Origin of the sequence: Paenibacillus sp. NPDC058174, from assembly GCF_042883865.1 — a bacterium.
In the GTDB taxonomy this organism is placed as follows: Bacteria; Bacillota; Bacilli; order Paenibacillales; family Paenibacillaceae; genus Pristimantibacillus.
The window spans coordinates 2,485,364-2,543,034 of the sequence record NZ_JBHVUY010000001.1 but is presented as its reverse complement, the minus strand read 5'-3'; the positions used below and the strand labels follow the sequence as shown (position 1 = coordinate 2,543,034).

Below are 57,671 nucleotides of genomic sequence, written 5' to 3'. Positions count from 1 at the left end.
CGTATCAAGCTGAAAATTACGGAATCGTCAGTTCTGGAGTTTCGCATTCGAATCGTTGGCATCAACAAAACAATCCTTCCTGCTGAGGAATGAGATTGCCAAAAACGGCTATACTACCATATGTGCAAATAGGCGCGAGCGGAACGTGTCCGTAATTTTTTGGGATTGTGCGCTGGAATGTTCTTGACGTAAGAGAATTGACGGAATATAATGAAAGCAATCTTATTTTTTATATGTCATCGGCAATGATGAGGACGAAGTATTAAGGGCTCTTTTGCTCAGAGAGTGGACGGATTTGCTGCAACCGTCGCCAGAATCCCTTTTTGCGAGCTCACCTCGGAGCTGTTTCCCTGAAAAGCAATTTGCGTATTAGGGGAAATCGCAAGGCACGCGTTACTGTGCCACAGGTATGGACGTTATGTGCGCACACGTTCTTACCTATTGAGGTTATACATCGAGAGATGTATAACGAATTTGGGTGGTACCACGGAAGTTCAACCTTTCGTCCCTCGAGTCTTCGATTTATGCGAAGCGAGAGGGGCGGAAGGTTTTTTTGTTTTCGCCGAACTAAGAAGAAGGTATGAAGTAAGCTAGGAGGAGGATGGCAGATGGTCACGCAAAGTGCAACACTGAAGTCAAAACAAGAATTAATCGAGAAATTGCAAAAGCCTGAAGTAATTACAGGTTCTGAAATGTTACTCCGTAGTTTGGTGCTGGAAGGCGTCGAATGCGTGTTTGGCTATCCGGGCGGCGCAGTGTTGTACATTTACGACGCGATGCACGGATTCTCCGATTTCAATCATGTGCTTACCCGCCACGAGCAAGGAGCGATTCATGCGGCAGACGGCTATGCACGCGCTAGCGGCAAAGTTGGCGTATGTATCGCAACATCCGGCCCAGGGGCTACAAATCTTGTAACGGGTATCGCAACTGCATATATGGATTCTGTACCGCTCGTTGTCATTACCGGCAACGTTATCTCCAGCCTGATTGGCAGCGATGCTTTCCAAGAGGCGGATATTACCGGCATCACGATGCCGATTACGAAGCACAGCTACCTGGTTCGGGACGTTGAGGATTTGCCGCGTATTATTCACGAGGCTTTCCACATTGCGAATACTGGACGTAAAGGACCTGTACTGATCGACATTCCGAAAGACGTATCGTCGAACAAAGCATTGTTCAAGCCGGTATCGGAAGTTAGCATCCGCGGCTACAACCCTACGGTTTCGCCGAACAAGCTCCAAGTCGACAGACTGATTCAGGCAATTGAGCAAGCGGAACGCCCGCTTATTCTTGCAGGCGGCGGCGTTGTATACTCCGGTGCTCATGAGGAATTGCTCGAGTTTGTAACAAAGACGGAAATTCCGATCACGACAACGCTTCTTGGTCTTGGCGGATTCCCAAGCGGCAACGATCTGTGGCTCGGTATGCCGGGCATGCACGGAACGTACACGGCTAACAAATCGATTCAAAGCGCGGATCTGCTGATCAACATCGGAGCTCGCTTCGATGACCGCGTTACGGGTAAACTTTCCGGCTTTGCGCCGCTGGCGAAAATCGTTCATATCGATATCGACCCGGCTGAAATCGGCAAAAACGTACCGACGGACATTCCGATCGTTGGCGATGTAAAAACAGTTCTGCAGCTTGCGAACCAGCAAGCGAAACGCGCCGACAAAGCAGATGCTTGGCGTGCGAAGCTGCAAGCATCGAAGCTGGAATTCCCGTTCAGCTACAAGGATTCGGAAGAAGTGCTTAAGCCGCAATGGGTTGTGGAGATGATCCACGAGACAACAAACGGCGACGCAATCGTAACGACGGACGTAGGCCAGCATCAAATGTGGGCTGCGCAATACTACAACTTTAACAAACCGCGCTCTTGGGTAACCTCAGGCGGCCTTGGCACGATGGGCTTCGGATTCCCTTCCGCGATTGGCGCTCAAATGGCTAATCCGGATCGGGTGGTTGTTTCGATCAACGGCGACGGCGGCATGCAAATGTGCGCGCAAGAGCTTGCGATTTGCGCGATCAACAACATTCCGGTTAAAGTCGCGATCATCAACAACCAAGTGCTCGGCATGGTTCGTCAATGGCAAGAGCTTATCTATGATAACCGTTACAGCCATATTGACCTCGCCGGCAGTCCGGATTTCGTTAAGCTTGCCGAAGCTTATGGCGTTCGCGGCTTCCGCGCAACGAACAAGGAAGACGCTCGCAAGGTATGGGAGGAAGCACTCCGCCATCCGGGCCCAGCGGTCGTAGAATTCGTCGTGAACAAAGAAGAAAACGTGTATCCGATGGTTGCCCAAGGAAGCACGATCGACGAAATGATCATGGGGGATGCGTAAATGAAAAAGCATACGATCGCAGTAATTGTTAATGACCAGCCTGGCGTTCTGCAACGCGTATCCGGCTTGTTCGGACGCCGCGGCTTCAATATCGAGAGCATTACAGTAGGAACAAGCGAAGAGCAAGGCCTCTCCCGCATGGTTATCGTCACTACAGGCGATGACCATACACTGGAGCAAGTAACGAAGCAGCTTTACAAGCTGATTGATGTCATCAAAGTTATCGATCTCAGCTCCAACCCGATGGTTGCCCGCGAGCTTGCGCTTATTAAAGTAAGCGCTGAGCCTGCGGCTCGTCCGGAAATTCTCGGCGTTGTCGAAACCTTCCGTGCGGCTGTCGTCGATATCGGCACTCATTCGCTTATTGTACAAGTTGTCGGCGATACGGAGAAAATCGATGCGATGGTCGAGCTCTTGAAGCCTTACGGCATTCGCGAGCTTTCCCGCACCGGCGTAACCGCGCTGAACCGCGGCAGCAAGTAAGAACGAAGTCACTAATTTAGCTCAGTCTATTATTTATCCAATTACCAATCCCGCTTTGAGCGGGAGTTTAAGGGGAGAATCGAATTTTCTCTGCTTAAACACCCGTTCAAAAGGGTTAAATTAAAGGAGGCAATTATTAACATGGCAGTTACAATGTATTATGAAAAAGATTCAGACATCAGCGTTCTCCAAGGTAAAACAATTGCAGTAATCGGTTACGGCAGTCAAGGCCACGCGCAAGCGCAAAACCTTCGCGACAGCGGCCTGAAAGTCGTTATCGGCCTTCGTCCAGGCAAATCCGCTGACGTTGCTAAAAAAGACGGCTTCGAGGTTCTGACAGTTGCTGAAGCGACTAAAGTTGCTGACGTTGTTCAAATCTTGCTGCCAGACGAAACTCAAGCAAAAGTATACGCGGAAGAAATCGAGCCAAACCTGAAAAAAGGCGCTTCGCTCATGTTCTCCCACGGCTTCAACGTTCACTACGGTCAAATCGTAGCTAACAAAGATACAGACGTATTCCTGGTTGCTCCTAAATCGCCAGGTCACATGGTTCGCCGTACTTACCAAGAAGGCTTTGGCGTTCCTGGCTTGATCGCGATCCACCAAGATGCTTCCGGCAAAGCGAAAGAAATCGGCCTTGCTTATGCAAAAGGTATCGGCTGTACGCGTGCAGGCGTTATCGAAACTTCTTTCAAAGAAGAAACAGAAACTGACTTGTTCGGTGAGCAAGCTGTATTGTGCGGCGGCGCTTCCGCGCTCGTTAAAGCAGGCTTTGAGACTTTGGTTGAAGCTGGCTACGCTCCAGAAATGGCTTACTTCGAGTGCTTGCACGAGCTGAAGCTGATCGTTGACCTGATGTATGAAGGCGGACTTGCGACTATGCGTGATTCCATCTCCAACACAGCTGAATACGGCGACTATGTAACAGGTCCTCGTATCGTTACTGAAGAAACGAAGAAAGAAATGAAACGCGTTCTGGAAGACATTCAATCCGGCCGTTTCGCTCGTGACTTCATCCTTGAAAACCAATCGAACCGTGCTATGCTGACGGCTACTCGCCGTAACGAAGCTGCTCACCCAATCGAGCAAACTGGTGCACAGTTGCGCGAATTGATGCACTGGATCAAGAAGTAATTAACGAGTCCCATTCAAATTGACAGCCTATCTCAAATAGACTGCAATTGAACGATATTATCCCGGTTCGCCGGAGCAAGTCCGGATGCTTTGCGTATCCGATCGCTATGCTCTGCGCGAGCCGGGATAATTCTGTTTCTGAAGCTGCTAATGACAAAGTCCTCTCCAGGGCTTTTTTCTTTATTTGCTTATCGTAGACTGCTCAGTTTGCTGTGCTCTATCCAAATTGAAAAGGAGAGGAACGTAAATGCTCATTAAAGAAACGCTGCGAACGTCCAAACGGGACGAGATGATCGATATTACGCGCCAGGTTGCCGCCGTTGTCGCCCGTGAAGGGCTGTCGGACGGGCTGGCGGTCGTCTACTGCCCGCACACAACAGCAGGCATTACGATTCAGGAGAACGCCGACCCGGACGTTAAGCATGATATTCTAATGCGGCTGGATGAGGTCTATCCGTGGGAGCATCCGAAATACCGCCATGCCGAAGGGAATACCGCTTCCCATCTAAAGGCGCTAACGACCGGAACAAGCCAGACTGTAGTCATTAGCGGCGGACGTTTGCTGCTGGGAACGTGGCAGGGTATTTATTTTTGCGAGTTTGACGGACCAAGAAGCCGAACCTTTTATGTAAAGCTGCTTAATGGATAGTAATGAAACGGCTCGCTTATAAGGTTTGCCTATAAAGATGATAGATTTTATATCTTTGTTTAAATGGACGAAATGTGGTACAAATGATAATAGGTTGAGAATCGCTAATTGAGCAAAAACAAGGGAGTGTACAGATTATTATGTCAGAAGTTAAAAAAATCGCGGTTATCGCAGGCGACGGCATTGGTCCCGAGGTAGTAGGCGAAGCGCTTAAAGTATTGAAAAAAACGGAAGAACTGTTCGGCTACCAATTCGAAACAGAAAACGGCTTGTTCGGCGGTATTGCCATCGACGAGAAGGGCACACCGCTGCCGCAAGAAACGCTTGATCTTTGCAAAGGCGCAGACGCAGTACTGCTTGGCGCTGTTGGCGGTCCGAAATGGGACAACAACCCGAAAGAGCTTCGTCCAGAGACTGGCTTGCTGGGCATTCGTAAAGAGCTGGGCTTGTTCTCGAACATTCGTCCTGCAACTGTATTCGACTGCTTGAAAGAAGCTTCGACGCTGAAGCCGGAAGTGCTGGAAGGCACAGACCTGATCGTTGTTCGTGAACTGACGGGCGGCATCTATTTCGGCGAGAAATTCCGCCGCGAAGGCGCGAACGGCGAAGAAGCGGTTGATACTTGCGTCTACAACGTACAAGAGGTTGAGCGTATCGTTCGCCAAGCTTTCGATATTGCAATGACACGCGGCAAACGTCTGGCTTCGGTCGACAAAGCGAACGTTCTTGAAACTTCCCGCCTGTGGCGCGAAGTCGTTAACCGGATCGCACCTGAGTATCCGGAAGTTGAGCTGGAGCACGTACTCGTTGACAACTGTGCAATGCAATTGCTGCGCCGTCCTTCGAGCTTCGATGTTATCGTAACGGAAAACATGTTCGGCGACATCTTGAGCGACGAAGCAGCTATGCTTACAGGTTCGATCGGCATGTTGTCCTCCGCATCGCTGGGCGAAGGCAGCTTTGGCCTTTACGAGCCGGTCCACGGTTCTGCACCTGACATTGCGGGACAAGGCATCTCCAACCCAATCGCAACGATTCTTTCGGTTGCACTGATGTTCCGTCTTACATTCGGCTACCACGAAGCGGCTCAAGTAATTGAAGATGCTGTGAAAAACGTGCTGGATGCGGGCCACCGTACAGGCGACATCGCTGTTGATAAGAGCAAAGCAATCGGTACAACTGCAATGGGCGACCTTATCGTTGCAGCAATGAAAAAAGCTTAATTATAATTATTATAAAAAAATAAGGACTTTAATATTGACTTTATTATTGTCTGATGATAATATTTATCAAGTGAGTCACCCATATAAAGTGACAAAAAATATGATGGATAGGTCAAGGAGGAATTCACAATGGCAGAACGTTTGGTAGGCCGCCCAGCACCTGATTTTACGATGGATACAGCAACTGGTGACGGTAAAGATTTCGGTACGGCATCTCTTTCCGATTACAAAGGCAAATGGCTTGTTCTTTTCTTCTACCCGCTGGACTTCACATTCGTATGTCCGACAGAAATTACGGCTCTGAGCCTTGCTGCTGAAGAGTTCTCCAAGCTGAACACTGAAATTCTCGGCGTCAGCGTAGACAGCAAACACAGCCACCGCGCATGGATCAACACGCCGGTTAACGATAATGGTCTTGGCGAGCTGAACTTCCCGCTTGCTGCAGACATCACGAAAAAAGTAGCATCCGACTACGGCGTGCTGATCGAAGAAGAAGGTATCGCGCTTCGCGGCCTGTACATCATCGATCCGCAAGGCGAAGTTAAATACCAAGTGGTTAACCACAACGATGTAGGCCGCAGCGTTGACGAAACGCTCCGCGTACTGCAAGCTTTGCAATCCGGCGGTCTGTGCCCAATGAACTGGAAACCAGGCCAACAGCATTTGACTGCGAAGTAAGATTTGAAGAGAAAGCCCGTGCCGAAAGGCACGGGCTTTTTTTGATTTTATTAGCCTATGTCATGGTAAATATGCTTGTAAAGCAGGAATTTCGACCCCCGGCATCGAATAAGTTAGGGAAACGAATCATTATCGTTCGCCGGTATTATGCAGGCAGGCGTATAAGGAGGGAGCCGTCAATGAGCTTCTGCTGCGGTGCAAGTATGATTGGCACGAAGGGAACGTTGAAACATTTTCGGACCCATATTCATAATGTGCCTATCATGTTCTGTCCGGTGTGTCACCGGGTAGAAATTCATTATCTCATCGAGAACGAGTATGAAATATTGGCAGAATACGCGCATGGCGACGGCGCCGCGGAAGTGGATTTTCAAGAATACGTCGAACAGGAAAACAAAGCGCTGCTTGAAAACTGCGTCAATCACGAGAACGAGGATCCGATGGATGTCGTTCTTAGCCAGATTGATATGGCGCTGGACTTGCTGAGCTTTGCCGGACAGATCGGCGATAAGGAATGGCAAGAACAATTAAAGAAACGGTTAGGCACCTTAAACGGCAGACGCAATAAGTTGAGGCAGAGAAGAACTTCTGTTTAATGTTGTTGATTGACCTGTGATGCCTCCTTTTACGGGAGGCTTTTCATTTGCCGCCGCGAGGCGGCAAATGCCCGTTTAAGGGCCGTTCTCATAAATTTAATTTATTACCCCCTAAATCTATAAAACGTTATCGATACATATAACAGAGAGGTGGAGCGGTTTGCTACTCTTATTGTTCAAACGGTTTTTCGGGAAGACCGCTTCTCCGAAATCGGCAAATACAGAACAGAATAAAACTCCTGAGGTCATTGTGGCGCAGATTAGGCAAGGCGATGACAGCCTGCGGGAGCAATTTATTTCGGACTACAGACCGTATATCGCCAAAGTAACCAGCCGGTTCTGTAAACGCTACGTAGATCCGTCAAGGGATGATGAATTCAGCATTGCCTTGATGGCTTTTAATGAAGCGATCAATCAGTTCTCAACGGAATCCGGCAGATCCTTTCTTGGCTTTGCCGAGACGGTTATGAGACGCCGGCTGATTGACTTTGTACGCAAGGAGCAAAGACATACCCAATCGCTGCCTTACAGCTCTTTCGAGCTGCAGGATGAGGATGAGCAGACCTATAATCCCATTGAGACGAAGCAGGCATTGCAGGCCTACGAGTTAAAGCTCGCTTCCGATGAGCGGAAGATGGAAATTCATGAATATAGCAAAGAGCTCGAAAGCTTTGGCATCTCGTTTATGGAGCTGGTGGACAGCTCGCCTAAGCATGCAGATTCCAGGCTAATGCTGCTTGGCATTGCCTCTACGCTTGCAGGCGAGACTCATTTATTCGAGCATCTTCGCGCAAGCGGCAAGCTGCCAATCAAAGAGCTGACCGAGCTTTGCGGCGTGTCGCGTAAAACCGTTGAGCGCAATCGCAAATATATAATTGCAGTTTCTTTTCTTTTACAAGGTTCGTATCCCTATTTATACGATTATTTGAACATATCGGAACAAGAGAGAGATTTGAGTGAGGGGGCGGGAAGATGAATCGCGGTGTCGTAATGCAAGTAAACGGGAAGCAAGCTGTCGTAATGACGGCGGACGGCAGATTCGTATCTATCCCGTTGAAGGAGAAGGTCCAGATCGGCGAAGAAATTCTCTTCGAGGCGAATAAAGGGGCTGGAGCTTCCACTGCCGCTGCTTTTACTAAGCCGAGAAGAAAGCGCAGCTACTGGTACGCCGGAGCGGCAGCCGCAATTATTTTGCTGATGCTGCCAATCCTCTTTTTCGTCCAAAGCGAGAATCATCCCGTTGTTGCCTATGTAAGCATGGATATCAATCCCAGCATCGAAATCGGTGTTGATGCGAACAAAAAAGTGTGGGAGCTGCGCGCTCTGAATGAAGATGGCAGTAAAATGATTGAAAATATAGCTTATAAGGGCAAGCCGATCGAGCAGGTTGCAGATTCGATTATGAAGAATATAGCAGGAGCCCATTATTTGAGCGGCCCGGAAAAAGATATCGTCATTACGAGTCTGCTCCTGAATCCGAAGGTTGGGCCTGACTTTGAAGCGGCGTTGTCGCTGCAGGTCGATCAGGCAATTAAGCGAATGATAAGCGAATTGACGCTCGATACGAAAACAACGATTACGGCACTGTCGATTCCAGTCGAACTTCGCGAAGAGGCGGCGATGAATGGAATCTCCTCCGGAAAGATGGCCGTCTATTTGATGGCAAAGGCAGAAGGTTATGCAATACCAATAGAGTCATTAAAGCAGCAGTCTATCGACAAGGTGACAGAGCCGATCGGCGGGGTAAATACGATCGTAGAGCAGTCTGACCATACGAGTAAAGAGAAGCTGAAGGAGCTTGTGGAGCAAGAGAAGCTGGAGAATGAGGCAAAGAAGGATAAGGAAAACAAAGCGCCAATCTTAGCCAAGCCTGCAACCGATGGAGGCAAGCCGGCGGCAGCAACGATTACGAACAAGCCAAAGCCGGATAAGCCTTCTGCTACACCGGGCAAACCTCCTGTTCGCAAACCGGAAACACCGCATAAGCCGAATAAGCCAAAGGAACCAGACAAAAAGGGAGACTGGAAGGAGCAAAAGGACAACCGTAAAGGAGGAGGTTCCGGCAGGGAGCGCGAAGGTAAAAGCGGAGGCGATAACCGGAGCTGGGATGGTCACAACCACGGAAAAAAGGGTAAAGAGGATCGAGGACAGAGGGGCGGCGGTCACGACTGGAATTCCGGCAGCGGAAAAGACAAGGGCAAGGATAAAGGCAAGCAGGGCGATCAGGGCAAAGGACAAAGCAAAGGGAACGGCAAGAACGGCGGCAGCAAAGACAATGGTAACCACGATGGCAACGGTAAAGATTCCGGTCATAAACATAAGGGAAAAGGCCGTCATCACCAGAATAATGAGCAGGTCGGATAATAAAATAAGTCGAAAATGATCAGGTTCACAGGGGGAAATTTCCGTTATTATGTAACAATTGGAGCACCCTCTAAGTCTAGTATAGGTGTACAGCCACGGGAAAAACGTCACCCATCTATTTCTATCATAACCATTTTTCGACAAAGTTTCCGGTTGACATCTATTGTTAACAAAATTTATGATTAAATAAATATTTGCAATGATGTCTATAGATTTGCCGGGGAGGAGTTTATGATGCAGCTGATTCGAAAGCGCTATTTCCCGGCGCTTGCCGAATATGTTAAGAGCGGAAAAGAAATGTCCCTTTACAAGGCATCGGAGCTCGGTACTGATTTGCATGGCATGCATCCAGAGGAAGTTATCGCTATACATGAAGAGTGCATGCTAATCATCGTGGCGAATGTCGATTCCGACGAAGCAATCCAGCTTTATAACCGTTCCTTTATTTTTCTGATTGAAGTCATGGTCACGCTGCGTTTGCACCGCATTCCGGAAAAATCACCGGAGCAGCGCTTTACTGAAATGCGCGAAATGCTGTTTCATTCCAATCGCTCGTTCGAAATGGTTAAAAATAAATATGAAAATGTGCTGCAGCATATGGATAACGGCATTGCGCTGTTTGACAGCGATGGCATTTTATCTTTTATCAACGTTCAAATGGCTAAGATGCTGGATATACCGCGCAAGACGCTTATTGGCTGCAATTTGAATGAAATTTTGACACATAGGCAGCTCAGTACGGCTACTAAAAAAGTGATCGTACGGCTTTACAAGGAAATGTTTCTGCGCCGAAGCGGCTATTATGAATTTCAGGACAAGGATGGCAAGCATTTGCTTGTCACTGTTACATACGGCGATCAGCTGGAAGGCGATTTTTTGATTAACGTTAAGGATGTCTCTGAATACAAACAAATCGAGCAAACGGCTCTTCAGAACGATAAGCTGGCTATGCTAGGGCGTATGTCCGCAGCCATTGCCCATGAAATACGAAACCCTTTAACCTCCATCCGAGGCTTTATCCAACTTCTCCGTCCCTACTTAATGCAGCTTGGCAAGGAAGAGTACGCGCGCATTATCTTAGCGGAAATCGATCGTGCCAACGATATCATTTATGAATTTCTGAACTCATCCAAACCATCTGCTCCCATGAAGAAATCCGTATCGATCAATCGCCTGATTAATGAAGTTGTATTGCTTTCAGAAAGTGAAGCGTTAATGCGCAATTGTCAATTCCATGTTGAAACCTATGACGAGGATACGGAAGTTATGGTATCAATCGACGTCAAGCAGATTAAGCAAGTGATTCTGAATATTTTGAAAAACTCATTGGATGCCATCGAAGAAGTAAGTGATCAGCGAAGGGGGAGAATTGATATCATCACCCGTTCCGACGGTCAGAATGCCGAGATTACGTTAAGAGACAATGGCAAAGGAATGGACAGAGCAACATTGGCCCGTTTATTCGATCCCTTTTTTACGACAAAGGAAGCCGGGACCGGTCTTGGCCTATCGGTAAGTTACCGAATTATCCGCAATCATAGCGGCTCCATACGTGTAGATAGTCTGGAAGGAAGCGGTACTTCGTTTACAATCTATTTGCCATTAATCGAATAAACGATTAGAATCGGGGTATGCACCCCGATTTTGTTTTTGAAAGAGAGGAATTTATTGATGAGTACATCATTTACATATGACACTACGGATTCGGCCGGATCAGCGGAAGCTGTCATTCGTCTAATTAGCCCCTCCGAGCTGAAGGATCAAGAGGCACAATGGGTACAGCCGCAAATCGACAACGCCTTGCGTGCCGCTCAGACGAAAGGGTTGTTCAGGGGCGAGCTTGAACAAGCAGAGACATTCGCAACTCTGGGACTTCATCCCTCAAGCCATATCGTATTCGTCGGCATTGGCGAAGATACGGGATTGGACGGACTGCGGCTGGCTGGTGCAGTTGCGGCTAAAGCAATCATGAAGCTTAAAGCGCAGACGGTGCAGCTGCTGCTGCCGGAGAGCATACTGGCAGGCAAGCTGTCGCCAGGAGCGGCAGCTCAGGCATTGACAGAGGGGATAAGGCTGGCGGTACATGACAGGCTCCCTGAGCTGCGTAACGAGAAGCAGCGGTATTCGCTTCCGAAGCTGACGTTTGCACCGGCGGCGCAGCTTGCCGATCCTGACAGCTTTGCCCGCCAATGGGCGAACGGCATCGCACTAGGCCATACGGTCGCTGATGGCGTCATTGCGGCCCGTGATTTAACGAATATGGCCGGAAATCGGCTGCGTCCCGAGGATTTGGCTACCTATGCTGAGGATCTGGCGCGGGAATATGATTTGGATATCGAGATTATCGATGAATGGACAGCACTCGAGCAAGGAATGGGCGGGTTGCTCGCTGTAGGTCAAGGCAGCGTTTATCCGCCGCGAATGATCGTGCTTCATTATAAAGGGGCTCCCGATGATGCTGAGACATGGGGGCTTATCGGCAAGGGCATTACTTTCGATACAGGCGGCATCTCACTTAAGAAAGCAGCGGGTATGGAGGCGATGATCTCCGATATGGGCGGTGCAGCAGCCGTATTGGGCGCGATGCGCGTTATCGGCGAGCTGAAGCCTGCCGTTAATATCGTCGCTGTAGTGCCTACAGCAGAAAATATGCCTTCGGATCGCGCGTTCAAGCCTGGCGATATCATTAAGATGATGAACGGCTTGACCGTTGAAGTCGTCAATACGGATGCAGAAGGACGGCTTGTCCTTGGCGACGGCTTGACGACAGCAATCCGCCGCGGCGCTACGAAGCTCGTCGATATCGCGACGCTGACTGGTGCCGTGCTGACCGCGCTTGGCATTGAAGCGACGGGCGCCGTAACGAACAATGATGCGCTGATGGAGCAGGTGAAGCGGGCTTCGGAGCGAAGCGGCGAGCGGGTATGGCAGCTCCCTGCTTATCCGGAATACAGAAAGCAGTTGAATAGTGAAGCTGCCGATTTGAAAAATACAGGCGGCCGCTTCGCTGGCACGATTACCGGAGGCTTGTTCATCGGCGCCTTTGCCGAGGAGCTGCCTTGGGTTCATCTGGACATCGCAGGCACCGCCTTCTTGGACCGCAGCAGAGGCTGGGAGCCTAAAGGCGCTACCGGCGTAATGGTCCGCACCTTAGTGGAACTGGTTACGGAAAATTAAATTTGAGGCGGCACACATAGCCGCTGTTCAATATTGGTTGTGGGAAGGAGCAACAGCATGCAGCTCATTAATCAGAAGAGAGTCCAGCAAAGAATTGATGCCTGGAAGGATCAGTCGCTATATGTACATGTTGAGATGACATCGGGCGCTTATGCAGCCCACAATGACAGTTCGAAGCATCCGGCAGCTACTTTTATTACGAATGCTGTTATTCACTATTCGGCGGGTTCTATCGCAGGAGAAGGGCCTTACCGGGTAGGGCTTAAAGCCGCAACCGGCTGGATTTATTCCGAAGGCTTGACGCATTGGGACGAGCTGGACGAAGAACGGCTCATATTGGCCGGTCATGACAGCCAGGGTAAGCTAGTAGTCGCTTTGCAGCTGAGTCCAAGCCCATTTTAGAGAAATAGGGTAAGAGAGGAGCACATATCGATGGCAACTTTTCAACCGTATCAACGCATCCTCGTCATTTTACCGCATCCGGACGACGAAGCCTTCGGGCTCTCAGGAACGCTGGCTAAAGCGATCGAGAATGGCGCGCATGTCACCTATGGCTGCTTAACGCTTGGCGAAATGGGCCGGACGATGGGAATTCCGCCTTTTGCCAACCGTGTGACGCTGCCTAAATTCCGCCAAAAAGAGCTGGAGGAGTCTTGTCTTGCAATTGGTATCCAAGATTTAAGGCTGCTTGGCTTCCATGATAAAATGATCGAATTCGAGGATCAGGACAAGCTGGACGAAACAATCGACGGATTGATCAAAGAGGTTGCGCCGGACGTTATCATTACCTTCTATCCTGGATACAGCGTCCATCCTGATCATGATGCGACAGGCGCTGCTGTTGTGAGAACGGCAGGACGTCTGCCAGCCAACGAGCGGCCACCAGTATTATGCTTGGCCTTCTCAAGAAATACGGTCGAGAATATCGGGGAACCCGATGTGTATAACGATGTCAACGACTTTTTGGAGCAAAAGGTCGCCTCGGTGCTTGCCCACCGTTCGCAGTTCCAGATCAAGGAACTTGAAGGACCAGACAGCTGGAAGCGCAGAGAAGTGCGCGAACGTTTCGGAACTGAGCGGTTCTGGACTTACAAATTCAAATAAACAACAAGAGTCCGCCAGCTGTGAGAGTTGGCGGATTTTTTGTTGTATGGAAACAGATTCTTGGCTCTGGTGCTTCAGAGTAAGTACCCCTAATATTAATTGTATGGGCAGAATTAGAAATTTAGTGACGAGAAAACCAAAATAGTGTAGAAATTAGATCCTTCAAACTAACAGGAGAGTAGGTGAAAAATGAAATCTAATTCTGTTAGGGTGAAAGCCAGGATGGTCTCTAGGAGAAATAAACTAATAATAATTGGGATACTCATTTTGTTAGTGCTAGCCATGGTTAGTAGCATACATTTTAGTTTCAAGGGAACGCCTTGGGGGAGAGCGAATTTTGCACAAAGGACTGAGCAGTATCTTTCTAAAGTTAATTATAATTTTTCTAGTGAGTATAAGTTATCGACTGTTCACAGTTTTAAAACAGGTGAATATAAGTCGATTATCACACTTCCAAGTGGTATACAGTTTGAAGTGTTAGAGGATTATAGTAATAATTTATTTGATAACTATTATGTTGCGAAAGTAGAACACACTGTATCTAATGAAGCATCCGAAGCTATTAGAGGCATTTTTGATGGTAATCCACGGGTGACTTTATATATCGAGGGAGGGAAGAGTATTAATAAAAAACTAACAGAGAGTAGTTCTTATACAAATTTAAATAGCGATATCAAAACACATGCTACCTTTTATGTTAAATTAGAAAATAAATTTACTTTCATGGATGAAAGTATTTTGATTGAACAATGTTCTAAGTTTATTAAATGGATAAAAACTAATAATTATGATGCAAATGTGTATATATCTTTTAATGACGGATATGTAATAAATATTAGTTATGATGAACTGCGGGTTATAAAAGATGGAGATGTTTTGAAACGTGCTGTGAAGATTCAGACAAGAGTATAGATGTTAACTAAGAAAACTGTTGTGCAGTTTGAGGTGTACCCTCTAGAATAGGCATTGGATTAAACCTCTGGTTTTCCAATGAAATGGAGGGTTCTTTTGACTACTGAGATTCTGATAATTGTACTATTAATAGCCAACGCAGGGGGCATTGTTTCGGATGGTTATCTTTTCAAGATTCAACAGAATTCAAATCATTTTTTCACTTGTGTCGATAAATACCGTTATCTTTATTTTTTATTATGGTTCTTCAAGTGGTTTTAACTTGAGCCAAGGGGATAAAGTTTTTTTCAGTTTAGTGGGTATAGCAGTTCTTGTTTCATTTTTTTATTTTACCGATAAGAGAAAGTAACATTACATTTTATAAATGACCACATGTGAGTGTAAAACTCTATGTGGTTTTCTTATTTTTAATTCATCACTTAGTTTAGAAGGGAGGTGCAGGAGTACTTTCTTCATAAAAGGTTCGCAGAATAGTAGTCATCTCAAATTTCTCCCCAATAACCGCTTGACATCTTCAACTGTGTATTTTATTATTACAGTACTAAATAAAGTTACAGTTTGACTATTCTTGATTAAGGCGGTGTCTGTCATGAAATACGAAGTGAGCGACTGGGTACAGGGAAGAACGGTTAACGGTGAATTCATTCTTGGATTTGTTGAGCAAATAGACGCACTGCAAGGAATCGTGAAGGTCAATGTGGTGAAATCGGATAACGAGGGCTCAATTGGCAAGCCGACTGTCGTACGTGAGAAATGGCTGAAAAAACTGCCGGAGCAAATTGAACAGGATGAAGCTTCTGTCCGCAATCTGATTGACCTTGCGCTTTCGACATGGGATGAGGCCTGGTTTATGGAACTGACAGAGCAATTGAATAGAATTGAGACTGAAGCAAGCCAAAGAAAAGGAAATGATGCAGCAGATGAATCGAGATTATCAGCTTTTATTTGACCATGCAGGCGGCGGTAAGGAAGAATCCCATACGCTAGGAAAGCCGTTTGAAGTGAATGCCGGACATAAAGGGGCATGCACAACCAAAGCTGCTCCATCCTCGGACAACAATTACAACAAACCCGACCCGATACGGAGAACCGTCGAGCGTACGCCGAACTGGTTCCCAATTGGGGATTAATATAAAAGCTGTCTCGAAAGGTTGATTTCGAACCTGTTTGAGGCAGCTTTATTATTTTCATCCTGCTGGTAAATCATGCGGTTATAACCTGAACATTTATATTGAGAGAAAGCGTTCTCTCCGATATACTGAACAAGGACAAGCGAACTATTGTTATTTTGCTTCGTCATAGCAATGAAGGGGGACTCGAACCTAATGACTTACGAAGAGGTATTGGAAGCATTAGCCGGAATGGGTACAGAGCAGACGAAAAAAACCTACATACGGCATGGGGCGAAAGAACCGTTCTTTGGTGTTAAAATTGGCGATATGAAAAAGCTAGTCAAACCTGTTAAAAGGGATCAGCAGCTGGCGCTTCAGCTCTACCAGTCAGGAAACCACGACGCGATGTACTTGGCGGGACTGACCGTGAATCCTAAAACGATAACGAAGGCTCAGCTCCAACAATGGGTTGAAAAAGCGTATTGGTATTCTCTTGCAGAATATACCGTTGCAGGTGTAGCAGCGGAAAGCGCATATGCCCATGAGCTGGCTGTTGAATGGATAGAGTCTGAGGAAGAAATGATTGCGGTATGCGGCTGGAGTACTTATTCCAATTATGTGTCAATTACGCCTGACGAAAAGCTTGAGATCCAGGAAATCCGTGCATATTTGAATAGAATTGCCGCTGCCATTCACAGCGAGCGAAATCGCGTGCGTTATGCGATGAATCAGTTTGTCATTTCGGTAGGCGCCTATGTACAGGAACTGACAGAGGAAGCAAAAGCTGTTGGTGAATCAATCGGCAAGGTACATGTTGATGTCGGCGATACGGCCTGCAAAGTGCCGCTGGCGAAAGCCTATATCGAGAAAATCGAAAACATGGGCCGAATCGGCAGCAAAAAGAAGACGTGCATCTGTTAATCTATCTCTATCAACGGCAGCTAGAGGCGATCAAAAACGAGCATACGCTCATCGCCCCGGCTGCCGTTTATTATGTGATGCAGCAGGGAAAGCTCGCGCGAAGCTACAGCGACAACGCCTCGCTATCGCTCTCTTTGCCGGCATTTTCTTGCCGGACAAGCTTTAGAAACTCCCTCATAAAACCAGGCAGGTCGGGCCAAGCATGGCCGCTGACGAGCTTGCCGTCCACATGAAGCGTATTCTCAGCATAGGTAGCTCCTAAGCGTTCAACTTCAAGCTTGCATGCATTATAAGCTGTTAAGGTGCGACCCTTGAAGTAACCGGTATCCGGGAGTGCCAGAAAGACTTGAGCACCATGGCAAATTGCGCCTACCGGCTTGTCTGCATCAAGGAAATGCTGGACGATGCGCGGAAGCTCCGGGTTCTGGCGGATATATTCCGGCGCTCTTCCTCCAGGAATAATAAGCGCCGCGTAGTCGGCGGGATTTACGTCTGCGAAGCCGATATGGGAAGCAAGCAAATGCGCCGGCTTTTCTGTATAGGTATCCCAGCCTTCGATGAAATCATGAACGACAGTATGCAGCACTTTCTTTTCCGGGGAAGCGATAACGGCCTCGTAGCCTTCCTCCAGCACGCGATAATAAGGATAATAGACTTCTAAAACCTCAGCTCCGTCGCCGGTCAGTATAAGAATGGGTTTGGACATGGGCTCACTCCTCTTTATCAATTATCGACATCGAAACAGACTGCCAGAAATATTATGCTTCGGCTGGGAAAGATTGTATATGATTCCAAAGTCACAACTTTGCAAGGAGTCATTCGCTGCATTTGTCGATTGAAGTCGGGATGTGCAAACTCGGTAAAAACGACTATAAAATAAATAAAATTAAACATACTGGATGTTCGCTTTTTTGCTATATTAAGGATAAGAGCTGGGGGTGCAGCACTAGATGAGAGCGGGCTTTAGAAATCCGATGACGAGCATTAAAGTGAGGCAGCAGCTGATATTGCTGTTTCTGATTCTGGTTATACCGACCTTCCTTCTCCAGTGGTACGGCAATAATAAGGCGGAGCAGATTTTGAAGCGTCATGTAACCAATGCCTATGTCGAGCTGAACAAGCAAAACCACACGCTGATTGAACGGGATATTGATACCGTCAACCGGATTACGACGACGATCATTCAGAATCCGACGACACAGCAGCTGATTCCGAGAGAATCCGATACGGTTATTCAACGCGTACGCAAATATGACAAAATGGATAAGCTGCTTGCCGCCTATTCTACGCCTTTGAACGGCGGGGAGGCGGTCTATTATTCTCTTTATATTTACGATCCGAATGATTACTATTTTTTCGCGCCAAAGCTTCAAGTGACGCCAAGCGGCGTGTATTTCTTTAATAAAGCCAACAAGCCTGTATGGTTTGATGCCGCCGTTGAGAAAAGAGGGCAGGGCTTTATGCGCATTACGGAAAGCAATGATATGCTGCTGAAAAAGCAGACGCTCGCTTATGTCCGCGCGGTCTATACGACATCCGAAGGGCACGGCGTCATCGGCGTATTGATTGCCACCAAGATGGAAAAGAAAATCGGCGAATCACTGCAGTCGGTCGAGCTGCCGGGCAGTGAAATTTATTTTACCGATACGGACAACAAGGTTCTTGCTTCCAACGAGCCTGGCATGATGGGAACGACGCTTTCCCTCCCTGAAAACGTTTACTTGGGCAAAGGTGAAGTTCGTCCCATAATGACTGGCGATTACATTTATGTCATGCACGAGAATGAAACGTCACAGCACCGTCTGATTTATAAAATTCCGGTCAAATCACTGCTTCAGCAGCAGAATGAACTAAAGCGGGTTATTCAATTTATTTCCATCGGATACGCGCTGTTCGGATGTATTCTGATCGTCTATTTCTGGCGATCGCTTATGAGGCCGCTTCAGAAGCTGGCTTCCTTCGTCCGCGGCTACGAGCCCGGCAGGCGTGTACCGGAAACTCCAGGCGGAGGGCGCAATGATGAGGTCGGTGTTCTCATAGCCGCTATGTACGATATGGCGCGAAGATTGAACGTGCTCATCCATAACAATTACAAGATGGAGATTAAGCAGAAGGAAAATCAGCTGCAAATTTTGTATCAGCAGATTAATCCGCATTTGCTGTACAACACGCTGGAAAGTATTTATTGGAAAAGCTCGCTGGAAGGCAAATCCGAATCCGCCGAGATGATTAAGGAGCTGTCCAAGCTGATGAAGATCAGCTTAAGCCGCGGGAGAGAGCTGATCACGCTTGCGGAGGAGCTGGAGCATGCTGCCGCTTATGTCCATCTGCAGTTGAAGCGTTATGATTATGATTTCCAAGTCATCTGGTCCGTTCCGGCAGAGATGACACATCATCTCATTCCAAAGGTCACCTTGCAGCCGTTGATCGAAAATGCGATTTTACACGGTGTCCGTCATATGGGCGAGGATGGAGAGATTGTCATTTCGGCGGCTTATGAAGAAGACAAACTGCTCATTCGTGTGGAAGACAACGGCTATAAGGAAGTGGATTACAAAGCAATTGAGGATATGCTGAATGAAGAACCATCCAATCCGTCGCCGCTGGGCTACGGAATCCGAAATATTCATCAAAGGCTCCGGCTGCATTTCGGCAACTTGTACGGCATTCATTATAGTAAACGCAGCGGCGGCGGTACGATCGTGACGATCGTGCTTCCGGCTGCTGCTGAAATGGGGGAGTAAAGCGATGTATACGATATTGGTCGTTGATGATGAACCGTTGATCTGTAAAGGGCTTTGCAACCTTCTGGCCGCTTCCGGCATCGATATTCAAACGATTCACATGGCGCACAATGGATATGAGGCACTGGACTACTTGCGGGCGGAGGATATCGATCTGCTCGTGACTGACATTCAGATGGGAACGATGAACGGCATCGAGCTGATGCAGCAAGCGAAAATGATTAAACCGTGGATTGAAACGATTATTATATCCGCTCATGAGACGTTCCAATATGCGCAAATGGCGCTGCGGCTCGGGGCGAAGGATTATTTGATCAAGCCGCTGAACGGCGATCAGTTTCTGGACTCAGTAAGGAATGTGCTGCTCAAAATGCGCAAGCCGGAGCCGGCGGGGCAAGACGAGCTCATTGCCGGCCTGCGGGAGCATTTCCATATGGCGGAGCCGCTCCCGCAAAGCGTGGAGTGGCTGAATCGTCTCGTGGCCGATCCGCGCGGCACAATCGAGCTTGCAGGAAAGCTGGAAGCAAAGCACGGGATCCGGCTGGCGGGCCCCTATTTCTCGATGCTGCGCATCAAATTGAACTGGGACGGCGGGCCGGGCGACAGCAAGAGAAAGCTTGTGTCCGGCGACGGCAAGCTGCTGCAGTACGCTGCGCTTAACATTACGAACGAGCTGCTCAACGAGCAGAGAAGCCATACGGCTTTCTATTGCTCCGATCAAGAGATCGGCGTTATTTTGCAATGGAACGAGGAGCAGTACGAGGAAGCGGGAGCGGATCGGGTCAATGAGCTGGATATGATCGGCCGCAGCCTTAATTTCAACATTCATAAATTTTTAGGCATATCGAGCATGGTCGGCATCAGCCAGATTATGAAAGGGATCGAGTATCTCAATGTGCTGAATGAGCAATCGAACAAAGCGCTGCAGCTCAGCGGACAGCATCCGGATCATTTCGTATTTTATTACGGCGATTTCAATTGGAGCCTGTATCCGAAGCAGCCTTCTGAGGAAGAGCTGAGCGCTCAGACGAGCATGATTGTAGACAAAGCGAAGACCTATATCCACGAGCGTTATGCGCAAAAGGGGCTGACCTTGCATGAGGTCGCGCATAACAATCACGTAAGCCCTAACTATTTAAGCTACTTGTTTAAAAAGGAAACCGGCATTAATTTATGGGAGTATGTCATTAAATTGCGAATGGAAGAGAGCCGCAGGCTGCTGCTGCAGACTGATTTACGGCGCTATGAAATATCGGAGCGGGTCGGGTACGAGTCTCCGGAGCATTTCAGCAAAATTTTCAAAAAATATTTCGGAATTAGTCCCAGTGAGCTAAAGAAGTAAAATCGCCTATCATTAGCTTAGATACGCACCTTATCTAGTAGGGCCCTTTTTTCTACAATGAGATGGAGCGATAGATAAGAAATGAGGGAGACATAATGGAACAATCAACACCAGCTATGTATGGGCCGCCAGATACCGCACCTAAGCAGAAGAGCAGGCTGGCCCGCGGGACAAGGAAATATTTTTGGGGACTCTTGTTTCTATTGCCCGCAGTTGCAATCTTCATCCTGTTTCTATGGGTGCCGATTGTAAAAGGATTCGTGTACAGTTTCTATCACATCGATTTTGTCAAAGGTGATTCGTTCGTCGGTTTCGACAACTATAAGACCGCTTTGAGTGACGGCGATGTATGGATTGCAGTGAAAAATACGCTTTATTATATGTTCTTGGCTCTCGTAATCGGCTTTTGGGTACCAATAATGTTCGCGATTGCCATCTCTGAATTGCGTCGGTTTCAAGGATTTGTACGGGTGGCAGCTTATTTGCCTAACGTTCTTCCTTTGGTTGTTCTCTACGGCCTATGGCGCTGGTTCTATGATTCGGTTGGTCCGATCAACTTCGCAATCACCAAACTCGGACTGGAACCTGTAGCCTTTATGACTAATACGAAATGGTCGATGATATCCCTTGTTATAATGGAGACGTGGCAATCCTTCGGTTCAGCAATGCTGATCTATCTGGCAGCAGTACTCAGTATTCCTCGCGACTGGTACGAAGCGGCGGAAATCGACGGAGCCGGAGTCTGGAACCGGATTCGCTACATTACGCTGCCTTCTATTAGCAAACTGGTTGGACTTCTCCTTATTCTGCAAATTATTGCAACGTCGCAAGGATATCAATCTCAATACGCGATGCTTGACGGTGGGCCTAACAAAGCGACGCTTACGTTTTCCCTGCACATTGTCAAAAACGCGTTTACGCAGCTTAATTATGGCGTTGCATCGGCTCTGGGCGTACTCATGTTCATCGCACTTGGTGCCATCGGCATTCTGCAGTACAGGCTGCAGCGGAAAGGGGAGAACTAATCATGAAGCCACTGGACAGAGGAATATTATCCCCGCATGACTTTAAGAAGAGACCGAATCAGATTGGTTACGGGATCATGATTATTGTCATTCTTGCTATGGTCGCGTCCATGCTGTATCCGATTTTGTCTACGCTTTTCAATGGCGTGAAGGCGAACGTGGAGGTCAACTCGTTCCCGCCGCATTTCCTGCCGCAGGAAGGATGGCATTTCGAGAACTACAAGAGAGCATGGAATTTTATTGAACTTCCGCTCTTTTTCCGTAACACGATATTTATCTTTCTAGGGAATATGATTGTAACGATTGGTGTGCTGGGACTTGCCGCGTTCAGCTTATCCAAGCTTAATGTGCCTCGTAAAAAATTGGTGCAGTTTTTCTTCATGATGACGCTGTTTATTCCGCCAACAACGTACATCATTCCGAACTTCCTGAACCTGAAGGATTTGGGACTGTTAAATACGTTTTACGCACTCTGGCTGCCGGCTGGCGCCAATGCATTTTTTCTGCTGTTGCTTAAAAACTTCTTCGACGATCTTCACTTTGAAATGTTCGAAGCGGCAAGAATCGACGGAGCTTCTGAATGGAGAACGTACACGCAAATTGCTGTACCGTTGTCGATTCCGATCTTTTCGACACTCGCGATTTTCGTCTTTTCGTCGTCATGGAATGACTGGTTCTGGCCTCAGCTCGTCATGCACAGTAATGAAAAATATCCGCTCGCGACAGCTATTTACAAGTATGTAATTGGCGCGCAAAGGCTCGATGTCAACATTCGTTTCGCTATCTTGACCTTCGTCATGCTTCCGCCGATCGCCATATTCTTGGTCTTCCAAAAATACATCATGAGAGGCTTGCATTTGGGCGGAGTAAAAGGTTAATGACAAATTTCACGGTGCGTAATGATGCACACAATCGGAATAGGAATACACCTCGTGTTGTATCGTTGCGCTCCATTATGATGAATATGCAACAACATTTCGAAGCGAAAAGGGGAGTTTCCATGCGTAAATACGCAGGCATTTTTATCAGTCTTGTGCTTTTGATCTCCATGCTTTCGGCTTGCAGCGGCGGAAGCAAAAACAACAACGAACCGACTAAAGAACCGAACACGGAAACGCAAAAACCGGCAGCTACGACAGACGCAACGGCGGCACCGGATGATGACATTACAAAGAAAAAAATTAAAATCAGCATCTACTATCCACTGCCTGACCAAGTGGAAAACCGCAAGATGGAAGACGACAAAATCGCACGTTTTAATGCAGTATATCCGAATGTTGAAATCGTGAAGAGCGATTGGCACTATAAACCGGATGAAATCGGCATCAAAATGGCTGCGAACGAAGCGCCAACGTTCTACAACACATTTGCGACAGAAGCAAGCTTCCTGGTTGAAAAAGGCTGGGCGGCTGACATCACTGAACTGTACGACAACTATGAATTCAAAGATCAAATCAACCCTGTGTTGCAAAACACATTCAACATCAACGGCAAAATTTACGGCGTACCGCAAAAAGGCTACGTAGTAACGACTGTTGTAAACAAAAAAATGCTGGATGAAAAAGGCGTTGCTCTTCCTTCCTATGACTGGACTTGGGAAGATATGCTGAACACAGCAAAAGGCGTAGCCGACACGAAAAAAGGCATCGCTGGTATCGCTCCAATGGGTAAAGGAACGGAAGCTGGCTGGAACTGGACGAACTTCTTGTTCGAAGCAGGCGGCGATGTGCAAACGGTTGACGGCAAAGTAACATCTGCATTCAACTCCGAGGCTGGTTTGAAAGCGCTTGAGTTCTACAACAAGCTGAGATGGGAAGCTAACGTAATTCCGCAAGACTGGGCACTGGGCTGGGGCGATGCTCTAGGCGCATTTGCAAATGGACGTACGGCAATGGTTATGGCTGGTGCAGAGAACATTCTGGAGCAAGCTTTGAACCAAGGCGGCATGAAGATCGAAGACGTTCTGACATATCCGATGCCTGCGGCTGAAAAAGGCGGCAAGCACACTGGCGTTCTGGGCGGCGACTACCTGATCATCAACCCGAACGCTACGAAAGACGAGCAAGAAATGGCATTCCGCTACATTACATTTGACTATTTCACAGACAACTATCTGACTGCAATCGAGAAGGATATCCAAACTCGTAAAGCAGAAGGCAAATACTTCATCCCGCCGCACATCAACTACTTTGCAGCGGATTCGGAATACGGCAAAAAACTGCAAGCCATCTTCGACAAATACGACAACGTATACAAATATGACGCTGAATCGAACAAATTGCTGGACGGTAAAGCAGAAGCGCAGTACAACACGCAAGATTACTACGGCGCTATGGCTAACGTAATCCAAGAGGTATTCTCCAAAAAAGGAACAAACCTGCAAGGTCAATTGGATGCAGCAGCTAAGCTTGTTCAAGAGAAATTCTTCGATTCCATTAAAGTTGAGTAGTAGTCTTTAAACGATGAACCAGGCTGGCCTTTGAGCAGATTGATGCTCAAGGGCCAGTCTTTTTTTTGGGGCTAGACAGCTGCAAGGCAACTGCAAGAGAGTTGCAAAAGAGCTGCAAGACAACTGCAAGAGAGCAGTAATGCTGGCGTGCACCTACAGCGAAGCTGCTTCGCTAACTAGGGAGGCCATGGCCATAATGCTGGCTTGGACCTCCAGCGAAGCTGCTTCGCTATCTAACGAACTCAAATTCGCTATTAGCCTATGTTCGACGCCGTTTTCTGCAATTAGCGAAGTAATTTTCGCTCTTCGTGAACCTTGGTTCGCGGATAGCGAAGTTTGCTTCGCTCCGCTACGGAAACCACCTTACATTGACTCCAGCAGCGAAGTTATCTTCGTTAATTTGCGAAGCTGCTTCGCTATCTAGGGAGGCCAAAGCCATAATGTTGGCTTGAGCCTCCAGCGAAGCTGCTTCGCTATCTAGCGAAGTCAAATTCGCTGTTAGCCAATGTTCGAAGCGCTGCGGTTCAATTAGCGAAGACAATTTCGTTGTTCGTGAACCTTGATTCGCGGATAGCGAAGTTTGCTTCGCTCCGCTACGGAAACCACCTCACATTGACTCCAACAGCGAAGTTATGTTCGTTAATTTGCGAAGCTGCTTCGCTATCTAGGGAGGCAATGGCATAATGCTGGTGTGCACCTACAGCGAAGCTGCTTCGCTATCTAGCGAAGTCAAATTCGCTATTAGCCAATGTTCGAAGCGCTGCGGTTCAACTAGCGAAGATAATTTCGCTCTTCGTGAACCTTGGTTCGCGGATAGCGAAATTCGCTTCGCTCCGCTACGGAAACCACTTCACATTGACTCCAGCAGCGAAGTTATCTTCGTTAATTTGCGAAGCTGCTTCGCTATCTCGGGAGGCCATAGCCATAATGTTGGCTTGAGCCTCTAGCGAAGCTGCTTCGCTATCTAGCGAAGTCAAATTCGCTATTAGCCAATGTTCGAAGCGCTGCGGTTCAATTAGCGAAGACAATTTCGCTCTTCGTGAACCTTGGTTCGAGGATAGCGAAGTTTGCTTCGCTCCGTTACGGGAACCACCTCACACTGACTCCAGCAGCGAAGTTATGTTCGTTAATTTGCGAAGCTGCTTCGTTGCAAGTCATTCAGCGGGCAGCCATGCATTGAGTTCGTATTAGTCTCTAGTGGGTCTTGGCGACTCAATCCATCCGTTAGCAGCGAAAATGCTACGTTGGAATGATTAGCCAAGCCTCTCTTAGCTGCCTCCTGGCATATTCAACGACCATTAGCCAGCTATTGTCATAAAACAAGCGAAAGCGGCTTCGCAAAATAGCGAAGCCGCTTCGTTATACCAACGTTTATGCCGGGAGAGAAACAACAGAGCGGCATAATTTCATTGAATTACCCGCTCGCTTCGTCAAGCAGCCGCTTCACAGAGCTGCGCACGACGAGCTCGGCGGGGAGTACGATTTTTTTCCAGGGGCCGGCATCCTCGCGGTTCTGAATCCGGTCGATGAGCATTTGCATGCCCATGTAGCCGAATTGGTACGCCTGTTGCGCGACCACTGTAATGAAGGGATCGATCTCGGAGTAGGGGCCGAAGTCGTCGAAGCAGACGATCGAGATGTCTTCTGGGATGCGCAGTCCGCGCTTGCGGAGCAGACCGATCACTTCGACAGCCAGCACGTTGTTGCCGGCCACGATAGCGGAAGGCAGCGGATCCAGCGAGCTGATCCACGCGTCAAGCCCAGTCAGGTCGCTGCGCGGGCCGAAGCTCGTCTCGAATACCCGCTCTTCATCCAGCGGCAGTCCGTTCAGCTTGAGTGCCTCCTCATAGCCTAACCGCCGCATTCTGGCGCTGGAGACGGAGCTGGAGCCGTTAACCAAGGCGATATGCTTATGGCCTTGGCTGGCCAGCTGGTCGACGAGCTGCCTCGCTCCTTCTTTGCTGTCACCGAGCACGATGTCGCATTCGATGCCGGGCACTTCGCGGTCGAGCAGCACAAACGGGATGTTATGAAGCCGCAGCTGCTCCAGATGCGGCAGCGAAGGATCGCCGGTAGGGGCGATGAGGACGCCGTCTACCCGCGTTGTCAGAATCGTATTCATGTAGCCGGCTTCCTTCTCCAGATTCTCGTCGCTGTTGCCGAACAGGAGACGATAGCCGTTTTTCGTAGCGGCATCTTCCGCTCCGCGTGATAACGTCGTATAGAAGGGGTTCGTAATATCAGTAATTAGGAGAAACAGAATGCGTGTCTGCTGGAGGACGAGGCTGCGCGCCATCTGATTCGGCACGTAGTTCATTTCCTCCATCACTTTTTTGACCTTTGCCTTTGTCTTCTCGCTAATCCGTCCTGTGTTATTGATAACTCTAGAAACCGTCATGGCCGATACATTGGCTTTGGCGGCAATATCATAGATCGTAACCATACCGTTAAGCTCCTCGCGTTAAATCATATTTTTATATTACAAGAGAAAGAAGTTGACAGCAAGGTACAGCCTTGATAAATTGGAGTTATCGGTAACGCAAATGATTCGATACCGGCACTTATTTTAACATTGGAGGGTTTATTATGGTGGATACAGCATATCGCTTTCAAAGTGGTTTCCCGAAGATCGGTATTCGTCCAACGATTGACGGTCGTCGCAAAGGGGTTCGTGAGTCGCTTGAAGTACAAACGATGAATATGGCGCAATCGGTCGCCAATTTGATCTCGGAGCACTTGCGTTATCCGAACGGCGAACGGGTGGAATGCGTCATTGCAGACAGCACCATCGGCGGCGTGGCGGAAGCAGCTGCTTGCGCGGATAAATTTGCCCGTGAAAATGTAGGGGTATCGATAACGGTAACGCCTTGCTGGTGTTACGGTACGGAAACGATGGACATGAATGCATCGATTCCAAACGCAGTATGGGGCTTTAACGGCACAGAGCGTCCAGGTGCGGTTTATTTGGCTGCGGTATTGTCCGGCTACGCGCAAAAAGGCATTCCGGCATTCGGTATTTACGGTCATGACGTACAAGAAGCTTCTGATACTTCGATTCCAGAGGATGTGAAGGGCAAGCTGCTCTCGTTCGCAAACGCAGGTCTCGTTGTTGCTTATATGCGCGGCAAATCTTATTTGTCGATGGGCTCCGTATCGATGGGTATCGCTGGTTCCATCGTTAATGATGCGTTCTTCCAGGAATATCTGGGCATGCGCACTGAATATATCGATATGTCCGAATTTGTACGCCGCTTCGAAGAGCAAATCTATGATGTTGCGGAATATGAGAAAGCGCTTGCATGGACGAAAGAAAACTGTATTGAAGGTCCGGACAACAACCCGGCCAGCATTCAAATGACGCGTGAGCAGAAGGACAAGGATTGGGAGACTGTTGTCAAAATGGCACTCATCGCCCGCGACCTGATGGTCGGCAACCCGCGTCTCGCTGAGCTGGGCTTCGGTGAAGAGGCGATGGGACATAATGCGATCGTCTCCGGCTTCCAGGGCCAGCGCCAATGGACGGACCATTTCCCGAACGGCGACTTTATGGAGTCGATCTTGAACTCTTCCTTTGACTGGAACGGTATCCGCCCTCCATTCCTCGTATCGACGGAGAATGACAGCTTGAATGGCGTTGTTATGCTCTTCGGCTACTTGCTGACGAATACGGCACAAATTTTTGCCGATGTGCGTACGTACTGGAGTCCGGAATCCGTTAAACGCGTGACGGGCCACGAGTTGAGCGGCCATGCTGCCGGCGGTATTCTTCACTTGATCAACTCTGGCTCGGCAACACTGGACGGCACTGGCGAACAACAACGTGATGGTAAGCCTGTGCTTAAGCCATTCTGGGAAATTACGGAGAAGGAAGCAGCTGACTGCTTGTCCGCAACTTCATGGCGTCCGGCTGGCGTGGAATATTTCCGCGGCGGCGGCTACTCCTCGGACTTCCTGACTCGCGGCGGCATGCCAATGACGATGTCCCGTATTAACTTGGTTAAAGGAATTGGGCCGGTACTGCAAATCGCAGAAGGCTATTCCGTTGATCTGCCGGCAGACGTGCATGACACGCTCGACAAACGCACGGACTCCACTTGGCCGACAACCTGGTTTGCACCGATTTTGACAGGCAAAGGCGCGTTCACGACGGTCTATGATGTCATGGATAATTGGGGAGCGAACCATGGCTCGATCAGCTACGGCCATATCGGCGCGGATCTGATTACGCTAGCCTCGATGCTCCGCATTCCTGTCAGCATGCACAACGTGTCGGAGGAGCAAATCTTCCGTCCGCGCGTATGGGGCTTGTTCGGCACTGAAAGCAAAGAAAGCGCCGATTACCGTGCTTGCAACAATTTTGGACCTTTGTACAAATAACAATTTTTCACGCATGCCGAGCCGTTTCTCTTACCCGAGAGGCGCTCGGCTGCGTTGTGCCATTAAGGGGATAAACGATATTAGGGAACGGAGGAAATTAGGATGAGCAGCATGGATATTCGTCAAGAACTGTGCAAATACGCAAAAAAAACAGTAGCTAACAAATTGGTGGTTGGTCCTGGCGGCAATATTAGCGCCAAGCATGAGGGCAAAATGTATCTCTCCCCAAGCGGCTTCGCACTCGATGAAGTGGAGCCGGAGCAATGGGTAGAGGTGGATATCGAGACGGGAGCCATTACAGACATCGGTCTGCGTCCTTCCTCTGAAGTGCTGATGCACCTGTGGGCGTACCGGGCGAATCCGAATATCGGAGCAATCGTTCATACGCACCCGCCTTATTGCATCGCGTTCACTCTCGTTGAGACTGAGCTTCCGATTATGTTCCCGGACCAAGCGGCGCTCGTCGGCAAAACGGTTTATGTGCCATACGTATTGCCTACGACGGACAAATTGGCTGAAGCGCTGGTTGAAAAAGTAAACGACGCAAGCTCGATTCTGCTCGGCAATCACGGATTGGTTACAACAGGCCGCAATTTGCGTGAAGCGTATTACCGGACCGAAGTGGTTGAGGAAAGCTCGAAAATTTTCCTGATCGCAAAAGCAATTAAAGAGCCAAAGGTGCTTACCAAAGAGGAATTTGAGGAAATCGCCTCGCTGGAGAGCGAAGCGTACCGGATTCAATTGCTGCAAAAAATGCAATAAGGAAAGGGGCGGCATAACGATGTTGCTGTCAACCGTATTGGCTTTCGATCTGGGAGCAAGCAGCGGGCGGGCGCTGATCGGCAAGCTCATGCAAGCGGAGGACGGGCAGCGCGAGCTGAAGGTCGAAGAGATTCACCGTTTTCCGAACCATGCGATTGCGGTCGGCGGCCATTTGCATTGGGATATTTTGCGGCTGCTGCATGAGATGAAGAAGGCGATCCGCAAAGCGTTTCAAGAGGGACATCGCCCGGAAACGTTTGGCGTCGACACCTGGGGAGTCGATTTCGGCTTGATCGATGCGAACGGCGAGCTGCTTGGCAACCCGTATCATTATCGTGATCCGCAGACAGAGGGGCTTATTGAGGAAGTTATCGGCATGGTCGGCAAGGAGGAACTGTTCCAGCAGGGCGGACTTCAGTTCATGCCGTTCAATACCATCTATCAGCTGTATGCGATGCGGAAGGCGGATTCTCCGAAGCTGGATGCGGCCGCGTCTTTGCTGCTGACACCGGATCTGCTCGTTTATTTCTTGACGGGCCGCAAGGTGTGCGAATTTACAATGGCAACGACAACCCAGCTGTACCATCCCGAGCAGCAAGCGTGGAACACGGAACTGATGGACCGTCTGGGCATTCCGTCCGGCATATTCCTGGAGCCGATTCATCCGGGCACGCGTATTGGGCCATTGACGAGTGAGGTATGCGAGGAGCTGGACGTGCCGCCGATTGAGGCAGTAGCAGTCGCTACGCATGATACGGAATCGGCAGTAGCGGCCGTTCTTGCAGCTGACGGGGCGTTTGCCTATCTCGTATGCGGGACGTGGTCGCTGCTCGGCACAGAGCTGGATCAGCCGCTCGTAACGGCAGAGGCGATGGCGCATGACTTTTCCAATGAGGGCGGCGCTTTCGGCAAGTATCAGCTGCTCAAAAACATTATGGGCTTGTGGATTTTGCAGGAATGCAAGCGGGAATGGGACGAGAAGGGGAATGTTATTTCATTCGCTGAGCTCGCAGAATTGGCGGGGCAGGCGGCTCCGTTCCGCAGCTTGATCAATCCTGATGATGCACGTTTCTTTGCTCCGTCTGATATGACGGAGAAGGTCCGTTCCTTTTGCGCGGAGACCGGACAGCCGGTGCCGGAGACGGAAGCCGAGATTGCCCGCTGTATTCTGGAAAGTCTGGCGCTCAAGTACCGTCATGCGCTGGAGAAGATGGAGCAGTTGACCGGCAATGCCTACGCTGGAATGCATATGGTCGGCGGCGGTATCCAGAACCGGCTGCTGTGCCGTCTGACCGCAGGCGCACTGGGCCGTCCCGTATGGGCCGGTCCGGTAGAGGCGAGCGCAATCGGCAATATGCTCATGCAGCTAGTGGCGCAGGGTCACTGCTCCAGCTTGGCGGAAGCGCGCGAGCTGTCTGCAGCTTCTTTCCCTGTGGAGACTTACGTGCCGGATGAAGCGGAAGCTGATGTCTGGAATGAAGCCTATGAGGCGTACAAGCAATTGCTTTAAAGCTCGCTTTGAGCCATGAAGAGTGTTGATCGTGATACAATCTGAAGGAGTGAGATAGATGCTGATTGGTATTTCCAAGCTGATTTCGCCCGAGCTGTTGAAAATTTTGATGGAAATGGGCCATAGCGACGAGATCGTCATCGCGGACGGCAACTTCCCGGGCGCCAGCCATGCACAGCGCCTTGTAAGAGCGGACGGGCATAACATTCCGGAGCTGCTGGATGCGATTTTGCAGCTTTTCCCTCTCGATCAGTATGTCGAGAAGCCGGCTGCGCTGATGGGTGTCGTGCCTGGCGATACGGCGGAGACGCCGATCTGGGCGGAGTATGGCGCGATTATCGAAGCGCGGACCGGCCTGAAGGAGCCGTTCGAGGAAGTGGAGCGGTTCGCCTTTTACGAGCGGGCTAAAAAGGCCTATGCCGTAATCGCGACCGGTGAAAGCGCGTTGTACGCGAACCTGATTTTGAAGAAGGGCGTTATTAAATAAACGCCATTGAATAAGAGGAAGCCTGTTGACGCCACAAGTCAGCGGGCTTCTTTTTTTACATAGATCGGCAGTTGGATGACGCACTAAAGTATGGTGCTCGATTGCTGACAGAGCGGATTGCCTGTAAGCGGCCATTGTCCAGCGTTCGCCGGAAATTCCAACTGTTGACACTTTAGCTGACGTGATCTACTATTAATCCAATCCACTAAATCCTAGTTATCTAATTGGAAAAGTAAACAAAGAGCCGGCAAGGGGGAAACGATGATGAATATCGACAATATCGAAGCATTCGTCTATGTCATACATTACGGTAGCTTTAACAAAGCGGCGGAAATTTTATTTCTATCACAACCGTCGGTAACGGCGCGTATTCAATCGCTGGAGCGGGAGCTCGACTGCAAATTGTTCGACAGACTGGGCAAGCAGATCCAATTGACGGAGGAGGGCAAGCGGTTTTTGCCTTATGCGCAATCGATTCTTCAAACGCTGCAAAAGGGAAAGCTGCATCTGCATCAGAAAAAAGCGCTCCCGAATGAGCTGCGAATCGGCTGCACCGTATCGGTATCCAACTACATCCTGCCGCATCTGCTGCCGGCCTTCAAGGAGATTTATCCAGACATACACTTTAAAGTCATTACGAGCGGAACGGATGATATCGTCAATAAGGTGCTGGGGAAAGAAATCGATATCGGATTTGTGCGCCATACGAATCATCCAAATCTGCAATCGGTGAAGCTGTTCGAAGACCCGATCCGGCTTCATGTCTATAAAGGCCATCCGTTTATAGGAGACCCGGAGCTGACGATCGAGCGGATCGGGCATGATCCGTTCGTATTCTTCGAATGCGGCGCACTGGACTGGATTCGCATTCACCGCGTCTTTGAAGAGCTGAATGAGCCGCCCGCAATCGTCTATCATACCGACAATTTGGAGACGGCCAAGAAGCTCGTACTGGAGCAAGCGGGCATCAGCTTCCTGCCAAGCCTGTGCGCCTTCGAAGAGGTGAGCAGCGGGAAGCTGTTCCCGATTGACTTCCCTGAGGTTGCCGGCATTTCGCTGCAGACCAATATGATTGCGCTTGGCGGCGAGCATACGACGTACTTTAATACGCTTCAGAAGCTGGCCAAAGAGCATCCTTTTTTTCGCTAACAGCAAGCTCTGACAGCTTGTATTGGATTGTTGAATTCTCTTATAGAAAAACTCTATTATCCGGCTTATTGACGGCAGAGAAGACGGATGATAAATTATTGTCAAATCAATTCTTACAAAAACAGTAGGAATTATAGGTTTAATAAAAATTCATGGGGGAATTGAAATGAAAAAGTTTTCGATAGCAGCGGCATTGATCGTATTGGCACTGGTCGTGTCCGCTTGCGGAGCGAAGAGCGGGGGCGGCGACGGTTCAAGCGCTGCATCGGGATCCGGCAATAATGGCGGAACGAAGGCGGTTAAAAAAATTATCGTCGGTACGGGTACACAGTTTCCGAACGTTTGCTTTATTGATGACAGCGGCAAGCTGACCGGGTTTGACGTTGAGCTTGTCAGAGAGCTGGACAAACGTCTGCCGGAATATGAGTTCGAGTTCAAGACGATGGAATTCTCCAGTCTGCTGCTGAGCCTGGAAACGAATAAAATTGACTTCATCGCGCATCAAATGGAGAAAAATCCGGAGCGGATTGAGAAGTTCCTGTTCAACAAAGAGCCGTACAGCATTTTCTTGACGAAGGTGGCTGTAGATAAAAACAATACGACGATTAACTCGATCGAAGACTTGAAGGGCAAGAAGGTATATACAACGCCAACCAGCAACGCGGCTTATTTCCTGGAGCAATACAACAAAGAGCATGACAACGCGCTTAACATCGTGTACTCGAGCGGCGCGGCCAATGACCTTGTCAATATTATTCAGAGCAAACGCGTTGACGCGACAATGGCAACCGATTTTGCATTGGCGTTCTATCCTGGAGCAGACGGCAAGCCGGCTTTGAAAACAGTGGGCGAGCCTCTTATCCAATCCGATGTGCTGTTCGTACTTCGCAAAGACAGTCAAGAGCTGTCCGATAAGCTGGACGAAGCGATCAAATCAGTGAAGGAAGATGGCACGCTGTCGAAGCTCAGCATTCAATGGCTCGGTCAAGACTTCACGAAATCATTGGACGAAGCAACGACGAAATAAAGGATTAGCTTAATTATTTGGGTATAAGGTGAGGTGTGAAAATGGGCAAAAAATTCGACATAAATTACGTGCTCGACTTTATACCCAAATTGCTGTCCTATTTGGACATTACATTGTTTATCGTCGCGGCGTCACTTGTGTTTGGACTGCTAATCGGCTTTCTGGTGGCGCTCCCGAGAATGTACAACGTTCCAGTGCTGAAACGGGTATCCCAGGTGTATGTATCCTTTTTCCGCGGCACTCCGATTCTTATTCAGTTGTTTCTTGTCTATTACGGTGTGCCGGAGCTGTTAAAGCTGGTGAATATTGATCTGTCCCGGACAGATGTGCTCGTGTTTGTCATCCTGTCGTACTCGCTGCATAGCGGTGCCTTCATTTCCGAAGGCATCCGGGCGGCGGTCAACGGGGTGGACAGAGGGCAGGTTGAAGCGGCTTATTCGGTAGGGATGAATGGCTTTCAGGCCTTTACCCGAATTATATTGCCGCAGGCGCTGGCCATCTCGGTGCCGATTTTTGCTAATCTCACGATTGCCAATTTGAAAGATACGTCGCTTGCTTTCACACTGGGTGCGATGGAAATGACCGGGAAGTCGCAGACGCTTGGTACAGCGACGCAGCATTTTATCGAAACCTATATTGCTCTATCGCTCATTTACTTCGTAATCAGCACGGTGCTTGAGCGTACGTTCCTTTACGTGGAGCGCAGACTGCTGAAGCATGAGAAGCAGCTTGTCCAGCATGAGTCTAGAGCGAGAAAACGCGGCTTATGGAGAAAACCGCTCGTGACGCGCATCGAGGAAGGGGGCTAGATCGATATGCAGCTTGATTTCAGCTTTATCGGAACGGCGCTGCTGAGCTTGTTCAAGGCACTTCCGAACACACTGTACATTACGGCTGTATCGGTTCTCGTCGGCTTTCTGATCGGAACAGCAGTCGCATTAATTCGAATCTACCGCGTTCCCGTTCTGCATCCCATCGCCTCCGGCTACGTTATGTTTGTCCGGGGGACGCCGATGCTCATGCATCTGCTGCTCATTTATTTCGGGCTTCCGATGCTGATTGACAGCATCGCTGGGGCGCTTGGCTGGGGCTTTCGTTCAACAGCCATTCCTCTAATCGGATTTGTCTATATTTCATTCTCCATAACAGCCGGAGCTTATATGTCGGAGGTCGTCAGAGCGGGGATTACGGCCGTCAACAGAGGCCAGCTGGAAGCGGCATTCTCGATTGGGATGACAACGCCGCAAGCGCTGAGACGGATCGTAATGCCGCAGGCACTTGCTGTCAGCCTGCCGAACCTTTCGAACAATCTGATCGGTATGCTGCATGGATCGACGCTTGCTTTTACCGTATCGGTAGTCGAAATTAATGCGCAGGCGCAGATCGTCGCCGCAAGCAACTGGAAGTTTCTTGAGGCTTACATTGCAGCCGCGCTCTTGTTCTGGGGAATGACGATACTGATCGAACGGGGCACAGCGCTGCTGGAGCGCCGGATCAACAACTATAATCGAGGTGGTGTAGCATGATCAAGCTGAGTCGGATTTCGAAATCATTCGGGAAAAATCAGGTGCTTAAAGATATTACCCTTTCCGTGGAAAAGGGCGAGGTCGTGGTCATTCTGGGCCCGAGCGGCTCCGGCAAAACGACGCTGCTGCGCTGCCTGAACTATTTGGAGCGGCCTAATGACGGCACGATTGCAATCGGCGATTATACGGTGGACTGCAAGCATGCCGGGAAAAAGGACATCCACAAGCTCCGCCAGAAATCGGCGATGGTGTTCCAGCATTACAATCTGTTCAAGCATAAGACAGCGCTGGAGAATGTCATGGAAGGCCTCGTCATCGTGCAAAAGCTGCCTAAGGAAGAAGCCCGCAAACGAAGCATAGAGGTGCTGGAGAAGGTAGGGCTCGGCGCCAAGCTGGACGCTTATCCGAGCCAGCTTTCAGGCGGACAGCAGCAGCGGGTCGGGATCGCCAGAGCATTGGCGCTCAACCCGGAAGTGATCTTGTTCGACGAACCCACATCGGCGCTTGATCCCGAGCTGGTCGGCGAAGTGCTGGACGTTATTCGCAAAATCGCCAAAGAAGGCATCACGATGATCGTAGTTACGCATGAAATGAGCTTTGCCCGCGACGTATCCAATCACGTCGTCTTTATGGACGGCGGTGTTATCGTCGAGGAAGGCAAGCCGAATGAATTGTTTGGAGCGCCGAAGGAGGAGCGGACGAAGCAATTTCTGAAGCGAATCACCTCGGATTGGGTCTACAACATTTAGTACAGCGCTAGCGCAAAAGGGAGAGGGTACCGATGACGATCAAGCTTAGCATTTTGGATCAAAGTCCGGTTTTTGAAGGGGAGACGCCGTCAGATGCATTCCGCCATACAGTAGAGCTTGTTCAGCAGGCGGAGCGTCTTGGCTATCACCGGTTTTGGGTATCCGAGCATCATGACGGTTTTCTTGCCGGATCATCGCCGGAGGTGCTGATCGCGTATCTGATCGGCCAAACGGAGCGGATTCGTCTCGGCTCCGGCGGCATCATGCTGCAGCATTATAGTCCATACAAGGTTGCGGAGAATTTCAATATACTTGCCACGCTGGCTCCAGGTAGAATCGATCTTGGCATTGGTCGCGCGCCAGGCGGACTGCCCCGTTCGACCAAAGCTTTGCAGAAAGGGATTACGGAGCCGCAGACGTTGTCGGAGAAGCTGGAGGAGCTGTCGCATCATGTGAACAGCACGCTGCCGGATACACATCCGCTAGCTGGCATTCAAGCATCGCCAATCCCACAGCAGCCTGCTGACATTTATTTGCTTGGAACGAGCGTCAGCAGCGCGGAGCTGGCGGCAGAGCAGGGCCATGCATACGTATTTGCCCAGTTCATTAACAGCGATCCTGTTGTCGCCGAGGAAGCGCTGACTCTATACCGCGAACGATTCCAATCCGCTTCCGGCAAGAAGCCTAGAGCGATTATTGCATTATCTGTAATCGTATCGGATACTGATGAAGAGGCGGCACTGCTCGCTACGGATATGAAGAATGTCCGGATTACGCTGGCGGACGGCAAAACCTTGAATCTCGGAACGGTTGCGCAAGCCGAAGAATTCGGCAAACAGTCGGGTCAGGAATATACGATTACGGAGAGAGACGCCGAGGTGACCAAAGGCTCGAAGGAAACGGTTCGGCGCAGACTGCTGGAAATCCAGCAGCAATACGGCGTAGACGAATTTATCGTCACGACGGCTGTGAAAGATTTTGGGCTGAGGCTGCGATCCTACGAGCTGCTCAGCGAGGCGTTCTCCGAATTGTCGGTAGGCAGCTAATAGAGGCTGCGGAAAAGAGGAGGAGCTGCATATGGCTAATCAAGCACGGAATGCTGCGCCGGATTTTGATCAGTATTTGATCGATATTCGGCGTCATTTACATCAATATCCGGAATTGTCGAATGAAGAATTCGAGACGACGATAGCCATTCGGCGCTGGCTGGAGGAGGCGGGAGTGCGCATTGCCGATTACGGACTTGCTACCGGCGTAATCGCCGAGATTGGCAAGCCTGCAGGCGAAGGCCCTCTCATCGCCATTCGTGCCGATATCGACGCACTGCCGGTTCAAGAGGAGACGGGATTGCCGTTCGCTTCTCGTATAGAAGGAAAGATGCATGCCTGTGGGCATGATTTTCATACAGCTTCCATTATTGGCGCGGCTGTGCTGCTGAAGCAGCGGGAGCATGAGCTGAATGGTACGGTACGGTTCTTGTTCCAGCCAGCGGAGGAGAAAGCACAAGGCGCGCTTAAAGTGATTGAGAGCGGAGCGCTTGAGGGTGTGCAGGCGGTGTTCGGCATGCATAATAAACCGAACCTGCCGGTTGGCGTAGTTGGCGTGAAGGAAGGGCCGCTGATGGCGGCGGCAGACGGCTTCATCGTTGAAGTTGACGGTGTGGGCACGCATGCGGCGGTGCCGGAAGCGGGCAATGATCCCGTCGTAACGGCGGCTCATATCGTGACCGCGCTGCAATCCATCGTCAGCCGCAACGTCGGTACGCTGCAAAGCGCGGTCGTCAGCGTGACGAAGCTGCACAGCGGCACGACTTGGAATGTAGTTCCCGATAAAGCGGTGCTGGAGGGAACGATTCGCACGTTCGAAGAAGATGTGCGGCAGAAGGTGCTGGCCCGGTTCGAAGAAGTTGTCCTTGGCGTAGCTTCCGCATTCGGAACAACGGCAAGAGTGCGGTGGATTCAAGGGCCGCCGCCGGTGCACAACGACAAGCAGCTTGCTGTTGTAGCTGAAGAGGCTGCCGAAAGAGCCGGATTGACAGCCGTTGTACCGGTGCCGTCACCGGCTGGCGAGGATTTCTCCTTTTATCAGAAGCAAGTGCCAGGCGTCTTCGTCTTTATGGGGACAGCAGGGCCGCAGGAATGGCATCATCCGGCGTTTGATCTGGATGAACGGGCTTTGCCGCTGAGTGCAGGTTATTTCACGGAGCTTGCGCTGCTGGCGCTGGAGCAGTTGAAGGAGACGGCGGCGGGGAGGACGAACGGGTGAGTACGTTGCGATCCTCTTATGATGTTATCGTAGTTGGCGCAGGCTCCATGGGCATGAGTGCCGGCTATCATCTGGCGAGCCGGGGAGCCCGGACGCTGTTGATCGACGCGTTTGATCCGCCGCACAGCAATGGCAGCCATAATGGCGAAACGCGCCTCATCCGTCACGCTTACTCGGGCGGAGCCATCTATACGGAGCTTGCGCTTCGCTCGCATGAGCTGTGGAATGAGCTTGAGGCAGAAAGCGGCGAGAAATTGCTCGTACAATCGGGCGTTATAAATATGGCATCCCCGGGCGTCTATTCCTTGGAGGAGAAGCGGGAGAGCTCGGACACGTTTGGCGTGGAGATCGAATATTTGGACGCGGATGAAATTCAGAAGCGTTGGCCGGGCATCCGGCTGCCGGAGCATTATCAAGGGATTTATGAGCCGAAAGCCGGCTATCTGCTCAGTGAGCGCTGTATATCGGCTTATCGCAAGCAAGCGCTCGCTGCAGGGGCGGAGCTGCTCGTTAACACCGTTATCCGTCACATCGAAGCGGATGGCGAGGGCGTTGCTGTGCATACACCTGGCGGAATCATTCGCGCCGGCAAGGTCATTGTTAGCGCTGGAGCCTGGTTCAAGACGCTGGAACCCTTCATCACGCTGCCCATTCGCCCCGTTCGCAAAACGGTGGGCTGGTTCGAATCGGCGGAGCCGCTGTTCGATGAATCGGTCTTTCCGGGATTTACGCTCGGTACGGAGAACGGCGGCTATTATGGCTTCCCGAGCATTGGCGGCTCCGGGGTGAAGATCGGCCGGCATGATACCGGGGTGCCTTGGCTGCCGGGCGAGGAAGTTAAGCCATTCGGCAGCTATCCGGAGGATGAAGGCGATATCCGCCGGGCGCTGGAGACGTTTATGCCGCAAGCGGCAGGCAAGCTGCTGCGCGGATCGGTATGCAAATATGAATTTACGCCGGACGAGGACTTTATTATCGACGTTCATCCGGAACAGCCTAATATTTTGCTTGCCGGAGGCTTTTCCGGTCATGGCTTCAAGTTTTCCAGCGCGGTTGGTGAACTGCTTGCCGACTTGGCTTGGGATGGAAGCACGAAGCGGGATATCGGACTGTTCTCGCTGGCCCGGTTTCAACAAGCCTCATCACGGTAATGAATAGAAATAGTGATACAAGCGATAAACATTCGATTATTGGAGGTATGGACAATGAGTAATCAGCCAGTAGACGTACAAAGCTATTTAAATACGCACGATCAATTGCAGGAAGCAATTGCAGGCTTGGATGAAGCGCAGCTCAAATGGAAGGAAACGCCGGAGAAATGGAGCGTGACGGAGGTGCTGACGCATCTGGCCGATCACAATATCGTCGTATCGTTCCGGATCCGGGATATATTGGCGGATACGAAAGCGACGCTGCCTGCTTTTAACCAAGATTTATGGGTTAGCGGACAGTTCGGCAATCAAGGCGCTGCATCTGATGTATTGGCTTTGTTCAAGGCGCTGCTCGTCTATAACAGCCTCTTGTTCGGCAGACTAAGCGAGGCTGATTGGCAGAAAACAGGCATTAACTTTAAAGGCGATACAGTTAGCATTGCTGCAGCTGTTGAAGGGTTCACCAATCATGTTCAGCGCCATATCGGGCAGATCGGCCGGATTAAAGAAGCCTATTCAAAAATTTAATACATCGATTGAAAACGTTGATTTTACGGCTGGGCCTGGACCATGATAAGGTGATTATATTAATCTTACTTATTTCATTGGAATTGTAAGTTTTTCCGGGAAAGCCTTTGCTCTAAGCTAGCATGGCAAATAGGGAGGATGATGATCCGATGACGGAAATTAACGGAATTACGATCCGTGATGCGGAGGAAAAGGATAGAGACGCCATTCTAGCGCTGATGCTGGAATCCTATGGTCAATATGAGAAAGTAATGCCGGGCGATGGCTGGCTGCAATATGCAGAGAGCATTAGGGAATCAGTTGATCGCGAGGGTCCGGTGGCCCGCATCATTGCGGAGCTGGACGGCGAAATTGTCGGAAGCGTTCAGATGTTCACCTCGTCGGAAACCGCCTATGGAGCGCCTGAGCTGGGCATCGTTACTCCGATTATCCGGCTGCTGGCTACCTCTCCGAAAGCGAGAGGCAAGGGCGTTGCAACGGCACTTATCAAGGAAAGTGCCCGCAGAGCTATTGAGCTTGGCTCCGACACGCTGCATTTGCATACCTCCGATATGATGGAGTCGGCAGTCCGCTTGTATGAGCGGCTTGGCTTCGAGCGTGCTTACGATAAGGAAATGCAGAAGGGCGAAGTGCTGGTCAAATGCTACCGGCTGCTTTTGAAAGAAACGGCTTTGTTAAGCTAATGCTTGCAGCAAATTGAATGGCATTGTGCTGTCGTTAGGTAAACGGTTATCACTATATAATTGGAGGGAATCATAATGGCTAAACGCAAAAAACTGAAGCTTGGAGCTCTCATTCACGGTGTAGGCGGACATATAGGCGCATGGAGGCATCCCGATGCGTTAACGGATGCTAGCGTTAATATCGAATTTTACAAGCAGCAGGCACAGAAGGCGGAGGAAGGCAAATTCGATCTGATCTTCATTGCAGACGGCCTTTATATTACCGAGCAGTCGATCCCGCATTTCTTGAACCGCTTTGAGCCGATTACCATTTTGTCCGCATTGGGTGCCGTGACGAAAAACATCGGTCTTGTAGGGACGCTCTCGACCTCCTATAGCGAGCCGTTTACGGTCGCCAGACAATTTGCCTCTCTGGATAAAATCAGCGGCGGCCGCGCAGGCTGGAACGTTGTGACCTCTCCGCTGGAGGGCTCGGCTAAAAACTTCAGCAAAAAAAATCATCCAACGCATCCTGAGCGCTATAAGATCGCTGAAGAGTATTTGGAAGTTGCAAGAGGACTGTGGGATTCCTGGGAGGATGACGCTTTCGTCCGCGATAAGGAGTCCGGCGTGTTCTTCGACCCTTCCAAGCTTCACCGGTTGAACCACGAAGGTGAACATTTCTCGGTGCAAGGGCCGCTTAATATTGCGCGTTCGAAGCAAGGGCATCCGGTTGTGTTCCAGGCGGGCTCATCGGAAGCGGGTAAAAACTTGGCAGCGAAAAGCGCTGATGCCGTGTTCACTGGCCATGAGACGCTTGAGGAAGCCAAGGAGTTCTATGCTGATGTGAAAAGCAGAGCGGCTGCCTACGGCCGTTCGGGCGATGATATCGCAATACTTCCAGGCTTCGGTCCGATTGTAGGCCAGACGCAGGAAGAGGCCGAAGCGAAATACGAGGAGCTGACTAAGCTCGTTACGATCGATAAGGCGCTTGCCTACTTGGGCCGCTTCTTCGAGCATCATGACTTCTCGCAATATCCGCTGGATGAGCCGTTCCCGGATTTGGGCGAGCTTGGCGGCAACAGCTTCAAGAGCGGTACCGACAAGATCAAACGGATCGCGAAGGAGCAAAATCTGACGCTGCGTCAGGTTGCGCTACGCTCAGCTACGCCGCGTACGCCGTTTATCGGTACGCCGGAAAAAGTCGCCGATCTCATTCAGCAGTGGCATGAGGAAGAAGCGGCTGACGGCTTTATTTTCCACGCGGCTACGCCTAAAGGTCTGGATGAGTTTGTGGAATTGGTCGTTCCTATTCTGCAAGAACGCGGTATTTACCGGACGGAGTATGAATCCGACACGCTGCGGGGCAATCTGGAGCTGCCGGTCCCTGACAATCGCTACACGAAGGTGAAAGTAAACAGTTAATCCAGATCTAGCCATCATAGCTCGTCATACGGGTAAATAGGGAAAAGCGGAGCGATAGGGCTCCGCTTTTTTGTCGCGTGGTGGGATAGAGCGGCAGAGGCGGAGGAGGGGCTTGGCTGGCTTGCGCATAGGCGGCTAATTACGATACACTTAAATGTATACACTTTCATGATTCATAAGGAGGGTACGCCATGAATTCGCGAAGCATACAAGTCGGTCCACCACGGTTCGGAATAGCCGTTCATGCGCTTATCTGGTTGGCCCAAAGCGGAGGATTCGTCACAAGCGCATCGATCGCCGGGAAAGTCAATTCCCACGCTACCTTTCTTCGCAGAGTACTGGCGCTTCTGTCACAATCGGGTATTGTGGAAGCCAGAGAGGGCCGCGATGGCGGTTACTGCTTGAAGGTAGTGCCGGAGAAGCTTACGCTTGGCGACATCTATATAGCGGTGAAATCCGAGGATTGCGGTGCAGGCGAGCCGGTCAAGGAAACGGATTGCAAGGAAGAACTCCAATCCGTCAAGAGCACGGAGTGCAATCAAGCTGGTGAAGCGATCATGAAGCTGGATGAAGCGTTAGGCAGCATTATGGCCGAGGCGGAGCAGCAGACGATACAGCTTCTGACAAAATATACGTTAAGCGATCTGATGAGCCACGTTGACTTCTGCCAGCTGGCCAAACAGGTTTCAGACTGAGAAAAACGGCCGACATGGCCGTTTTTTTAGTTGCAGCTTTGATTGGACTGCTTGCTGCTCTGTATGCCGTGCATAACGAAGCTGCTTCGCAATATAGCGAAGCAAAGTTCTCTGTTGGATGCGACAGAATGTGCGAATGGATGATTAGCGAAGAGAATTTCGCTGTTCGAGAACCTTGCTTCACGGGGAGCGAAAATTAGTTCGCTGTTATCTATATGGAGAGCTGGAGTGGCTTTATTAAGGAAGCGAGGTTCGCTCAATAGCGAAGGCGCTTCGTTCTAGAGGCCGTTTGAAAAAAATGAGAGGGTTAGCCCGGTTGCAGGGCGCAAAACGCTACACTTCTTTTACTGACTTGCTCCTTTTCTTTTACTAATTTTGCTCCTTTATAACTATTGCCTTTTCCAGAAATTGTACTATAATCGGTTGAAATAGAAGCCAAAGGGGGATGGCGATGCTGCCTACATTGGAGACTGACCGATTGATATTGAGGCCATTTGAATTGTCGGATGCAAGCGAGGTTCAGCGGTTGGCCGGTCATATAGAGATCGCCCAAATGACGCTGAGTATTCCCCATCCTTATCCGGATGGCGGGGCGGAGATATGGATTCGTTCCAGCAAAAATAACAGCCGTGAAGGCAATGGTTTCCCTTTTGCGGTCGTTACGAAGGATGAAGACAAATTAATCGGCTGCATAAGCCTTAATTTATCCAAGCCTCACCGCAAGGCAGAGCTGGGCTATTGGCTGGGCAAGCCCTATTGGGGACAAGGATATTCGACGGAGGCAGCAAGGCGCGTGCTTTCCTTCGGCTTTCAGGAGCTTGGGCTCAACAAAATTTACGCCATTGCGATGGTCAAAAATCCGGCATCCGCGAATGTGATGAAGAAGCTCGGGATGAAATGGGAAGGCGAGCTGAAGGAGCATATTTTGAAATGGGATGTGTTCGAGGATATTGTGTACTACGGCATCCGGAAGTCGGAATATGAGTCGCAGCAGATATAATTGTGCAAAGGATAGAAGCAAAGCGTGCAGAGGGGGACAGTTTCCGCCGTCAGCACGCTTTTTTTGTATGCATCCAATGTAACTAAGTCTCTGAGCCGTTTAAAGCTAAGCTTCGAAAAGCCTTCTAAGCTCGTCAGGCACGGGACGGCTTTTTCTCGTTTGGGGATCCATCGCGACGCTTGTGACGAGCGCTTCTGCGCAAAGCACGGCTGCCTCGTTGTAGATTCGCTGCTCCAGAACGAAGCTGCTTCGTCCGACGGTTTTCGGCTCGGTCGTTACCGTCAGGCGGTCTCCCTGCACGCATTCATGCCGATAGCTAATATTGATATTCACTGTAACGGTCTGTACGCCTAGCCCCTTTAATATGTCGTAGTGCAGGTTGCCGGCCTCATACCATTCCTCCCGGCCCCACTCCAGATACTCCAAGTATTTCGCATTGTTCACATGGCCGTTCACATCAATTTCGGTGGGGCGAACGATAAGCTCTAATTTTGTTTGCATCGTAAGTAACGCCTGCCTTCCGCTCTGTCATCCTTTCTGAAAATTATAGCATTCTTTGTCTCTTGGCGAAAAGCCGAAGGCAAGCGGCAAACGACAAACGACAAACGACAAACGACAAACGACAAACGACAAACGACAAACGGTTCTCCGCTGTTCTGGAACAGAACAAATCTCCCCCGGCTGCCCATTCACGAGGAGGGGCTGCTGGGGGAGATGAAATTCAATAACGTTAGGAAGCAGCAAGACTGAGGCGTGCCAGCGCCTGCTGGAGTAAGCGAATCATCTCATCCACATCGGATTTTGTTGCAATCAAAGGGGGCATTAAGCGGATGGTAGAAGGCCTTGGCGCATTAATCAGCAGCCCCTCCTCCATACTTTGGGCAACGAGCGGCTGGCCAGAGCCTTCCGGAACATCAAAGGCGAGCAGCAGTCCTTTGCCGCGAATATTGGAGAGCGGATAGGCGCGTGCAAGTTCTTGCAGCTTGCTGATTGCGTAGCTGCCGACTGTAGCGGCTTGTTCTGCGAGCCCAAGGCGTACGATTTCCTGAACGACGGCGTGACCAATAGCCATCCCTAGCGGCGCTCCAGAGTAGGTTCCGCCTTGATCACCTTGCTCGAACAGATTGAATTTATTCGTCGTCAACATCGCGGACAGCGGGTAGCCTCCGCCGATTCCTTTGCCAAGCGTTAACACATCCGGCTGGATATCATAATGCTGGAACGCAAACAGTTTGCCGGTTCTGCCCAGTCCTGTCTGGATCTCGTCAACAATTAGCATAATGCCGTAAACGTCACAGGCTTTGCGAATCGCCTGTAAATAAGCGGGGTCTACCGCATTCACGCCGCCCTCGCCCTGTACAAGCTCCAGCATGATCGCGCAGGTTTTGCTGCTGATTGCCGCGAAGCAAGCGTCAAAGTCATTAATAGGCACGTGGATAAAGCCGGGAACCTTCGGCTCGTAAAGCGTATCCCATTGGGCTTTGCCCGTCGCTGACATCATAGCCAGCGTTCTGCCGTGAAAGCTGTTCGTTAATGTAATGATCTCATACGCACCGCCCAAGTGAAGAGCGCCATGCTTGCGCGCCAGTTTTACCGCGCTTTCGTTAGCTTCGGAGCCGCTGCTCGCGAAAAAAACTTTATCAAAGCCGGAAATGCGGGTCAACAGCTGTGAAAATTCAATCATCGGCTTATTGTAATAGCCGGGACTCGCATGAACGAGCTCTCCAGACTGCTTCAGGAGTGCTTCCTGCAAAACAGCAGGCGAATGACCAAGCGACGTAACGGCCCAGCCCCCGATAAAATCCAAATACGACTTGCCTTCCGTATCCCATAAATGCATGCCCTCGCCGCGTTCCATGACGACAGCCGGACGCTTTGCCGTAAACAGCACCGATTGCTCCGCTGCAGCCAACAGGCCGGCCGTTTGCGATTGTACAGCTTTTGTCATCCTCATCAAACCCCCATCGCATATTGATTATTGAATAAATATACACTTAATAGTATAAAAATACAACCATCAATTATGGAGTTACGCAAAAATAGGTTCAGCCTGGATCATAAACGGATTAGATGCTCGCGATGTGAAGAAAGAACCATCTTCTCTAGCCGTTTTTATAGCCACAACAAGAACGTTATTGTATGATGATGTATACGGAAAAAGAGGGAATGTCATCCATTTAAGGGAGGTTAGCAATTGCTTTATCATATTAGCGAAGAGTCGGATATTACACGGTTTAGTCCCAGACCGCCTGCCGCATATCCTGGAATGTCCCCGGTCGTATGGGCGCTGGATGAGGCGCATCTCGTTAACTATTTGTTTCCGAGAGAGTGTCCTCGTGTCATATACGCCTTATCAGACGCGGTGAGCGACGGGGACCGGGAGCGTTTTTTCTCCTTTACGGCTGCAAAGGTCATTATTGCTATAGAAAGCGGCTGGTACGAGAGGATTAATGAGACGAGGCTTTATCAGTATGCTTTTGACCCGGTTGGATTTGAATGCTTTGATGAAATTGCCGGCTATTATATTTCCAAGAACGCCGTTGAGCCTCAGGCTGTCGAACCGATTGACGATCTGCTTCATAAAATAACGGCTTCAGGCGTTGAACTGCGAGTTACGCCTAACCTGCATCCGCTCCGGGATGCGGTATTGTCTTCTACTTTGGAAGATTTCTCTATTATCAGATTCCGTAACGCGGCACCACATCCATAGCATCTAATCTATACAGAAGCTTCACAGGGGGAGAACAAGAATGGAAGAGCAAATTACGCTGAAACGGCTATCCTCTCAAGAGGAAGCAACTGCCCTGGATGCAACCTTTTCAGTGATATACCCGTGGCATAGCTCTAGTGATTATTACGAGAAATGTTTGGCTGAAAACCGGGAGGGCATACGAGTCACGCTTATCGCTTATTACGGTAAGGAAATGGCTGGATGCTGTCATTTGTTGTACAGCTCCGCCTATCCTGATTTTAAGTGTAACGGAATTCCCGAAATAAATGATTTGAATGTATTTCCGGCGTACAGACGCAGAGGGATCGCTAATGCCATATTTGACGAGCTGGAGGCTGTGGCCGCCAAGACTGGCGATAAGATTGGCCTGGGCGTGGGCTTATACAAGGACTACGGGAACGCTCAAATGATGTACACGCAACGCGGCTACGTTCTGGATGGTAACGGCATTATGTATGCTAATGAGGCAGTGAGGCCCGGAACTAATGTCAGAGTAGACGATGACCTGCTGTTGTATCTGGTTAAAACGCTGGTCTAGCGCGGCCGCGCCAGATCACATGCATAGCATAAAAAGGCTGCCGGAATCGCATGAAGCGACCCGGCAGCCTTTTTACGTACTTACTTCACCTTCTATTATATAGAAGATTTACTTGCGGATATTAAAGCCAATGAACGCTTTCGTATTGAAATCGAATACGGCAGTCAACGGCCCAAGCAATTCGTCCTGGTCGGTAATGTAAGTGACCGTTACGAGATTGCCGTTCGCAGCTTTAATTTCGGCAAGCAGTTTCTTCTGCTCGTCGCTGGAAGCCATAACGCCGGAGTGCTGTGCAGAGACGATTTCAACGACTGCTTCATCTTTTTTGGTCTTAATGTGTTTAGCTTGGTCGGATACCTTCTCCCAAGCCAAATCACGGTATTGCTGCGCCGCTTCAGGCGTCATTTTACCAGGAGCCTGAACGTCCGACAGCACGACTAGATAGAACAGCGGGCTTTGCGGCGGGATGCTCTTCGTCTCGAACGGGCCGTAGTAGGCGCGTACCTTCGTGCCTGCTTTCAGATCCTCCCATTTCACCGACTCACCCTGAGGCGTCAGAACGCTGGTCTCTTTGCCGGCATTCAGTGTCAGCGTCGGAACGGCTTTGCCGTCTTTTGTCTCGCCGAATTGAATTTGCCAGCCATCCTCGGTATGTTTAACCGATTGAATGACGTCTTCCTTCACAGCACGGCTCGCTTCAACTGTAATTTTGGCAGCATGCGACTGGCCAGGGAAGCTCATCGTCATAACGGGGCCATACTCCACGTTAATTTGCTGGCCGGCTTTCAAATCTTTAGCCGCTACGGCTTTGCCGGCTTGATCCTTAATGACCGTTTTCGCGTCAGCGAACAGAATAACCCAGGAGTTGGAGCCTTTGCCCAGCAGCTCAATCCGATATTGCCCTTTGTCCTCCGCCACATTGACGATAACGCCGGTACCGCGCATATAGTCAGCCTCTTCCTGGCCTTTGCCATTCAGCTCGATTTCTTTGTTTTTCGCATCATAATGGAGGGTGTATCCCAGCTCAGCAGCCGCGCCGCGCACCGGAACATACGCTTGTCCGTTAATGTAGACGGGGGTCAGGGAGGTGTTTTCTCCATTGACGACTACTTTCACGTCCTTATGCAAAATACCCGTTACTTTCTCTACCATTCCAGCAGCTCCAACTACAGCAGATGTGCCAAGCAAGCCGGCGGCGGTCAACAATACGATTAGTTTTTTCTTATGTGTCATACTAGCAGCTCCTTCCGTATTTACCGAGAATGTATGTCATGTAGCTTGACACCCCTCAGACGTGAACGATTTTTGAAAGGTTGCAAGAAAAGAAACAAACGACTGTTTAAGTTCGTAAATGTGTGATATTATAAAAACGAACATTTTCGAACATCCCTATACAAACGAGGAGGAATTAATGATGGAAGTACGTCACGCAACGAACCCGACCGATTTCAAAACATACACAACAGAACGATTGAGAAAAGATTTTTTGATCGAGGGCTTGTTCATTCCCGATCAAATTTCGATGACATACAGCCATTATGACCGGATGGTCGTAGGCGGCGCTTTCCCGATTCAAGAGAAGCTGGAGCTGGCGGATCCCGACACGCTGAAAACCGACTATTTTCTGGAGCGGCGTGAAGTCGGTTTCCTGAATATTGGTCAAGGCACGGCGGTTATCTCGGTAGACGGTGAAATCTATGAGCTGGACCGTCTGGATGTATTATATGTCGGCAAGGGCAAGCGCGAGGTGCTGCTCGCCAGCAAGGACAGCGCCAATCCTGCAAAGCTGTACTTCTGCTCCACTCCTGCCCATAAAGAGCTGGAGACGCGGAAAATGACGGTGGAGCAGGCAAATCCGACACATCTCGGCTCGCTTGAGACGTCTAATGAACGGGTGCTTTACAAGTATATCCATGCGGACGGCATTCAAAGCTGCCAGCTGATGCTTGGCGTAACCAGCTTGAAGACAGGAAGCATCTGGAATACGATGCCGTCTCATCTGCATGACCGCCGGATGGAGGCCTATCTGTATTTCGACCTGAATGCAGACGCCCGGGTATTCCATATGATGGGCGAGCCTTCAGAGACGAGACATCTGGTTGTGGCTAACGAGCAAGCGATTCTTTCTCCGCCATGGTCAATTCACTCCGGGGCGGGCACGAGCAACTATACGTTCTGCTGGTCAATGGCCGGCGAGAACTATACCTTTACCGATATGGACGTCGTAAAAATGGACGAGTTGAAATAACATGCTTGCGGCAGAACGTCACCGACATATCGTCAAGCAGCTGGAGGAGAAAGGCAGCGTCAAGGTTTCTGAGTTAAGCGAGTCGTTTGGAGTTACGGAGAAAACGGTGCGTGAAGACCTGGAGAAGCTGGAGGAGAAAGGGCTACTCAAACGGATTCACGGCGGAGCTGTCATGGCCCAGGATGGCGAAGACAGCCTGCTGCCGCTGCAAATTCCGAACAGCAAGCATCAGAAGGAGAAAGCGGCGATCGCCGAGCTTGCGATTTCTGTCATCGAGCCGGACGACATTATTGCACTGGATGCGGGGAGTACGACGCTTGAAATTGCGAAGCGTCTGAAAAACATGCCGATTACAGTGCTGACCAATGATCTGCTCATTATCCGCGAGCTGACGGCGAAGGATCAGGTCCGGCTCGTCGTGCCGGGCGGCTATCGCCATCATAACCTGCTGATCGGCAATGAGTGGCATGAGTGGATTAAGCGGCTTAACGTACACAAGCTGTTTTTATCGACAACAGGCATTCATATGGAATACGGCTTGACGATTTTTACCGAAGAGCTGACCAAGCTGAAGCAAGTCTATATGGAATGCGCCAAGCAAATTTATTGCGTAGCCGATCATAGCAAATTCGACCGGGGCGCGCTCATTACTTACGCGGAGCTGGATGCGGTTCATTGCATTATAACTGACGACGCCATTGATGATGAAATCGTACGGAGGTATGAGAAGCGGGGCATCCGGATTATGAAGGCGTAGGAGGAACGGGGAAAATGAGTTTTTTTGATCTGACTGGAAAAACGGCAATTGTAACCGGCGCAGGCCGGGGTCTTGGTACGGCGATAGCTGTCGGTTTAGCCAAAGCTGGCGCTGATATTGCGCTTGTGACGAACAGCACGCCGGCTAAGACTGTCCAAGCCGAGATCGAGGCGCTTGGCCGTAAAGCGATTACGATTCAAGCGGATGTATCGGACCGCAGCCTGCTGCCGGGAATCATTGAGCAGACCTTAGAAGGACTAGGACGTCTGGATATACTCGTTAACAATGCTGGCATTATCCGCCGTACACCGGCAGCCGAGCATCGTTTTGAGGATTGGCAGGATGTACTGGACGTGAACTTAAATTCTGTATTTGTACTATGTCAGCTAGCGGGCAACCATATGATCCGTCAAGGCTCGGGCAAAATCATCAATATCGCCTCGATGTTAAGCTTCCAAGGCGGCATCAACGTTCCGGGCTACACGGCGAGCAAGCATGCGGTTGCTGGCTTGACGAAGGCGCTGGGCAATGAGTGGGCGTCGAAGGGGGTTCAGGTGAATGCGATTGCTCCCGGCTATATGAGCACCGACAATACAGAGGCGCTTCGTGACGATCCTGTGCGCAGCAGGCAGATTCTCGACCGCATTCCGGCAGCACGCTGGGGAACGGCAGAGGATTTGATGGGGCCGGCGATTTTTCTAGCTTCGCAAGCATCGGATTATATGGCGGGTCACGTGTTATGCGTGGACGGCGGCTGGATGAACCGGTAGAACTGTGGTAAACTTTGGACAAATTATACGGTTAGACTGGGTGGTTGTCCAAAATGGCGGATAAAGAAGAATTGATGAGGTTCGGGGTATCCTTTCCGGCACCTCTGATCGAGCAGTTTGATGAATATGTCGAGGAGCAGGGCTATTCGAATCGCTCGGAGGCGATACGGGATCTGGCGCGCAAAGCGCTGCTGGAGCCGTCCCGTTTGAAGCCGGAGCAGCTGGTCGCAGGCACAATCGTAATGGTCTATGACCATCATGCGAGAGAGCTGCCGCTGCTGCTGATGGAGATTCAGCATGATTATCACCGCGATATCATTTCGAATATGCATGTGCATTTGAATCATAACCAGTGCCTTGAGATCATTGCGGTCCGGGGGCAGCTTGCCAAGCTTCGCCAATTGCATCAGCAAATTCAGGTGCAAAAGGGTGTAACCTATGCGGAGCTGTCTGTAACGTTCGCAGAAGAAGAGCATGCCGGGGAAGAACATGATCATCATCCGGGGCACAGGCACCGGTAATGGAGGAAGGCTCCTTGAATGGCCGAGTAACGGCTTGTTAAGGAGTCTTTTTTTATTTGCATATACGTGCTATAGCTGATTCATTATCGTTGGGGATGGACCGTCCTTACTTGGTTTCGCCCCGTCCATGCGACAACCTGGCCTTGAATGGCGGATTCAGGTACGGGTCCTTGAACGATGCTGCTATTGAAGCTTTTCCACCATAGGTCGCCTAGCAGAAAATAATGCTCCTCAGGCAGCGTCAGCTCCATATTAACCGGATCGGGAGATTTAGCCCCTTGCAGCGCAAAGGATTCCTGACCATAAAAGGCATCGAGTCTCATGCCGTTGATGTAGATCTGGCTTTGCTGGATACGGACGATTTCACCAGGCAGTCCTATTATTCTGGCAATATCAGATCCATTGTTTTTATCGGGTGTTTTAAAATAAACAACGTCTCCTCTTCGGTAGGTATGTCCCTCATATTTTGGCTCAATGACAAGCTGCGAGCCTGCATAATATTGTTCGGCATCCCTGAGCATACCGTCACTTAGCAGCGGTACGACCAATAAATCTTCATTCGGCTTATTGATAATGGGCAGTTCATAGGGGGTATAAGGGTCGGAAAGCGTCTCCTCTTCTACTTTGGCTGTACAGCCAGTGAGCAATAACAGGAATAAACCTAACATAAGAACAGCTTGTTTTTTAGTAGACATGTCGTTCCCTCCGAGTTGAAACCTCGTTTTCCATTATAAACCAACTAAAATAATGATACTACCAATATATTAGATTGACGTTAGGTTTTCTAACTTTGTAAGCATTTTTATTGGGAAAAGGGATGTTCGTTTCAATTTTCTGTGTTACAATTTTGTTAAAACGTGGCACGATAGCAAGCAGGCGGAAACTAGATTTATAGAAACGGGCTTTTATAAGAAGGGGAGAGAGAGCAGGATGAACAAGAAGCGATACTGGCAAAGGACAACCATTTTATTGGCATTATCGGCGTTATTGGTTATTTTAGCGGGATGCTCCAGTGCGGCGAAGCCTGACCGGAAGTCTGCGCCAGCAGCGGAATCTAAGGATGAATTGCTTCTGGCCGTAGGCTCGGAGCCGGAAGGGGGCTTTGATCCTACAACCGGATGGGGAAGGTACGGCTCTCCGATGTTTCAGAGCACGCTGCTGAAGCGAAATAGCGATATGAGCATTGCCAATGATTTGGCCAAGAAGTATTCGCTGTCTGAAGACGGCAAGCAATGGACTGTTCAGCTTCGCGATGACGTGAAGTTTTCTGACGGAAAGCCGCTGACCGCCTCGGATGTGAAATTTACGTTTGAGACAGCAGGGAGCAAAGGCTCGACTATCGACGTAACGAACATAGCGGCTATTACGGTCAAAAGCGATGACGAGATCGTTTTTTCGCTTAAGGAACCGCAGTCAACCTTCATTACTCTGCTAACGACGCTTGGCATCGTTCCTGAGCATGCTTACAGCGATGACTATGCATCGCATCCGATCGGCTCCGGCCCATACAAGCTTGTGCAGTGGGATCGCGGCCAGCAGGTTATTGTGGCCTATAATGATCTTTATTACGGGGACAAGCCCTTTTTCAAAAAGATGACATTTTTGTTTTTGAGCGAGGATGCGGCATTTGCTGCTGCTAAATCCGGACAGCTTGATGTGGCTTACATTCCTTCGGCATTCAGCAAGCAAGAGGTGAAGGGAATGCGTGTTGAAGCTGCGAAATCGGTTGATAACCGCGGCATTATGCTTCCTTACGTTAAGCCAGGGGAAAAGACGGATCAAGGCTATCCCATCGGCAATGCCGTAACTTCGGATCTCGCGATTCGCCAAGCGCTTAATTATGCGATTGACCGCCAAGCGCTGGTAGACGGCATTCTCGAAGGGCATGGCACTCCGGCGTTCACAGTCAATGACGGGCTTCCATGGTGGAATCCCGATACCGTCTTCCAGGACGGAGACCTTGCAAAAGCGGCAAAGCTGCTGGAGGACGGCGGCTGGAAGGATACGGACGGGGACGGCATCGTGGAAAAGAATGGCGTTAAAGCGCAATTCTCGCTGCTGTATCCGGCCGGCGACATGACACGCCAATCGCTGGCTCTTGCAGCGGCGGATATGGCGAAGGCGGCGGGGATTCAGATCGATGCAGCCGGCAAGAGCTGGGATGATATCGGCAAGCTGATGTACTCGAATGCGGTTATGTACGGCTTCGGCAGCCAAGACCCGATTGAAATGTACAATCTGTACAGCAGCAAATTCCGCGGCGTTGATTACAACAACTCCGGCTATTACAGCAACGCGGCTGTCGATGAGTGGATGGACAAGGCGCTTCGGGCGACGAAGGAAAAGGATGCGATGGACTACTGGAAAAAATCACAGTGGGACGGCAAGACAGGCACAAGCGTACAAGGCGATGCGCCATGGGCGTGGCTCGTCAATATTGATCATCTGTATCTAGTCAAAGACGGGCTCGATATCGGCACGCAAAAGATTCATCCGCACGGACACGGCTGGCCGGTTACCGACAATATTGAGCAATGGCGCTGGGTAAATGAGTAAAGCAGGGGGCCGGAGCCATTACACTTTTCTGCAGGTAACAAAGGCACTGTTGTGGAAGGCATTGCGGCTTGCTTCTTTGCTGGCCGCGATTAGCATCGTATCTTTTGTCTTAGTCAGCAATTCTCCTGTAGATCCGGTTCAAGCTTATATCGGGGCAGACATGCTCGTCGTCAGCCATGAGCAGCGTGAGCTTATCGCCAGCTACTGGGGGCTGAACGATCCGCCCTTGGAACAGTTCATCAGATGGGGCTCCGCTTTACTCCATGGCGACTTGGGGGTCTCCATGATTTATCGGCAGCCGGTCATAGAGGTAATTGGCGAACGCTTTGTCAGTTCTTTGTCGCTAATGGCGGTATCCTGGCTGCTGTCTGGCGTTATCGGATTTACGGCAGGCGTACTCGCCGCAATGAACAAGGACCGCTGGCTTGACCGGATTATTAAATGGTACTGCTATGCGCTGGCCTCAACGCCAACCTTCTGGATGGGACTGCTGCTGCTTATCGTTTTTGCAGTGTGGCTTGGCTGGTTTCCAGTTGCGCTAGGTGTGCCTGCAGGCAAGCTTGCGGAGGATGTGTCGTGGTTAGACCGGCTTCGTCATATGATTTTGCCTGCATTGACGTTAAGCATCGTAGGAATCTCCAGCATCGCGCTGCATACGCGGCAAAAGCTAATCGACGTCTTGGACAGCGATTATGTGTGGTTTGCCAAAGCGCGCGGGGAAAAGGGCTTTATGCTGTTTGTCAGACATGGCTTACGCAACATAGCGCTTCCCGCACTGACGCTGCAATTCACGTCGTTTGGCGAGCTATTTGGCGGTGCGGTGCTGGCGGAGCAGGTTTTCTCCTACCCGGGACTCGGACAGGCTACGGTCGAAGCCGGATTGCGCGGCGATGTTCCGCTGCTGCTTGGCATCGTTCTGTTTACAGCTATGTTCGTATTTGCAGGCAATGCGATTGCCGATATCCTGTACCGGACTGTCGATCCGAGAATGAAAGAACGGGGGTCGCTTTAGATGAAGCCGGTACCGGTATTGAAGCAGGGATCGTTCAGCGGCCGCCGTGCGCTATGGGCGGGAGGCATTGCGGTTTTGTATTTGGCGTTTGCTGCAGCTGGAGGACTTTTTCTTGGCAGCGAAGCGTTGTCTACGCATCTGGGCAGCCGGAACTTAGCGCCTTCACTGGAGCATCTCTTTGGTACGGATTGGCTGGGCCGCGATATGTTCACCCGCACGGTCAAAGGTCTTGGCCTGAGCATGGCCGTCGGTTTTCTCGGGGCGATTTCGAGCAGCGTGATTGCGGCTGTCGTCGGTCTGCTTGCTGCGACAATGGGAAGAGCGGTCGACCGTTTCTTAAGCTGGCTAATCGATCTGTTTCTCAGCGTGCCTCATCTGGTCACCTTGATTCTTATCGCCTTCGTGTGCGGCGGCGGTTTGAAGGGCATTGTGATCGGCATTGCCTGTACGCATTGGCCCAGCCTTGCCCGGGTTATCCGGGCAGAAGTGATGCAGCTGCGCAGCGCCGAATTTGTGCTGGTGTCACAAAGACTGGGCAAATCTCGTCTCTGGATTGCGATGCATCACATGGCGCCGCATTTGGTTCCGCAGCTCCTTGTCGGCATGCTGCTGCTGTTCCCTCATGCAATTCTGCATGAGGCGGCAATTACGTTTATCGGGCTGGGGCTGTCGCCGCATCAGCCTGCAATCGGCATTATTTTGTCGGAATCGATGCGCTATTTATCGACCGGCATGTGGTGGCTCGCTTTTTTCCCGGGACTGTGCCTGTTATTTACGGTACGGGCCTTCGGTACGTTTGGCGAGCTGATGAAGCGGCTTGTGGACGCTAGAGGATTGCATGACTAGGCAGGGGAGGCGGCATGGATGGCGTTGTTGGAAGTAGAAGGTCTGACGGTAGCTTTTCGGAGGCAGGCCGGTCTGTTCAGGCAGAGGACGATGGAGGTCATTCACGGGCTGGAGCTGGCTGTCGATGCCGGGCAAGTGGTAGCGGTAGTCGGCTCTAGCGGCTCTGGCAAAAGCTTGCTTGCCCATGCGATCATGGGCTTGCTGCCCTACAATGCTCATTATAGCGGAAGCATCCGCTACGATGGCGCGCCCCTTGATGCAGTAAGAGTGGCGGCGTTGCGCGGCAAGGAGATTGCGATCGTGCCGCAATCTGTCACGTATTTGGACCCGTTAATGCGGGTCGGGAAGCAGGTGCGTCATGCTGCATCGGCAGGCGGTAAGGGGGGAGAACAGCTGCAAAGGCAGGTGTTTGCCCGTAATGGTCTGGCGGAGGAGACGGCGCGGCTGTATCCGCATGAGCTGTCTGGAGGCATGGCGAGACGCGTATTGGCGTCGACGGCAATGATTAGCGGCGCCAAGCTGATTGTGGCGGATGAGCCAACGCCGGGTTTGAATGAGGAGGCAGCGCGCGAGACGGCGCGGCAGTTCCGCGAGCTGGCGGACGCGGGCTGCGCCGTACTGTTCATTACGCATGATATCCAGCTTGCATTGAGCTTTGCGGATCGGATTGTTGTGCTTTATGCAGGGACCGTAATGGAGAACGCGGCAGCTGCTGATTTTGCAGGAGATGGGGAAAGGCTGCGGCATCCGTATACGAAGGCGCTGTGGCAGGCGCTGCCGGGCAATGGCTTCAAGCCGCTTGGCGGCTCGCAGCCTCATCCGGACAAGCTGCCGCCCGGCTGCCTGTTTGCTCCGCGCTGCAGCCATGCCTCAGAAGACTGCGGGTCGCAGCGGCCGGAGTTTATGCCGTTGCGGGACGGGGCGGTGAGGTGCTTCCATGCTTCTTGAGGGGAAAGGGCTGGGGTACCGGTACAGCCGTCGCGGAGATTGGATATTCCGCGATCGGAGCCTATCGGTCGCAGCTGGAGAAATCGTCGGGATTGCAGGGCCAAGCGGCTGCGGCAAGACGACCTTTGCCAAGCTGCTTGCGGGCTGCGCGATTCCCGAGGAAGGTGAGGTGCTGCTTGGCGGCGTGCCGTTGGTTGTTAAAGGCTATAGCCCAGTGCAGATGGTGTTTCAGCATCCTGAGCGGGCCGTCAATCCGCGCTGGCGCATGCAGCGGATTGTAGAGGAAGGCGGGCTGCCGGAGCCCGGGCTGCTGGAGGCGCTGGGCATCGCCGACGAATGGCTCGGCCGGCGGCCCGGCGAGCTGTCCGGCGGCGAGTTGCAGCGCTTCTGCATTGCGAGGGCGCTGGGCGGCGGCACAAAGATGCTGATCGCCGATGAGATGACGACGATGCTCGATGCGCTGACGCAGGCGCAAATCTGGAGCGCCGTGCTGGAAATCGCGAGGCAGCGCCAGCTTGGCCTGCTCGTCATCAGCCACGAGCGGCCGCTGCTGCACCGGTTGTGCGACCGGATTGTGGAGTGGCAGGTTTAGGCAATAGGGGCAAGCCTCCGCATCCGTGCTAGACGGATGGTTATTGAATGAAAGTAGCAGGGGGCAGAGAAGGTAAAAGTAACATTATATTGGGCGCAAGAGGAGGGTTATTCCCTCCTCTTAGTGCTTTTTTGTGCTGTGCAGGGGGTTAGAGTCAACCAGCTTAGCTGTTTGGGAGGCTGGCTGCTGGATGATTGGGGGGAGCGAAGCAGGTTCGCAAATTAGCGAACCTAATTTCGCTGTAGACCTCAGATGTGAGAGATATCGGCCCAATAGCGAACTGATTTTCGCTGTTGGAGAACCAAGGTTCACGGATAGCGAAGCTAGCTTCGCTGCAGCTCGCTACGCTACACAAAGTACTATCGAAGAGCGAAGTTACCTTCGCTAAAAAGCGAAGCAGGTTCGTTGTAGGGCGGTTTGCTGCTGGGGAGCTTGATAAGAGCGAAGTTAGTTTCGCTAAAAAGCGAAGTAGGTTCGTTGTAAGGTGGCGTGCTGCTGGGAGCTGGGTAAGAACGAAGCAGGTTCGCAAATTAGCGAACCGAATTTCGCTGTAGACCTCTGATGTGAGAGATATC

Annotated in this window: 57 protein-coding genes (1 of these 57 cut by a window edge); 50 read left to right on the top strand and 7 right to left on the bottom strand. The window is 50.4% G+C overall.

The window, feature by feature from the left end; all coding sequences use genetic code 11:
* Positions 1-47 carry the 5' end (the start) of a GNAT family N-acetyltransferase gene (locus ACFVVF_RS11330; RefSeq protein ID WP_387808514.1) on the bottom strand. 415 nt of this gene lie to the left of the window's left edge, so the window shows 47 of its 462 coding nt (coding positions 1-47); the start codon lies at positions 45-47; its stop codon lies beyond the left edge, outside the window.
* 561 nt (positions 48-608) lie between these two features.
* On the opposite strand from ACFVVF_RS11330, the gene ilvB reads away from it, so the two are divergent.
* The 17 genes from ilvB to ACFVVF_RS11245 all read left to right on the top strand — a co-directional run bounded on the left by ilvB (position 609) and on the right by ACFVVF_RS11245 (position 16,704).
* Positions 609-2,351: a biosynthetic-type acetolactate synthase large subunit gene (ilvB, locus tag ACFVVF_RS11325; protein ID WP_387808511.1), complete on the top strand. Its 1,743-nt coding sequence runs from the start codon at positions 609-611 to the stop codon at positions 2,349-2,351.
* The gene (ilvN, locus tag ACFVVF_RS11320; protein ID WP_387808508.1) at positions 2,352-2,834 is read left to right on the top strand and encodes an acetolactate synthase small subunit; all 483 of its coding nucleotides are present in this window, start codon (positions 2,352-2,354) and stop codon (positions 2,832-2,834) included.
* Between the two features lie 141 nt (positions 2,835-2,975).
* A complete protein-coding gene (ilvC, locus tag ACFVVF_RS11315; protein WP_042164161.1) occupies positions 2,976-3,968 on the top strand; it encodes a ketol-acid reductoisomerase in 993 nt (330 codons plus the stop codon).
* Between the two features lie 247 nt (positions 3,969-4,215).
* Positions 4,216-4,617 (top strand): secondary thiamine-phosphate synthase enzyme YjbQ, encoded by a 402-nt coding sequence (locus ACFVVF_RS11310; RefSeq protein ID WP_387808504.1) that lies wholly within the window; start codon positions 4,216-4,218, stop codon positions 4,615-4,617.
* Between the two features lie 140 nt (positions 4,618-4,757).
* Positions 4,758-5,840: a 3-isopropylmalate dehydrogenase gene (leuB, locus tag ACFVVF_RS11305; RefSeq protein WP_387808501.1), complete on the top strand. Its 1,083-nt coding sequence runs from the start codon at positions 4,758-4,760 to the stop codon at positions 5,838-5,840.
* 129 nt (positions 5,841-5,969) lie between these two features.
* A complete protein-coding gene (locus tag ACFVVF_RS11300) occupies positions 5,970-6,518 on the top strand; it encodes a peroxiredoxin (protein WP_387808498.1) in 549 nt (182 codons plus the stop codon).
* A 179-nt stretch (positions 6,519-6,697) separates the two neighbouring features.
* Positions 6,698-7,114, top strand: coding sequence for a hypothetical protein (locus ACFVVF_RS11295; protein WP_387808495.1), 417 nt, complete (start codon positions 6,698-6,700; stop codon positions 7,112-7,114).
* A 160-nt stretch (positions 7,115-7,274) separates the two neighbouring features.
* Complete coding sequence (gene sigI, locus ACFVVF_RS11290) at positions 7,275-8,090, top strand: RNA polymerase sigma factor SigI (protein WP_387808492.1); 816 nt, start codon at positions 7,275-7,277, stop codon at positions 8,088-8,090.
* Entirely contained in the window at positions 8,087-9,478 is a 1,392-nt protein-coding gene (locus ACFVVF_RS11285; RefSeq protein WP_387808489.1) for an anti-sigma-I factor RsgI family protein, read from the top strand. The genes sigI and ACFVVF_RS11285 overlap by 4 nt, the downstream gene beginning before the upstream one ends.
* Positions 9,479-9,712: 234 nt before the next feature.
* The gene (locus tag ACFVVF_RS11280; RefSeq protein WP_387809036.1) at positions 9,713-11,092 is read left to right on the top strand and encodes an ATP-binding protein; all 1,380 of its coding nucleotides are present in this window, start codon (positions 9,713-9,715) and stop codon (positions 11,090-11,092) included.
* Between the two features lie 57 nt (positions 11,093-11,149).
* On the top strand, positions 11,150-12,655 hold the full coding sequence (locus ACFVVF_RS11275) for a leucyl aminopeptidase (protein ID WP_387808486.1): 1,506 nt from the start codon (positions 11,150-11,152) through the stop codon (positions 12,653-12,655).
* A gap of 57 nt (positions 12,656-12,712) precedes the next feature.
* Complete coding sequence (locus ACFVVF_RS11270; protein WP_188890693.1) at positions 12,713-13,057, top strand: YojF family protein; 345 nt, start codon at positions 12,713-12,715, stop codon at positions 13,055-13,057.
* Positions 13,058-13,087: 30 nt separating this feature from the next.
* Entirely contained in the window at positions 13,088-13,759 is a 672-nt protein-coding gene (bshB2, locus tag ACFVVF_RS11265) for a bacillithiol biosynthesis deacetylase BshB2 (protein WP_387808483.1), read from the top strand.
* 189 nt (positions 13,760-13,948) lie between these two features.
* Positions 13,949-14,671, top strand: coding sequence for a hypothetical protein (locus ACFVVF_RS11260; RefSeq protein WP_387808480.1), 723 nt, complete (start codon positions 13,949-13,951; stop codon positions 14,669-14,671).
* Positions 14,672-15,260: 589 nt separating this feature from the next.
* Positions 15,261-15,620 carry an IDEAL domain-containing protein gene (locus ACFVVF_RS11255; RefSeq protein WP_387808477.1) on the top strand — a complete coding sequence of 120 codons (360 nt, stop codon included), beginning with the start codon at positions 15,261-15,263 and terminating at the stop codon, positions 15,618-15,620.
* Positions 15,592-15,801, top strand: coding sequence for a hypothetical protein (locus ACFVVF_RS11250; RefSeq protein ID WP_387808474.1), 210 nt, complete (start codon positions 15,592-15,594; stop codon positions 15,799-15,801). The genes ACFVVF_RS11255 and ACFVVF_RS11250 overlap by 29 nt, the downstream gene beginning before the upstream one ends.
* Before the next feature lie 195 nt (positions 15,802-15,996).
* A complete protein-coding gene (locus ACFVVF_RS11245) occupies positions 15,997-16,704 on the top strand; it encodes a DNA alkylation repair protein (RefSeq protein WP_387808471.1) in 708 nt (235 codons plus the stop codon).
* 103 nt (positions 16,705-16,807) lie between these two features.
* Here ACFVVF_RS11245 and ACFVVF_RS11240 read toward each other — a convergent pair whose 3' ends face one another.
* The gene (locus tag ACFVVF_RS11240) at positions 16,808-17,410 is read right to left on the bottom strand and encodes a DJ-1/PfpI family protein (protein ID WP_387808468.1); all 603 of its coding nucleotides are present in this window, start codon (positions 17,408-17,410) and stop codon (positions 16,808-16,810) included.
* A 244-nt stretch (positions 17,411-17,654) separates the two neighbouring features.
* Between ACFVVF_RS11240 and ACFVVF_RS11235 the strand changes: the two genes are divergently transcribed.
* The 5 genes from ACFVVF_RS11235 (at position 17,655) to ACFVVF_RS11215 (ending at position 24,264) form a co-directional block, all read left to right on the top strand.
* Positions 17,655-19,448: a sensor histidine kinase gene (locus tag ACFVVF_RS11235; protein ID WP_387808465.1), complete on the top strand. Its 1,794-nt coding sequence runs from the start codon at positions 17,655-17,657 to the stop codon at positions 19,446-19,448.
* Between the two features lie 4 nt (positions 19,449-19,452).
* Positions 19,453-20,790 (top strand): response regulator, encoded by a 1,338-nt coding sequence (locus ACFVVF_RS11230; protein WP_387808462.1) that lies wholly within the window; start codon positions 19,453-19,455, stop codon positions 20,788-20,790.
* 95 nt (positions 20,791-20,885) lie between these two features.
* Positions 20,886-21,815, top strand: a complete 930-nt coding sequence (locus ACFVVF_RS11225) for a carbohydrate ABC transporter permease (RefSeq protein WP_387808459.1) — start codon at positions 20,886-20,888, stop codon at positions 21,813-21,815.
* A 2-nt stretch (positions 21,816-21,817) separates the two neighbouring features.
* The gene (locus tag ACFVVF_RS11220) at positions 21,818-22,693 is read left to right on the top strand and encodes a carbohydrate ABC transporter permease (protein ID WP_387808456.1); all 876 of its coding nucleotides are present in this window, start codon (positions 21,818-21,820) and stop codon (positions 22,691-22,693) included.
* A gap of 122 nt (positions 22,694-22,815) precedes the next feature.
* Positions 22,816-24,264, top strand: a complete 1,449-nt coding sequence (locus ACFVVF_RS11215) for an ABC transporter substrate-binding protein (RefSeq protein WP_387808453.1) — start codon at positions 22,816-22,818, stop codon at positions 24,262-24,264.
* Between the two features lie 1,414 nt (positions 24,265-25,678).
* Here ACFVVF_RS11215 and ACFVVF_RS11210 read toward each other — a convergent pair.
* A complete protein-coding gene (locus ACFVVF_RS11210; RefSeq protein ID WP_387808450.1) occupies positions 25,679-26,707 on the bottom strand; it encodes a LacI family DNA-binding transcriptional regulator in 1,029 nt (342 codons plus the stop codon).
* Positions 26,708-26,850: 143 nt separating this feature from the next.
* Between ACFVVF_RS11210 and ACFVVF_RS11205 the strand changes: the two genes are divergently transcribed.
* From ACFVVF_RS11205 to ACFVVF_RS11125, 17 genes are all read left to right on the top strand, one after another.
* Positions 26,851-28,641, top strand: coding sequence for an L-fucose isomerase (locus ACFVVF_RS11205; RefSeq protein WP_387808448.1), 1,791 nt, complete (start codon positions 26,851-26,853; stop codon positions 28,639-28,641).
* Positions 28,642-28,743: 102 nt separating this feature from the next.
* Positions 28,744-29,403: a class II aldolase/adducin family protein gene (locus tag ACFVVF_RS11200; RefSeq protein WP_387808446.1), complete on the top strand. Its 660-nt coding sequence runs from the start codon at positions 28,744-28,746 to the stop codon at positions 29,401-29,403.
* Positions 29,404-29,422: 19 nt separating this feature from the next.
* Positions 29,423-30,913, top strand: coding sequence for a rhamnulokinase (locus tag ACFVVF_RS11195; RefSeq protein ID WP_387808443.1), 1,491 nt, complete (start codon positions 29,423-29,425; stop codon positions 30,911-30,913).
* Between the two features lie 58 nt (positions 30,914-30,971).
* On the top strand, positions 30,972-31,400 hold the full coding sequence (locus tag ACFVVF_RS11190; RefSeq protein WP_387808440.1) for an RbsD/FucU family protein: 429 nt from the start codon (positions 30,972-30,974) through the stop codon (positions 31,398-31,400).
* Positions 31,401-31,664: 264 nt separating this feature from the next.
* A complete protein-coding gene (locus tag ACFVVF_RS11185) occupies positions 31,665-32,549 on the top strand; it encodes a LysR family transcriptional regulator (protein ID WP_387809033.1) in 885 nt (294 codons plus the stop codon).
* A gap of 166 nt (positions 32,550-32,715) precedes the next feature.
* On the top strand, positions 32,716-33,576 hold the full coding sequence (locus tag ACFVVF_RS11180; RefSeq protein ID WP_387808438.1) for a transporter substrate-binding domain-containing protein: 861 nt from the start codon (positions 32,716-32,718) through the stop codon (positions 33,574-33,576).
* Between the two features lie 41 nt (positions 33,577-33,617).
* On the top strand, positions 33,618-34,385 hold the full coding sequence (locus ACFVVF_RS11175; RefSeq protein ID WP_387808435.1) for an amino acid ABC transporter permease: 768 nt from the start codon (positions 33,618-33,620) through the stop codon (positions 34,383-34,385).
* A 6-nt stretch (positions 34,386-34,391) separates the two neighbouring features.
* Positions 34,392-35,102: an amino acid ABC transporter permease gene (locus tag ACFVVF_RS11170; protein ID WP_387808432.1), complete on the top strand. Its 711-nt coding sequence runs from the start codon at positions 34,392-34,394 to the stop codon at positions 35,100-35,102.
* The gene (locus tag ACFVVF_RS11165) at positions 35,099-35,851 is read left to right on the top strand and encodes an amino acid ABC transporter ATP-binding protein (RefSeq protein ID WP_387808429.1); all 753 of its coding nucleotides are present in this window, start codon (positions 35,099-35,101) and stop codon (positions 35,849-35,851) included. Before ACFVVF_RS11170 ends, ACFVVF_RS11165 begins: the two co-directional genes overlap by 4 nt.
* A gap of 32 nt (positions 35,852-35,883) precedes the next feature.
* A complete protein-coding gene (locus ACFVVF_RS11160; RefSeq protein ID WP_387808425.1) occupies positions 35,884-36,897 on the top strand; it encodes an LLM class flavin-dependent oxidoreductase in 1,014 nt (337 codons plus the stop codon).
* A 31-nt stretch (positions 36,898-36,928) separates the two neighbouring features.
* Complete coding sequence (locus tag ACFVVF_RS11155; protein WP_387808422.1) at positions 36,929-38,116, top strand: amidohydrolase; 1,188 nt, start codon at positions 36,929-36,931, stop codon at positions 38,114-38,116.
* Complete coding sequence (solA, locus tag ACFVVF_RS11150; protein WP_387808419.1) at positions 38,113-39,267, top strand: N-methyl-L-tryptophan oxidase; 1,155 nt, start codon at positions 38,113-38,115, stop codon at positions 39,265-39,267. The genes ACFVVF_RS11155 and solA overlap by 4 nt, the downstream gene beginning before the upstream one ends.
* Positions 39,268-39,321: 54 nt before the next feature.
* Entirely contained in the window at positions 39,322-39,795 is a 474-nt protein-coding gene (locus ACFVVF_RS11145; RefSeq protein WP_387808416.1) for a DinB family protein, read from the top strand.
* A gap of 122 nt (positions 39,796-39,917) precedes the next feature.
* Positions 39,918-40,478 carry a GNAT family N-acetyltransferase gene (locus ACFVVF_RS11140; protein WP_387808413.1) on the top strand — a complete coding sequence of 187 codons (561 nt, stop codon included), beginning with the start codon at positions 39,918-39,920 and terminating at the stop codon, positions 40,476-40,478.
* Positions 40,479-40,553: 75 nt separating this feature from the next.
* Positions 40,554-41,882, top strand: a complete 1,329-nt coding sequence (locus tag ACFVVF_RS11135) for an LLM class flavin-dependent oxidoreductase (protein ID WP_387808410.1) — start codon at positions 40,554-40,556, stop codon at positions 41,880-41,882.
* A 191-nt stretch (positions 41,883-42,073) separates the two neighbouring features.
* Positions 42,074-42,577, top strand: coding sequence for an RrF2 family transcriptional regulator (locus ACFVVF_RS11130; protein ID WP_387808407.1), 504 nt, complete (start codon positions 42,074-42,076; stop codon positions 42,575-42,577).
* 451 nt (positions 42,578-43,028) lie between these two features.
* The gene (locus ACFVVF_RS11125) at positions 43,029-43,577 is read left to right on the top strand and encodes a GNAT family N-acetyltransferase (protein WP_387808404.1); all 549 of its coding nucleotides are present in this window, start codon (positions 43,029-43,031) and stop codon (positions 43,575-43,577) included.
* A gap of 105 nt (positions 43,578-43,682) precedes the next feature.
* Here the strand turns inward: ACFVVF_RS11125 and ACFVVF_RS11120 are convergent, their stop codons facing one another.
* Positions 43,683-44,078 carry an acyl-CoA thioesterase gene (locus ACFVVF_RS11120; RefSeq protein ID WP_387808401.1) on the bottom strand — a complete coding sequence of 132 codons (396 nt, stop codon included), beginning with the start codon at positions 44,076-44,078 and terminating at the stop codon, positions 43,683-43,685.
* Positions 44,079-44,307: 229 nt separating this feature from the next.
* On the bottom strand, positions 44,308-45,525 hold the full coding sequence (locus tag ACFVVF_RS11115; RefSeq protein ID WP_387808398.1) for an aspartate aminotransferase family protein: 1,218 nt from the start codon (positions 45,523-45,525) through the stop codon (positions 44,308-44,310).
* Between the two features lie 246 nt (positions 45,526-45,771).
* On the opposite strand from ACFVVF_RS11115, the gene ACFVVF_RS11110 reads away from it, so the two are divergent.
* Both ACFVVF_RS11110 and ACFVVF_RS11105 read left to right on the top strand, forming a co-directional pair.
* On the top strand, positions 45,772-46,287 hold the full coding sequence (locus tag ACFVVF_RS11110; RefSeq protein WP_387808395.1) for a DUF6886 family protein: 516 nt from the start codon (positions 45,772-45,774) through the stop codon (positions 46,285-46,287).
* Positions 46,288-46,327: 40 nt separating this feature from the next.
* The gene (locus ACFVVF_RS11105; RefSeq protein ID WP_387808392.1) at positions 46,328-46,846 is read left to right on the top strand and encodes a GNAT family N-acetyltransferase; all 519 of its coding nucleotides are present in this window, start codon (positions 46,328-46,330) and stop codon (positions 46,844-46,846) included.
* 108 nt (positions 46,847-46,954) lie between these two features.
* Here ACFVVF_RS11105 and ACFVVF_RS11100 read toward each other — a convergent pair whose 3' ends face one another.
* Complete coding sequence (locus ACFVVF_RS11100) at positions 46,955-48,079, bottom strand: stalk domain-containing protein (protein WP_387808389.1); 1,125 nt, start codon at positions 48,077-48,079, stop codon at positions 46,955-46,957.
* Between the two features lie 181 nt (positions 48,080-48,260).
* Between ACFVVF_RS11100 and kduI the strand changes: the two genes are divergently transcribed.
* Genes kduI through nikR form a run of 4 tightly spaced genes read left to right on the top strand, consistent with a single transcriptional unit; the run spans position 48,261 to position 51,142 of the window.
* On the top strand, positions 48,261-49,094 hold the full coding sequence (gene kduI, locus ACFVVF_RS11095; protein ID WP_387809030.1) for a 5-dehydro-4-deoxy-D-glucuronate isomerase: 834 nt from the start codon (positions 48,261-48,263) through the stop codon (positions 49,092-49,094).
* A gap of 1 nt (position 49,095) precedes the next feature.
* Positions 49,096-49,851, top strand: coding sequence for a DeoR/GlpR family DNA-binding transcription regulator (locus ACFVVF_RS11090; RefSeq protein ID WP_387808386.1), 756 nt, complete (start codon positions 49,096-49,098; stop codon positions 49,849-49,851).
* Between the two features lie 14 nt (positions 49,852-49,865).
* On the top strand, positions 49,866-50,621 hold the full coding sequence (gene kduD / locus ACFVVF_RS11085; RefSeq protein ID WP_387808383.1) for a 2-dehydro-3-deoxy-D-gluconate 5-dehydrogenase KduD: 756 nt from the start codon (positions 49,866-49,868) through the stop codon (positions 50,619-50,621).
* A 53-nt stretch (positions 50,622-50,674) separates the two neighbouring features.
* Positions 50,675-51,142, top strand: a complete 468-nt coding sequence (gene nikR, locus ACFVVF_RS11080) for a nickel-responsive transcriptional regulator NikR (protein WP_387808380.1) — start codon at positions 50,675-50,677, stop codon at positions 51,140-51,142.
* A gap of 83 nt (positions 51,143-51,225) precedes the next feature.
* Here the strand turns inward: nikR and lepB are convergent, their stop codons facing one another.
* Entirely contained in the window at positions 51,226-51,837 is a 612-nt protein-coding gene (gene lepB, locus ACFVVF_RS11075; protein ID WP_387808377.1) for a signal peptidase I, read from the bottom strand.
* Between the two features lie 235 nt (positions 51,838-52,072).
* Here lepB and ACFVVF_RS11070 point away from each other — a divergent pair, with 235 nt between their 5' ends.
* Genes ACFVVF_RS11070 through ACFVVF_RS11050 form a run of 5 tightly spaced genes read left to right on the top strand, consistent with a single transcriptional unit; the run spans position 52,073 to position 57,096 of the window.
* Positions 52,073-53,698, top strand: a complete 1,626-nt coding sequence (locus ACFVVF_RS11070; protein WP_387808374.1) for an ABC transporter substrate-binding protein — start codon at positions 52,073-52,075, stop codon at positions 53,696-53,698.
* The gene (locus ACFVVF_RS11065) at positions 53,691-54,710 is read left to right on the top strand and encodes an ABC transporter permease (RefSeq protein ID WP_387808372.1); all 1,020 of its coding nucleotides are present in this window, start codon (positions 53,691-53,693) and stop codon (positions 54,708-54,710) included. The genes ACFVVF_RS11070 and ACFVVF_RS11065 overlap by 8 nt, the downstream gene beginning before the upstream one ends.
* Positions 54,711-55,556, top strand: coding sequence for an ABC transporter permease (locus ACFVVF_RS11060; RefSeq protein ID WP_387808369.1), 846 nt, complete (start codon positions 54,711-54,713; stop codon positions 55,554-55,556). It abuts the gene before it with no gap.
* Between the two features lie 18 nt (positions 55,557-55,574).
* Positions 55,575-56,504: an oligopeptide/dipeptide ABC transporter ATP-binding protein gene (locus tag ACFVVF_RS11055; RefSeq protein WP_387808366.1), complete on the top strand. Its 930-nt coding sequence runs from the start codon at positions 55,575-55,577 to the stop codon at positions 56,502-56,504.
* Positions 56,494-57,096 carry an ABC transporter ATP-binding protein gene (locus ACFVVF_RS11050; protein WP_387808363.1) on the top strand — a complete coding sequence of 201 codons (603 nt, stop codon included), beginning with the start codon at positions 56,494-56,496 and terminating at the stop codon, positions 57,094-57,096. Before ACFVVF_RS11055 ends, ACFVVF_RS11050 begins: the two co-directional genes overlap by 11 nt.
* Positions 57,097-57,671: the final 575 nt, after the last annotated feature.

Coding starts and splice junctions, on each gene's coding strand:
- ilvB (WP_387808511.1), top strand. CDS start 609: ATGGTCACGCAAAGTGCAACACTGAAGTCAAAACAAGAATTAATCGAG.
- ilvN (WP_387808508.1), top strand. CDS start 2,352: ATGAAAAAGCATACGATCGCAGTAATTGTTAATGACCAGCCTGGCGTT.
- ilvC (WP_042164161.1), top strand. CDS start 2,976: ATGGCAGTTACAATGTATTATGAAAAAGATTCAGACATCAGCGTTCTC.
- ACFVVF_RS11310 (WP_387808504.1), top strand. CDS start 4,216: ATGCTCATTAAAGAAACGCTGCGAACGTCCAAACGGGACGAGATGATC.
- leuB (WP_387808501.1), top strand. CDS start 4,758: ATGTCAGAAGTTAAAAAAATCGCGGTTATCGCAGGCGACGGCATTGGT.
- ACFVVF_RS11300 (WP_387808498.1), top strand. CDS start 5,970: ATGGCAGAACGTTTGGTAGGCCGCCCAGCACCTGATTTTACGATGGAT.
- ACFVVF_RS11295 (WP_387808495.1), top strand. CDS start 6,698: ATGAGCTTCTGCTGCGGTGCAAGTATGATTGGCACGAAGGGAACGTTG.
- ACFVVF_RS11285 (WP_387808489.1), top strand. CDS start 8,087: ATGAATCGCGGTGTCGTAATGCAAGTAAACGGGAAGCAAGCTGTCGTA.
- ACFVVF_RS11280 (WP_387809036.1), top strand. CDS start 9,713: ATGCAGCTGATTCGAAAGCGCTATTTCCCGGCGCTTGCCGAATATGTT.
- ACFVVF_RS11275 (WP_387808486.1), top strand. CDS start 11,150: ATGAGTACATCATTTACATATGACACTACGGATTCGGCCGGATCAGCG.
- ACFVVF_RS11270 (WP_188890693.1), top strand. CDS start 12,713: ATGCAGCTCATTAATCAGAAGAGAGTCCAGCAAAGAATTGATGCCTGG.
- bshB2 (WP_387808483.1), top strand. CDS start 13,088: ATGGCAACTTTTCAACCGTATCAACGCATCCTCGTCATTTTACCGCAT.
- ACFVVF_RS11260 (WP_387808480.1), top strand. CDS start 13,949: ATGAAATCTAATTCTGTTAGGGTGAAAGCCAGGATGGTCTCTAGGAGA.
- ACFVVF_RS11255 (WP_387808477.1), top strand. CDS start 15,261: ATGAAATACGAAGTGAGCGACTGGGTACAGGGAAGAACGGTTAACGGT.
- ACFVVF_RS11250 (WP_387808474.1), top strand. CDS start 15,592: ATGAATCGAGATTATCAGCTTTTATTTGACCATGCAGGCGGCGGTAAG.
- ACFVVF_RS11245 (WP_387808471.1), top strand. CDS start 15,997: ATGACTTACGAAGAGGTATTGGAAGCATTAGCCGGAATGGGTACAGAG.
- ACFVVF_RS11240 (WP_387808468.1), bottom strand. CDS start 17,410: ATGTCCAAACCCATTCTTATACTGACCGGCGACGGAGCTGAGGTTTTA.
- ACFVVF_RS11235 (WP_387808465.1), top strand. CDS start 17,655: ATGAGAGCGGGCTTTAGAAATCCGATGACGAGCATTAAAGTGAGGCAG.
- ACFVVF_RS11230 (WP_387808462.1), top strand. CDS start 19,453: ATGTATACGATATTGGTCGTTGATGATGAACCGTTGATCTGTAAAGGG.
- ACFVVF_RS11225 (WP_387808459.1), top strand. CDS start 20,886: ATGGAACAATCAACACCAGCTATGTATGGGCCGCCAGATACCGCACCT.
- ACFVVF_RS11220 (WP_387808456.1), top strand. CDS start 21,818: ATGAAGCCACTGGACAGAGGAATATTATCCCCGCATGACTTTAAGAAG.
- ACFVVF_RS11215 (WP_387808453.1), top strand. CDS start 22,816: ATGCGTAAATACGCAGGCATTTTTATCAGTCTTGTGCTTTTGATCTCC.
- ACFVVF_RS11210 (WP_387808450.1), bottom strand. CDS start 26,707: ATGGTTACGATCTATGATATTGCCGCCAAAGCCAATGTATCGGCCATG.
- ACFVVF_RS11205 (WP_387808448.1), top strand. CDS start 26,851: ATGGTGGATACAGCATATCGCTTTCAAAGTGGTTTCCCGAAGATCGGT.
- ACFVVF_RS11200 (WP_387808446.1), top strand. CDS start 28,744: ATGAGCAGCATGGATATTCGTCAAGAACTGTGCAAATACGCAAAAAAA.
- ACFVVF_RS11195 (WP_387808443.1), top strand. CDS start 29,423: ATGTTGCTGTCAACCGTATTGGCTTTCGATCTGGGAGCAAGCAGCGGG.
- ACFVVF_RS11190 (WP_387808440.1), top strand. CDS start 30,972: ATGCTGATTGGTATTTCCAAGCTGATTTCGCCCGAGCTGTTGAAAATT.
- ACFVVF_RS11185 (WP_387809033.1), top strand. CDS start 31,665: ATGAATATCGACAATATCGAAGCATTCGTCTATGTCATACATTACGGT.
- ACFVVF_RS11180 (WP_387808438.1), top strand. CDS start 32,716: ATGAAAAAGTTTTCGATAGCAGCGGCATTGATCGTATTGGCACTGGTC.
- ACFVVF_RS11175 (WP_387808435.1), top strand. CDS start 33,618: ATGGGCAAAAAATTCGACATAAATTACGTGCTCGACTTTATACCCAAA.
- ACFVVF_RS11170 (WP_387808432.1), top strand. CDS start 34,392: ATGCAGCTTGATTTCAGCTTTATCGGAACGGCGCTGCTGAGCTTGTTC.
- ACFVVF_RS11165 (WP_387808429.1), top strand. CDS start 35,099: ATGATCAAGCTGAGTCGGATTTCGAAATCATTCGGGAAAAATCAGGTG.
- ACFVVF_RS11160 (WP_387808425.1), top strand. CDS start 35,884: ATGACGATCAAGCTTAGCATTTTGGATCAAAGTCCGGTTTTTGAAGGG.
- ACFVVF_RS11155 (WP_387808422.1), top strand. CDS start 36,929: ATGGCTAATCAAGCACGGAATGCTGCGCCGGATTTTGATCAGTATTTG.
- ACFVVF_RS11145 (WP_387808416.1), top strand. CDS start 39,322: ATGAGTAATCAGCCAGTAGACGTACAAAGCTATTTAAATACGCACGAT.
- ACFVVF_RS11140 (WP_387808413.1), top strand. CDS start 39,918: ATGGCAAATAGGGAGGATGATGATCCGATGACGGAAATTAACGGAATT.
- ACFVVF_RS11135 (WP_387808410.1), top strand. CDS start 40,554: ATGGCTAAACGCAAAAAACTGAAGCTTGGAGCTCTCATTCACGGTGTA.
- ACFVVF_RS11130 (WP_387808407.1), top strand. CDS start 42,074: ATGAATTCGCGAAGCATACAAGTCGGTCCACCACGGTTCGGAATAGCC.
- ACFVVF_RS11125 (WP_387808404.1), top strand. CDS start 43,029: ATGCTGCCTACATTGGAGACTGACCGATTGATATTGAGGCCATTTGAA.
- ACFVVF_RS11120 (WP_387808401.1), bottom strand. CDS start 44,078: ATGCAAACAAAATTAGAGCTTATCGTTCGCCCCACCGAAATTGATGTG.
- ACFVVF_RS11115 (WP_387808398.1), bottom strand. CDS start 45,525: ATGACAAAAGCTGTACAATCGCAAACGGCCGGCCTGTTGGCTGCAGCG.
- ACFVVF_RS11105 (WP_387808392.1), top strand. CDS start 46,328: ATGGAAGAGCAAATTACGCTGAAACGGCTATCCTCTCAAGAGGAAGCA.
- ACFVVF_RS11100 (WP_387808389.1), bottom strand. CDS start 48,079: ATGACACATAAGAAAAAACTAATCGTATTGTTGACCGCCGCCGGCTTG.
- kduI (WP_387809030.1), top strand. CDS start 48,261: ATGGAAGTACGTCACGCAACGAACCCGACCGATTTCAAAACATACACA.
- ACFVVF_RS11090 (WP_387808386.1), top strand. CDS start 49,096: ATGCTTGCGGCAGAACGTCACCGACATATCGTCAAGCAGCTGGAGGAG.
- kduD (WP_387808383.1), top strand. CDS start 49,866: ATGAGTTTTTTTGATCTGACTGGAAAAACGGCAATTGTAACCGGCGCA.
- nikR (WP_387808380.1), top strand. CDS start 50,675: ATGGCGGATAAAGAAGAATTGATGAGGTTCGGGGTATCCTTTCCGGCA.
- lepB (WP_387808377.1), bottom strand. CDS start 51,837: ATGTCTACTAAAAAACAAGCTGTTCTTATGTTAGGTTTATTCCTGTTA.
- ACFVVF_RS11070 (WP_387808374.1), top strand. CDS start 52,073: ATGAACAAGAAGCGATACTGGCAAAGGACAACCATTTTATTGGCATTA.
- ACFVVF_RS11065 (WP_387808372.1), top strand. CDS start 53,691: ATGAGTAAAGCAGGGGGCCGGAGCCATTACACTTTTCTGCAGGTAACA.
- ACFVVF_RS11060 (WP_387808369.1), top strand. CDS start 54,711: ATGAAGCCGGTACCGGTATTGAAGCAGGGATCGTTCAGCGGCCGCCGT.
- ACFVVF_RS11055 (WP_387808366.1), top strand. CDS start 55,575: ATGGCGTTGTTGGAAGTAGAAGGTCTGACGGTAGCTTTTCGGAGGCAG.
- ACFVVF_RS11050 (WP_387808363.1), top strand. CDS start 56,494: ATGCTTCTTGAGGGGAAAGGGCTGGGGTACCGGTACAGCCGTCGCGGA.